Raw genomic sequence first — 57,671 nt, forward strand, 5'->3', positions numbered from 1 at the left:
GCGTATTGCCATGAGCGGAGATAAGCACCCGTTTACCAGCCGATACAACCGGTTTGATCTCGTTGTCCCAATACTCCAGAACCCGCTTCGATGTATCCAGTAAGTTCTCCGTGCGAGGAATGGTACAACCCAATCGGGCATACTTGTCCTGATCTTGGACGTAACGTTCATCCGTCTCATCTAGAGCCGGGGGTGACACGCTAATAGAACGTCTCCACTCCATCACTTGATCTTCCCCGTACTTGACTGCGGTCTGTTGTTTGTTCAAGCCTTGCAGAGCACCATAGTGGCGTTCGTTCAGCTTCCATGTCTTCGTAATAGGAATCCACATGCGATCCATCTCATCCAATGCGATATCCAATGTTCGTATGGAACGTTTCAGTACCGAAGCATAAGCATAGTCAAAATCAAATCCCTGCTCCTTCAAAATCTTACCGGCTTTACGGGCTTCTCCGTACCCATCTGTGGTCAGATCCACGTCCGTCCAGCCCGTAAAACGATTTTCTACGTTCCACATACTTTGTCCATGGCGAATTAATACAACTCTGTACACGACCGTGAACCTCCTTCCATGGAAACATTACCCGCAAGTGCTACAGGATATACTTCGTTAAACTTTATTTATGACATTAATAATATGGTGCCATCATCAGATAGACTACAACACCTGTAGAGCTGACATACAGCCAGATCGGCATGGTCCAGCGAGCGATTTTACGGTGTTTCTTCAATTGATTCGTCCAGCCCCATACCAGGGTGAATAGAGCCAATGGCACAATCAATGCTGCCAGAATACTGTGCGTAATCAGGATGAAGAAATAAATGGAACGAATGATGCCTTCTCCACCATATTTTGAAGTTTCCGGGGAGAGGTAGTGGAATGACAAATACGTTACAAGGAATAACATCGTCGTCGAAAATGCGGCAATAATAAATCGTTTGTGTAGTTTCACATTGCGCTTGATAATGGCAATCAGCGCCGCTAGCAAGAAGATGAAGGTGAAGCTGTTGAATACAGCATTAAAACGCGGCAGTATGGTAATATCAAAGTCTACACTTCCCTTATAGCCGATCGATGGCGCGAAGAACAACAATAAAATAATGACATTGGCGAGAATGGAAATGGTGATGATAATACCTGCAAAATTTTTATTACTGGTCGGGGTAATTTGGTTCGATTGATTGTTCGAGTCCCCTTTGGCCTGTTTGCCCAATGTAAAATCCTCCTCATATCCTAACTTCTATGTTCTATGTCATTATATCTCGGCATTTGTCGGCTGTTAAGTGACAACACTCTGAACAAAAATGTCCACCACATGATGTTATCGTGCCCCACGGCGTAGATTCTAATGAATGAGGTGTGCTGGTTGTTTACCCTAGATTGTAATTCTGTTATAATTAATGTCATTAATCACATACGCGTTTAACAAGGAGGAGCCTGTCACCAAGGCCCCTTCTTGTCTTCTATTGGCATGTCAGGGTGCGGTTATCACTGCCCTAACATGCCATTTTTTTGTTTATTCGCTGGTATGAAGTCGCCTTGGTGAGGCAACCTATAAACGCTACTGTCGGAGAGGAGTACATGTATGGAATTCATTTTATCTCTTGCTTTGATTCTAATTTTCACCAAACTCGCGGGTGACCTATCGGTAAGACTTGGTCAACCATCTGTGCTGGGGAAATTAATCGTTGGTGTTATCCTTGGTCCTGCTCTACTGAACTGGGTACCCAAATCCGATTTCGTTCACTATATGGCCGAGATCGGAGTACTATTATTGATGTTTATTGCGGGTCTTGAGACGGATCTAGATCAATTGAAGAAAAATTGGAAGGCTGCTTTTGCAGTTGCTGTCGGTGGAGTAATTCTTCCTTTTATCGGTGGTTATGGAGCGGCTATTGGTTTTGGGATGACCCAGACCCATGCTCTGTTCTTCGGACTTCTATTCTGCGCTACCTCGGTGAGCATTTCGGTGCAAACGTTGAAGGACATGAATCAGCTCAGTTCACGGGAAGGAACGACGATTCTGGGAGCAGCTGTCGTAGATGATGTACTAGTTGTTGTTTTACTGGCTGTCATGATGAGCTTGCTCGGAACAGGTGCTGGAGATATTTCAATTAGCCTGCTTATTGGTAAGAAGTTATTGTTCTTTGTTATCATAATCGCTGCCGGATGGTTCCTTGTTCCACGAATTATGAAATGGATGGAGCCGCTGAAGGTAACTGAAACAGTTATTACAGCAGGGCTAATCATCTGCTTCGGATTCTCCTACTTTGCAGAATGGATGGGCGTTGCGGGCATCATTGGTGCGTTCGCCGCAGGAATTGCTATTTCACAGACAAGCTTCAAGCATGAAGTGGAAAGTAAGATAGAACCTATTGCTTACAGTATTTTTGTTCCTGTATTCTTCGTGAGTATTGGACTGAATGTGCAGTTTGATGGCGTTGGTTCTCAAATCTGGTTTATTGTCGTAATCAGTTTGATCGCCATTGTAACGAAGCTGCTCGGCGGTGGAGCTGGTGCTCTGCTCACTGGTTTTGATCGAAAGTCGTCCGTAGCTATAGGTGCAGGTATGATATCCCGGGGAGAGGTCGCACTTATTATCGCGTCAACTGGGCTTGCTTCTGGGCTGCTGGACTCCGAGTATTTCACCAGTGTTGTGATTATGGTTATTATTACGACTCTGGTAACACCACCACTGCTCAAAATCACGTTTAGTCGAAAAAAGGGCGAACGCAAGATTGAACAAGAGATTCAGCAAGAATCGAATATTTCTGGATAAGTGGTCGAGTCTTGGAGTGGTGCCCACGTGCACTGGGAGCAGCAAGGTTGCTTAAGTTTAAACAGGTGAAGTATTGAAAACATTCCTTAGTTAAAGCTATACTTGCTTTATACATTCAATATCGGTCGTGAAGCACACGCCGCTTTGATCCATTCTTCCCCTTCAACACGAAGGTGGTAGAAATGGGCGAAGCGGCATTTTGTATTTTAGTTTCATAATGACCACTTGATGCCCGCAGTATTTGAAGAGGAGATGGATATGTTGAGCATTGAATTCGATAAGGCTTATGATGAGTGGATGACCTCTCTATTGGAGAACGAAATGAATCCCAGAGTGCTTTCTAGAATAGAAAATGGACTTGAACATGGCACATTAGAGTTTTTACGTTCCGTTTGGTTTCCGGTAATGAAAAACTTTAACCATTTGCAACCCGAATGGGAGGTTCGTGACTTTCATAACGGCTTTCGGTATCTGGATCTGGCTTATCTGCCTGGTAACGGCATTAAGGGGAGTATTGAAATTCAAGGATACGGGCCACATGCCCGTGATCTTGATGTACGACGTTTTAAAGATTTATGCTGGCGGCATTGTCTACTAACCCTCGATGATTGGATTGTTCTGCCGATTGCTTATCTCTCTATTAAGGACGAACCGAAGCGGTGCCAACAGCTTGTGCTATCGTTCATGGGGAAATTCATAGCCACGGATATTCCACCATCCTTAACCTGGCTTGAAGCCGAAACTGTTCGTTATGCTAGACGTATCCTTCGTCCATTTGCTCCCACGGAACTCGCAACACATCTAAGAATCACAGATCAGCATGCTCGAAGAATTCTTCATAGCCTGATTAATCAGCAAATATTACATGTCGCTAGTGGTACTAAACGATATCGAACTTTTATCTTACGAACATGAGACACTTTATTTTGCAAACAATGGTCAGTCTATCCATTATGTATTGAACTCAGGACAGCCTTTTCTTACGAACTTGAGACACTTTATTTCTCCAAATATCTACCTATACATTATTTAACGAACTCAGGGCACCTTATTGAGCTCGTATGGAGTCAATCAGTATACTTTATCAGGCTTTTTCGTGAAATAAGGTCGCTGAGATTCGTTACAAGTTCAACATTGCTCAAACACAGGTATTAAGCTCGCCTGAGTTCGTTAGAATTTTAGAGATGGCATTGAAGGCGCTTGGGAGTAACTGCTATTGACTCAATTTGGGAATCATAACTTTGAATTGCTTAAAGAACTACCTTTAACTCTAGACGCAACCATGTAAGTTGAGATGCTTAGTGTTACTGCTTCCCCTCATTGCAATCACTTTTAGTTACTTCAATTAGTGGGACTAAACGAGTGCAAACCTATATCGATATCAAATCAATACCTTACGAACATGAGACACTCTATTTAGGTAGTATTGCTATCTATCCGATAGTTAACGAACTCAGGGCACCTTATTGAGCTCGTATGGAGTCAATCAGTATACTTTATCAGGCTCTTTCGTGAAATAAGGTCGCTGAGATTCGTTACAAGTTCAACATTGCTCTAACACAGGTATTAAGCTTACCTGTGGACCTATGTCAAGAAAGTAGACACTTACGCGACGGATTTGTCCGTAAATTTCTTCGCAAAACGAGCAGGGGAAAGATAACCTAGCGCACCATGCATTCGCTTGCGGTTGTAATAGAACTCAATGTACTGGTAAATGGTGTTATAAGCCTCTTCTGGATTCTTAAAACGAGGGTTACAGTGAATGAGTTCTTTCTTCAAAATACTGTGCCAAGACTCGATACATGCGTTATCGTAACAGTTTCCTCGGCGGCTCATACTGAGCTCCATACCATACGATTTCAGTTGCTCCACGTATTCTTTTGACGTGTACTGCGAGCCACGATCCGAGTGATGTAGCAGTCCTGGAGCGGGGCGTTTGGCCCGGTAAGCATCATTCAATGCACCTAGCACCAGACTCGTTTCCATATGGTTGTACAGACGCCAGCCTACAATTTCACGCGTACATAAATCCAGAACACTGGCGAGATATAACCGGCCTCCTCGGCAGGGAATGTAGGTGATATCGGTGACCCATACGGTGTTCGGTTTGGACGTTTGAAATTGCTGGTTCAGCGTATTTGGTGCAATGGGATGATGATGGTTAGAATCCGTCGTTTGGACACGATACCGAGGAGTGTGCACGGAACGAAGATTCATTTGACGCATGTATATACTGACGGTACGGGAAGAGATTCTGTATCCTTCCAGATGGAGCGCATACGTAATTTTCGGACTTCCACACCGCTTCTGGTGGTCGTAGAAATGAAATCGAATACGCTTCATGATCTCAGTTCTCCGGTGCTGCTGTTTACTTGTTCGATCCATCCGCCACTTGTAATATCCGCTCCGTGACACGTGTAACAGAGTGCACATCTTCTCCAAAGAAAACAGGGAGCGATGGTTTTCCAGAAACTGAAACCTTAGCTCTTTGGTTTGCTGAAGATGTGCACTGCTTTTTTTACAATAGCCAGTTCCTCTTGCGTGTCCGCAAGCGTATGCTCTTTCTCTTGAAGTAACCGGCGCATTTCTTTAAGCTCTGCTTCCAGTTCTTTCACTCGATCTACGCTAGCTACGGGCTCATGTTTAAGTTCGCGATACTTGCCCATCCACTGGTGTAATGTACTTTTTGGAATGTTGAGTTCTTCTGCCAAGTCTCCGAGTGTCTTGGTCTGTTCTTGGATAAATTTTACCGTTTGTTTCTTAAATTCTTCATTGTATCGTTGCCGCTGTTCTCCCATGTGGACACACCTCCGTTAGCCTTATTATCCTTCTGTCCGTTATTGGGTGTCCACTTTTTATTCTAGCTCCACTGAGTTCGTTAGATTTTTGCGGATGGGCATTGAAGGCGCTTGAAGTGAGTACTTTTAACTCCAGTCGGGAACCACTTAAGTCACTTTAGTTATTGGTAGGTACAGGAGGATGTTACTTTTGGCACTGAGTGCTGGAAGGCATCCGAGGTACTGGAGGTACTGGAAGTTCTAGAGGTTCTGGAGGTACTGGAAGTTCTAGAGGTTCTGGAGGTACTGGAGGTACTGGAGGTACTGGAGGTTCTGGAAGTTCTAGAGTTTCTGGAGGTTCTGGAAGTTCTGGAGGTTCTGGAGGTTCTGGAGGTTCTGGAGGTTCTGGAGGTTCTGGAGGTTCTAGAGTTTCTGGAGGTTCTGGAGGTTCTGGAGGTTCTGGAGGTTCTGGAGGTTCTGGAGGTTCTGGGCTTCTGAAGGTTCTGGGTTCTGGAGGTTCTGGGTTCTGGAGGTTCTGGGTTCTGGAGGTTCTGTTAGTACCCGGAATGCTGAGATGCTGAGGTATTATATTTACCTGAGGTTTTGCATTGCAATTACCATACAGCACTAATTAGCACCATGAGGAGTTACATAGGAGGTTCGTAGGGAGTTACATGGAGAGTTACCTAGGAGCCATAATTCTGAGGGGTGAATTTTGTTTCGAATAACTCATGGGTAGCTTGCATTTCCAAGGATAAGGCTACCTTTGTTCCTCTGAGCGACTGAGCATGAGTCCATTTTTTCTTAGTAGAATCTCTGCGTCCTCCTTCCAGCTAACTACCATTCTCATACATTTTCAAGCGTATCCTACCCATATAACAGTAAGTACTCGCAACTAGCCTATCATAAGCCACACATCAGTAAATCCACGGCGACCGTACGTTAGAAAAACAAAAAAGACCCCTTTGCACACAAAAGGTCTTTAGCTTAGTTTGCCCATCACGCTGATAGGCTGTCCGATTTTAAGTCAACACACCAACATAGAATCCAATCGATATGAACACAACGCACCATAGAAATGCACCGATGCCGGAGAAGAGGATATATCTCCCCATAGCCATACGACTGATCCCAGAGAAGCAGCACATCAGGTGACGAATCCCGGGAATGAAGTAGCCTAGAATGATGGACCAGTACCCATACTTCATAAACCAGGATTCTACCCTGACCAGCCGTTTGGCGTTTACCCCCACCCATTTACCGTATTTCACGACTAGCGGCCTGCCGGCCTTCTTGCCAATCATATAGCTGAGTAGTCCACCGGTGAACGCACCACCAAAACTGACAGCAATACTTACCGAATAATTCAAAACCGAGATCGAGGCAAGATAACCGACAAAGGTCATCATCACCTCGTCCGGTATAGGCATACCGATTACACCCAGAGCCAGTAGTCCATAGATTGCGAAATAGCCGTACTGACCAATAAATTCTTTTGCAAATTCCATCACTGACTCGCTCCTTATTTCGGTTCCACGATATCCTTCTCTTGAGGGGTCAATACCTGTTTTAGAGAGGGGAATCGAATTTGGCTAACCATTAGACCAGATAACACAACGATGACGAGATAGGCTACACCAAGAGTAAAATAAGGGCTCCATAGAGCGAAAAAGGACATTAGGCCACCCGCAAATGTAATCGGCATGCCGACAAAACCTTGACTCGCTGTCTTCTGGCAATTGTAGCGTGCCAGTCGGAGAGCACCACAGATCGGAAACAGAGCTGTAAGTGCCATTCCCAAAATACTTCCTCCGTTCATAACGTTCAGATACAGAATCAGTATTGGAGCTGTACCGAATGAAATCACATCAGCAAGGGAGTCTAGTGCTTTGCCAAATTCCCCTTCACAGTGCAATTTCCGAGCAGCAAAACCGTCAAACAAATCAAAGAACATTGCGACCCAGATCAACGTTACAGCAAGTGCAAATTCCCCATGTATGGCCATAATGACCGCCAGCATACCCGAAGTTAAATTACCCAAGGTTAAAATTGATGGCAAAGATTTCATAAGACTAAACTCCCTTTCTAACTAAGCATTAGGAAAAATAATGTAGAAGCGGACTCCTTCTGGTGTATTCTCAACTCCGTAACGACATCCATGAAGATCCAGAATCTGCTTCGCAATGGCCAGGCCAAGCCCGGTTCCCCCCATTTTGCGATTACGCGAACGCTCTACCCGGTAAAATCGTTCCCATATATTCTGACGTTCAGGTTCCGATATGCCCTCACCTTTGTTCTCGATGGAGATACGAACCTGCCCTTCCAGACGGCTGATCTCAATCAAGATGTCTGATTGCGGCACAGCATGGCGGATCGCGTTCATCAGCATATTGTAAATTACTTGCTCCAGCTTACTGCGATCTCCCTCAACGGTCTGCTCTGTTGTGGAGACCAACACGACATGTAGTTCTTTTCCCTTCAATTGTGGACTCAGACGTCCAGCGATATCTTCTATCATATCTCCGAGAGCTACTGCATCGGTGTTCAGCTTAATGGCTTGCGATTCTAGCCGAACAAGATCCAGCATCTCTTCGACCATCGTTTCCATTTTTACAGCTTCATCTGCAATAATCTCAATGTAACGTTCACGTTTGTTCTCACTTACACCATCTCTTAGCCCTTCAGAATATCCTTTGATGATACTGATTGGCGTTTTGAGTTCATGAGAGGCATCTGCAAAAAATTCACGTTGTCGCTTCTCGATCCGCTGCTTCATCTCCATATCTGTGCGCATCTGACTATTCGCCTGTCGGAGCTCCTCCAGCGTCTGCCCAAGTGTCGTCGACAGAGCATTCAGACTTTCAGACAAACTACCGATCTCATCATTACGCCGAATAGGTGATTTTACAGTGAAGTCTAACGTTGACATCTTCTTCGCAACATGATTCAGTGCCAGCAGCGGCTTCGTAACAATACGCGACAGTAGCAGAGCCAAGAACAAGATAAGTACAAATGCAGCAATTCCGAAGTACCCATAGAATAACCTTGTCGCTTCATTGGCTTCACGCATCTCCTGCAGAGATGTCAACGAGAAGATAAGCTGTTGTTCCCCTGAATCAGCATTGCGAACTGGGGCTATGGCGATTACATTTCGTACTCCACTCCAGCTATCCGTCCACTCCTGGTTTAACATCTTCCCATTCTTCAGACTAAGTTGATTCTCTGATGAAAGAGGGAAAAAACTATCCAATGCTTGCACGAGCAAACCTTGTCGCTGACTCCATGTCCCCAGGTTGGGAAGAACGACTTTGGTCAATATGCCAGACCACTCCTGCACGGGTTCATTCAATTCTTCGAAGCTCCCTGTACCCCATACCGAAGTGTTGTTGTCTTTGATCTTGAAGGGATAGATCATCGGTTCATGCAATCCATTAGCCGATCCCGTTATGGTTAATTGCTGTCCATACTTCAGGTGGGAAGCAATCCAGCCCGCATTTTCACTGTTGATAAAAAGGGACAGCGACACCTCGACCTCCGAACCATCCTCTTGCAGCAACGTAATGTGAAATGGGTCATTCACTAGCTTGCCAGTGTTGGTCAGAATGACCAGATGAGACTGGTTCTGACGCATGAATTTGCCGGTTTCCTTCGCCAGTTGTATATCATTCCAATGCCCTGTGGAATACTGTTGTTCAAATCTCGACAATTTTTTCTTAATGCTTGTGATCTTCTGGTGTTGGTAGAAGTCCGGGAACCATACCAGCTGAGCAATCACCGTGGTTCCGTACAGTAGGAGCAAGAACCCCGCCATCACCAGAAACAGCTTCATCGTTACACCCGTACGTCTCATGCCTCAGCCTCAAATCGATAGCCGGTACCAATCACTGTACGGATACATTTGGCCTCTTCACCAAGCTTGCTGCGAAGTTTCTTAATATGAGTGTCGACTACCCGAGAATCCCCATCAAAATCATAGCCCCATACACGGTTCAATATTGCATCACGGGATAACACAAGACCCTGATTTCGAGTTAGATAGAGCAATAGTTCATATTCTTTGGGTGCCAATTCAATCTCTACGCCGTTTCGCTCAAGCCTTCTCGCCCAAGGATCCAACGTTACGTGTCCAAATCGAATGACACTCTGATCTTTACTAACGGCACCTTCGACCCTTTTCATTAATGTCTCTGCACGAGCCACCAGTACACGAGGACTAAACGGTTTGGTTACATAATCATCCACGCCAAGCTGGAAACCGTGAATCTTGTCATCATCCTCTGATCGCGCAGTCAGCATGATAATAGGTACGGTCGATTGGGATCGAATATGACCACAAAGTGTCCATCCATCCATCTCCGGCATCAGCACATCCAGAATAACCAAATCCACTTCATGTTGTTCTAACTGTTCAAGTGCCTCGAATCCGTGCTCGGCTTCTAGGACATTCCACTGTTCTTTTATAAAATAATCGGCCACAATCTCACGAATGCGGCTTTCGTCTTCCACCAGAAGCACTGTTCTGACCATGGCCGACTCTCCTTTTTAATTTCTGATATTACCATAACGATTCGGTGTGTCGTTCATGTGTCCAACAACGCCCTCTTAAAGTGCGTATGCCTTGATATAAACGCCTAACACATACCAAATGTTACTATTTTAAAAATAACACAAAAAGGTGGCCATCAACGAGCCTTTCACCGCTCATTGACAACCACCATGAAATTAAAGACCTATCGTCTCTGGCATGAATCGCACCTGTCGCGAATTAACGTTGATGCTCCAGGCGGTGTGCCGCATGCAGTGTCGGGCCAACAAAACGATTCAGTGGGAATCCACCCGCAATCGCTTTAGTAATAAAGGCTTTCCCTTCACGAACAGCCTCTTTCACGGTCAGACCGCGTGCCAAACCTGCGGTAATCGCTGCAGAGGTTGTGCATCCTGCTCCGTGCGTGTAACCAGAGCCAACAACATCAGCTTCATACCATTCATAGTTTTTACCGTCATAGAGAAGATCCATCGCTTTACCTGGATTGATTACACCACGATCTTTAATCAGGACATGCTTCGCCCCTTGGTCATGGATGATGGATGCAGCAGCTTCCATCTGTTCCTTCGAGCGAATTGGGCCACTTTTCGCGAGTTGTGAAGCTTCAAACAAATTCGGAGTAACGAGATCTGCGCCTGGCAGCAAAAACTCAATCATTGCTTCTGTATTTTCAGGCTGCAGTACTTCATCTGTACCTTTGCAGACCATTACCGGATCGATAACAATCTGTGGAAGACCGCTGCGACGAATATGTTTAGCCACAAGCTCAATAATCTCTACAGAGCCCAGCATGCCCGTTTTCATTGCATCAAATCCGATACCGTCTAGAACCGTACGAAGCTGTGCTTCCACTACATTTAATTCAACAGGAAATACCTGGTGATCCCATGTTTCAGGCTTCATTGCCACAACGGTAGTCAATACGGTCATACCGTACACACCTAGCTCCTGAAAAGTTTTCAAATCGGCTTGAATTCCTGCACCGCCGCTTGTGTCTGAACCAGCTATTGTCAAAGTTTTTGGAATCGTCATGGTAGTTGCATTCTCCTTCATGTCTCAGTTGACATTATCCTATCCCTTGTACGAGCGGATGTCAATGGCATCTGAAGCCATACCGGGTATGCTTTTGAGCAGGATTTTAGTTCACGTCTTTTGTCTCTAGACGATGCATCGACAAGGATGCAATCCATAAACCAATTGCCCCTAAGGTAATAGGGATAATAATAATGGAATTCAGTGAAAGCGAGGATCCACTTCCGCCTGAACAGATAATAAACACGAGAATGATCGAAGAGACCAACGTGGCAGTAACCGACTTTTTACGCATACCGAAATACAATGGAATTAGCGCCATAGCCGCAGCAGATAGGGAGCTAATACTATACTTCAATAACAATCTCCATGCTTCATTGGTCGTTAATGCGTCTGCAACAAAAGGATAGTAGTGATTCACGGTCAATAGAATTGCGCCCATCAATAAATTGGTGAACATGATCATGCAGAAGGTAAACCCGAATATGATAATCAATTTGGCAGCGATAATTTTATGGCGTTTGATCGGGTAAGTGAACATGACGTTCATCGTTTTATTCCGGTACTCTTGGATAATGAACTTGGATAACAGCGCCCCGGCAAATACGATAAAGGTCGCTCTCGCACATACATCAATGAGCATAAAGGATACAGCATAGTTCGAATAAGCATAGTCATCCGCTCCCCAGTCCACGAAAGCAATCATGGCTAAAAACCCAAAGATAACAATATTAGCTATTCCCGCTGCAATCAGATTTTTAGAAAAGTGGTGTTTCCGCATCTCCAGTTCAATGAGCTTAAGCAACGTCTCCATCTCCCTTCACGAGATTCAAGAAGTGTTCTTCTAATGAATGTGATCGTTTGAAGATGGACTCAATCTGCACACCATGCTCGATTAGCTGGCTGGTTAACTGCGACGGAACAAGACCTGTATCATAGATGCGTACCGTCTGCTCATCCATTAACTTGAAGTTTTGGAGTCCAAGCTGATGCTCAATAACATAAGTCGCTTTGCGGATATCCACAGCCTGTAGCTCGACATACTCGCTGTGAAGACCACGGATACTCTCCATCGAGACTTCCTCTACTAATCTCCCACCACGAATGACCCCTACCGTATCAGCAATCTGCTCAATCTCTCCGAGAATATGGCTTGAGATTAACAAGGTGATCCGGTATTCCGTGCTGAGACGTTTGAATAAATCCCGCATTTCCTTAATCCCTACAGGATCAAGTCCATTGATTGGTTCATCTAGAATGAGCAGCTCAGGTGTTGTGATGAGTGCTCGCGCAATACCGAGTCTTTGCTTCATGCCAAGGGAGAAATCACGAACGGCTTTCTTCGCGGTATCCTTCAGACCCACCTTTTCTATCATGTCGTTGATCACTTTCTTGTTGTGGAAGCCCATGTACTCACAATGAAGCTCCAAGTTGTCTCTAGCTGATAATTTATCGTAGAAAAAGGGGTATTCGATAATACTTCCCATCCGCTTCAATACTTCATAGGAGGTGGGCGTTAACTTTTCTCCAAACAACTCGATTTCGCCAAAGGTTGGCTTCACCAGGTTCGTCAGCATTTTCATGATCGTCGTTTTGCCCGCACCATTTGGCCCTAAGAAACCGTAAATTTCCCCTTGTTTAATATTCATATTAACGTTGGACACTACTTCTATTCCCTCATATGTCTTGGACACACCTATCGTTCGTGCAATATAAGTCATATCTCTTGTTCTCCTTTACGATCCCTTTTGTGGTGCTCAAGAATCTATATAGAATCAACTAAAGAGTGTTACACTTACCACTGCGATGACAGAATAACGTTCCAATCGCTGTTATCCCCAGATTTTTTTGAATCCCTTCTGCAAAGGGAAAATCCGGGGATGGTTTATGCTTCCGATGCAGCTTTCTTGCAGAAAGCTTTCAGGCGAACGCTTCGCTTCTTCACGTTATTTCTGTCCTCTCCGTTCTCGTGTAAAAAAGTTTAGTTGAACATACGCAGCTTCATTCAGTCTTATTGATGAAACTGCTCTAAATGAACATTCACTACCGGGTTCTGATATCTGTATTGTAAAGAGAAATGTCTTCTTTTCTATTAATCATTTCTTACAAAAACCTTAATCTTGATTTATTTTAGAGATAGTTCTTCTAACAAGGATTCAAAGAGATCGAAAATACGGTTCGTTGGTGCGGAACACTCCGTAATTCAATGCTGCCTCCCATGCGCTCAACCAGCCTTTTGGTAATGGTGAGACCTAGACCGCTCCCCTGATACTGTCGATTACGGGAGTCCTCCAGCGTATACATTCGCTCAAACACACGGCTGTGCTCACTTTCGGGAATGCCTTTACCTTGGTCCCAAACTTCCAACAGTACACCATCTTTCTCATTATGCCGAAGGGAGAGTCCTAACATTTTGCCGTCAGAGCCGTATTTCATCGCATTGGTAATCAGATTATTCAGCACACGGTCGATCGCTTCCTCATTCGCTTGCACGAAGATATCCCCTTCCGGGATGTCCAGTTTCACTTCCAAGCCAAGTCCTGTTAACATCTCGTAAAAGGAAATCATCTTCAGTCGGCATAGTTCACTTAGATTAACCCGAGTCATGGACAGCTCCATATCACCCGACTCCAGCTTCGCCAGATCAAAGAAGGAGTGGATCAAACGCAGCACCTCCTGGGCTTTATCATGGATTTTGCCGATCATGGCTTCTCGCTCTTGCTCCGTCAATGTTGGGCTATGTAGTAATGTCTCACTATATCCAAGTACAACCGTTAACGGTGTTTTCAGATCATGGGAGATGTTGGACAGCATATTACGCATCTCTTTCTCCTGATTAGCATAACGAGCTCCAGTTCGGTGGGCATAATCCAGAACTTGATTAATATCACGAAGAAGCTGCTGAATAGGAGCATCGTTGCTGAACACTAACAATCGCTCGTATGTCCCCTGATCCAACAGATGTTCCAGTTTAAGATGAATATACTTCATTTGCTGACTACGCTGAGCCAATTTGATGGCTAAGATCACGACAACGAGTGCTAACCCTCCCGTAGAAATGCCCAAAAGGACGAGCATCATGTCTGTTCCACCTCCAACTTATACCCGATCCCCCACAACGTCTTAATATATTGAGGCGCTGAAGGATCTCGTTCAATCTTCTCGCGCAGACGACGCATATGTACATTAATAATGTTCTCGTCCCCATAATATTGGTCATTCCAAACCGCAGCATAAATCTGAGCCTTCGTGAACACTTTGCCCGGGTGGGTAACTAACAATTTCAAAATACCAAATTCTTTAGAGGTTAAACGAATAGCAGCGCCTTCTCGCTCCACTTCATAGGTGTCCATGTTCATTACCAACCCGCCGAACTCCAGACGTTCATGCTGCACAGGTGCGTTGGGAGTTTCTATAGGCTGTGCCGTATAGTTGGCGCGCCTGATTGCTGCTTTAATACGGGCAGTTAGTTCAATTAGTGAGAACGGTTTGCTAAGATAATCGTCTGCGCCGAATCCAAGCCCAAGCGCCTTGTCTACCTCCCCATCCTTGGCCGATAGAATGAGTACGGGCACCAAGCTGACCGAGCGGATCGTCTGCAACACTTCCATGCCATTTTTGCGAGGCAGCATCAGGTCTAGAATAACCAGATCGTATGCTTGCTTCGCCTGTTTGAACTGCTCCTCCGCTTCATAACCATCATAGGCATATGAAACGTCATAGCCCTCTTTTTCCAAATAAGGACCTACCATTTCACTAATCGAACGATCATCTTCAACAAGCAACAATCGGTGACTTGACACAACATTCCCCTCCAACATGTTCATTTATCTTTATTACCTCACATTTTGTTTCAATTGGCAATGAAAGGATGTCTCGCGTTCATACTCTTCTTATCACTGAATTAAACATAGAAAAAAACCGGCAGAATACCACTTGAACTCAGCATACATTGCAACTGCTGTACCTCAAGGGCATCCTACCGGTATATGGGATTAATTTATAATCAATTCAAAACCTAAACTAGGAACTGATGTTATCTAGAATGTTATCTAGCATGCAATCTAAACGTGCTCATTTCTGAACCAGCAAAGACCAATCGTACCTGCACCAGCATGAATACCGACCACAGGGATAAATGGCATAATCTCAGTCTTGAGTCGCGGTAACAATTCGGATATCTGCTGTTTGATGGTCACCGCTTCATCCGGATTGTTGGCATGCATGATGCATACATGCTTCACCTTCTCCATATCCACTTTCAGCACATCCAGCATACGTTGCTTCGCACGTTTGAATGTACGAATTTTCTCGTTCACCACGACTTTGCCTTCCTCAAATCGTAGCAGCAGATGAATCTTCAACAGTTGACTCAAGACAAGCTGTGTTCCGGATACTCGCCCACTACGATGAAGATTCTGAAGGCTGGCCGGAATGAGGTAAAAGGACATATTCTCAATCATCTGTTCAATGTTAGCTTTGATCTCGGCCGCACTAGCACCTTGTTTCTGCCACTCCAGACCTTGCAGGATCATCTCCCGGTGAGGGTATGCACCTGCCATCGAATCAATTGCAGTCACCTTCACACCTGCTATTTCCGCGGCCTGCATCGATGTGTGTAATGTACCGCTAAGCGCAGTGGAACAATGAATGGTTATGATCTCATCGTATTGATCCTTCAATGACTCATACAATTCAATGAACTCGCCGATTGGCGGCTGTGAGCTGCTAGCTTTGGATGCTGTCTCCAGCTTTTCGTAGAATAGTTCCGGTGATATATCCTCTGATTCTCGGTAACATTCCTCTCCAAATACAACTCGCAGCGGTACAATATAAACATGATTTTGCTCAGCGAAAACAGGATCCAGTGTACTCGTACTATCGGTGACCCATGCAATTTTCTTCATGACATCCTTCTCTCTTGCCGGATTGATCGTTCTGTATCTCCATTGGTCAGGCACGTGCCCGGCGTAATATTTTGAATTTAAATAACTCAAGTTGTAAACGTTTACGACAATACCTTCTTAATTATAAAGGAACAGACAGTCTGTTGTCTTGTGACGCACTCTTGAACAGGGTCATAAATCCCGAATTGTGGCAAAAAAATGTCTTCCCTGTGAAGGGATTAATTGGTATTTAACCAGATGAAGTATTTAGTGTACTACCCATTTTGCAAAAGATGAGAAAGGAGGCTGTTGAAGTGCCGTTACAGACAAGGAGGACATGACGTATTGTAGTAACGGAGGTGAGCATCATGCTTGTCAACAAACATATTCTTGCTTCATCGAGCGTACATGCTACCCCCTATTATGTTGTGCGCGGAGCGAACCCTGGCCCGGTAATGCTGATTACCTCGGGAGTACACGGTAATGAAACAGCCAGTATGGCTGCAGCGCAGCAGCTCGTCGATGATTGTATCGCAGGACGGCACATCATTCAGCGCGGGCTTCTCGTCATCATCCCACGGGTGCACCAGCAGGCATATCGGAAGAAAATTAGAGGCAAGCCAGATCTGAATCGTACCTTTCCACGCCGAATTTCAGCAAGAGCTAGGCATCCTCTTGCCTCAGCAGTCTTTCATCTTGCCCGTCAATATCAACCAGATTGGTGGTTAGATCTGCATGAAGCCAATGGCTTATCCCAGCTCAGTTCCCGTGTTCTTGGACAAACGCTGATTACTAATCCCGGCAGTCGTGCGGTTCCAGCATGTAGACGCATCATTAAACAAATGAATCGTTCCATCGCAAACCAGGACAGACATTTCAATCTGAAGCAGCATGAATTGCCTGGATCGGCACGCACAGCGGGTGCAAGGCTTCTACAGGCTCGCACCGTCACTGTGGAGACGTGCTGGAGCTTGAAGCGTTCCGTGCGGATCAGGTATCAGCGTCAGATTGTGCATCATTTTCTACGGGAAGCGGGTTTTATGTAAATGAATAATGCATCATACTGTAATCAAAACAAATAGAACCTCTTCTCCGAAAGGTTGGGAAAGGGGTTCTTTTCGATATATATGAGGTGTATCCATGTCATTCTTGTGGCTTGGGAGAGCCGTCTGCTTCCTCTGAGTTATTGCGGAAAGATTCTATATAAGTATGGATTTCGGATTCTGGCGTTAAGAGCAATGAAGCTAGAAGTGTCTGCATGTCCTTTAGGTTATTGATATGCTGTTGAATATCTGCAATTCGATCGCGAACCAATACTCTCAGAACCTCACTGTCCATATCCTCTTGGCTGAGTAGTTGTAGCGTCTCCTTTATCTCTTTTAAAGAGTAACCTAATGCTTGAGCATCCTTAATAAATTTGATTTTGACTACGTAATCCTCTGAATATCTACGGTATCCATTCGATGCACGGATCGGTGCAGGTAGCACCCCGCTATCTTCATAATATCGGAGAGTCGCCATACTTAGTCCGGTACGCTTGGCTAGTTCTCCTCTCGTCATTGTGCTCATATCTCTTCCTCCGTCCTTTCACACGACTATACTCTTCCCCTGATGCATGTCTTGCATAGTGCTGATACTTTTGAGTGAACCTCTCCTCCGTCATCCCAAGGATACATATAAAATAAACCTTGAAGTATACTTCAAGGTCAAGGTTATTATTATAATATTTCATTCGAAATTAAACACGCAAATCCCATTTACGAAGCTCTGTCAGTGTGCTAACTCCTGATGAGAATGCCTTAATGCCAGTTGAACTCGGATCAGGATAGATACGTCCCGTCATCACCTGCTCACCCTGCTGAATGAATATTTCGACCGAGCTGGCATCTACAAAAATCTGAAGTTCCAGTTTCCCGTCACGCAGTTCAACCTCAACAGCCCGTTCGCCTCCCGGCCCTTTTCCTGCACGTTCTCGGTCAAAACATAGCCGGCTCTGAGCCACATCATAAGAGATGATGGTTTCCTCATTCTCACCAGTGCGCAGTTTCAATCCAAATTGCTGTGCCTGCTCGGCTTCAAAAACAGCATGTAATTCATAACGATCCCCGCTAAGCTCTAGATCATGCTCTCCATCATCCAAACGAATATCCTTATGCTCCATGCCGTCTATTCGATATTGCTTAAGCTCAGGCAGCGGCTGGAAGGTCAAGCGGTCTCCCTTGCGGATGAGCTCGCGTGGCAGCGTCATCGCTCCAGCCCACTGATGTGCGTTCTGAGTTGGAATTTCCGTCTCCCATGTCTCCATCCAGGCGATCATAATTCGCCGTCCTTGCGCATCCTCTGTCGTCTGAGGAGCATAAAAATCAAATCCGCAGTCAAGCGGATAATAATGTTCGTAGTCCAGTACACCCTGCTCTTCATCCAGATTTCCCATCATGTAAACTGTAGAGTGTAAATTACGATAATTATCTCCTTGAGCTGGCATCCGTTGTGGGGACATGATCAATACATCTTGATCCCCCATGGCAAACAGATCAGGGCATTCCCAATTATCGCCAAGGGTTCCGTCACTTTGCGCCATCACGTTGACGAAGCTCCATTGCTGTAAGTCTGTTGAACGGTACAATAGTATAAGTCCATTGCCTGCTGCATCATTTGATCCGAGTACACAGTAATACATCCCGTTTCGTTCGAATACTTTCGGATCACGAAAATCCTTCTTACTCGTATGTGCTGGGATCAGATCCAGTGGAATGACAGGGTTATGTGTGCTTTTCACAAAATCAATGCCATTATCAGATTCCGCGATATTTTGCGTCTGATAATAATCATGATCCTTGTTAGGTCCGGTGACTACATGACCGGTGTACATCAGCGCAAGCTTTCCATCCTTAATGATGGCACTCCCTGAGAAGCACCCATCGATGTCATACGTACGATCTGGTGCAAGTGCTACAGGTTGGTGTTCCCATGTGACCAAGTCAGAACTCACAGCATGTCCCCAATGCATTGGCCCCCATACCGGCGCGTAGGGATAGAATTGATAGAACAAATGATACGCTCCATTGAAATAAATAAATCCGTTGGGATCATTCATCCACCCCACCTGCGGCATGAGATGATATCCCAATCTGTAAGTTGGGTCAACCTCATGTTGATGCTGCTCGATGTAGGTATTCGCCCGCTCCCGCGTATATTTCACTTCTGTTGTTGAATGGTTAAGCTCCTGTATCGTTTCTCGTCCCTGCTCTTTATCCATCTTAAATGTCACTCCTGTCTCTATCTATGAGTTGATGTCTATTTAGTGCTGTTCCAAAAGGGCAGTGTTGTAGCGGATTTTATTTGATGGATCCTTGCATTACACCTTGAATAATATACTTCTGTGCAAATAGATATACGACCAACACAGGCAATAATGTCAGTACAAGCCCAGCCATCAGTGGGCCGTAATCCACAGTATAGGTACCGTAGAAATAGAACGTAGATAATGGCAATGTCCGCTGTTCGGAAGAAGTTAGCACCAAGGAAGGCAGCAGGAAGTCATTCCAGATCCACAGAACATTAAGCACCGCAATCGTAACACTTGTTGGCAGTAACACCGGTAGCACGATGCGAAAGAAGGTCTGTACTCGTCCGCACCCGTCCATGAGTGCTGCTTCTTCCAATTCCAACGGAATGCTCTTGATAAACCCATGATAGATAAATACGGCGAGTGGGCTACCAAACCCGATGTACATGTAAATAAGCGACCATTTGTTATCGAGCAAGCTCAAGGAACCATAGATTTTTACGAGCGGAATCATAATCGCCTGAAAAGGAATAATCATCGCTGCAACCATCAGGAAAAACAGATATTGATTCAGCTTGCTATTGTGCCGTACAAAATAATGAGCCGTCATCGCTGCGAACAATGCAATCAGCACTACACCCAACACCGTAATCAGCAATGAATTGCCGAATGCAGATATATACCCCATTTTATCGAAAGCGCTCACGTAATTATCCCATTGGAAGGATGCGGGTAGACCCAGCGGATCTGACGTAATGGCCTGATTAGCCTTAAACGAATTCGAGATCAGTAGCAGAAATGGGAAAATGAAGACCATCATCGCTACGATTAAGGAACATAATTTAGCCATGCCCAGCATACGAGATTGTCCAGCCATCATGCCTCCACCTCCAACTTCTTACTGAAATACACCTGGAGCAATGTAATGGTGGCAACAAGGATAAACAGAACAAACGCTTCTGCTTGACCTAATCCGTAATCACGTGCCAGGAAGGCTTGCTCATACACATGCATGGATACCATTTCTGTGCTTTTGAATGGTCCCCCGCTCGTTAATGAGACGTTGAGATCGTAGACCATAAAACCACGCTGGAGCGATAGAAAAATACATACGATGAACGAAGGTACCATGAGTGGCAATACGATACGTCCCAACATCCTGCGGTTACTTGCTCCGTCAATGCTGGCCGCCTCCATCACGTCTTTGGGTACATTCATCAAACCTGCAATGTAGATGACCATCATATAACCTGCATATTGCCATACCGTCACGATCACTAGTGCCCAGAAAGCCTTGTCCGGGTCTGCCAGCCAGGAGGCTTGGAACAGGGGAATATTCATTTTTTGTCCAGCAAATACGAATACTTGGTTGAAAATAAACTGCCAAATGAAGCCCAGCACAATTCCGCCGACCAGATTGGGTAGGAAGAAGCCTGCCCGGAATAAGCCCTGCGCCTTAATTCCACGAGTTACCGCATAAGCGAGCAAAAATGCAACAGCATTGGTCAGCACCACGGTAATAAATACGTATTCCAGCGTCATCACAAATGATTTCCAGAACACGGTGTCCTTGAACACGCCGATATAGTTATCCCAGCCCACGAGACTTTGCTCAACAGCAATCCCGTCCCAGTTCGTAAACGTCAGATATATCCCATACAAGAACGGAATAATCATGACTGTACCAAACGCAAACAGCGTCGGGCCGGTAAAGATGAGCCGGGTGCGCAAGCGAGCCCATAATCCTTTTTCGGTCAGCATCGTCATCCTCCACTCTATCCCAAGGTGTATACCGTTGGTTTGCCTAAGACGAATGCTAGCTAGCGAGTTGAAATTCTCCTCCACCTGCTATCGCCTAAGGCATACCAACCACTCTCTATGTGTTAATCTGGTGCTCTTAGATTCCGGTAGAGAACTCATCCCCGTTCTCTGACCAAGAAGCCCCTATTTATTTCACGTTAGTCCAGTAGCTCTGAATTTCTTTGGCCAGTGCATCACGATCAATAACGTCAGCCAAATACTTCTGCATGGAAGCCCCCAGTTTAGACCAATGATCAGCTGGTAGCGTACTCATGGATTCTTCAATGTTGCCAGCTTTGATGTAGTCACTAATAGACTTACCAAGTGGGTCAGCCGGTTCCAGTGTGATATTGCTAAATGCCGGAATGATACTTGCCTGATTCACAAGGAAATCCTGTCCTTTCGACTCATACACGATCCAGTCTAGGAATTTCTTCGCTGCTTCCTGCTGTGCGGGTGTATTCTTTTCTTTGTCGATCAGAATGCGTTTGGATACGGCTGCAGAGATTTGTTTATTACCAAAATCGTCTGCGTTGTTACTTACAGGCACTGGCAGGAAGCCATATTGTCCGTCTGCTGTATCAAAGCTGTCGATCTGTGGCCATGCCCAGTTCCCTTGGAACCAGATACCGACCTCGCCTTTTCCTAAAACTTCAGGTCCACGCTCATATGTACCAGAGAGTGGAGAAGCTTTGTCGATATTGTTAGCTTTCATAAGATCAAACGTATCCATCAGGCCATTAAAGACCGCATTGGAAGCCAAGTCCACTGTACCCGCTTTCAAATCAAGAATGAATTGATCAACTTTGGCACGATCTGGCGACTGTCCACCATAAGCAAGTGCAAGGTAGTGTGCTCCGAGCGACCAATCCATTGGTGAAACAATGAGAGGTGATTTGCCGGTCGCTGCAATTTTCTGGAACAGTTCATCAAGCTGTGCAGTTGTTTGTACCGTTTGTGGGTCAAATGTGCCGCCTACAGCCTCATCCAACACTTTCTGGTTGTAGATAAAACCATATCCCTCAATGGAGAGTGGGAAGGCATAGTTTTTGCCATCAAATGTCGTTGCTGCTGTGCTGTTCTCAACGGCATCCTTCATCCATTTTTCAGAGGTAAGATCCAGAACACGATCCTTAAATTTCTCTACATCCCCTGTATCCAGCATCATCATCGTTGTTGGATTGCCGGAAGCGTACAAAGCGGAAGCTTTCTCAAATGGCGACTGTCCGTTACCTACAGGTACAATCTCCACCGTAATATTAGGGTTATCTGTTTGGAAGTCTTTCGCTGCCTGCTCTAGCTGGCTATTTATCTCTGTCTTAGAATTCAAAAACGTAATCTTCACGTTATCGCCAGATCCGCTGGATGCATCTGTTTCCGATCCTGATTGTGTACCGCCACATGCCGAAAGAATGACGACCATAACTAATGATAATATGGATAACTTCGCCCATTTCCGCTCTCTTCTCATCTGTTATTCCCCCCGTTTATGAGTATGCATGAAAGAAACCGCTTACAGGACTGATTATAATGTCAAAGGTTTGACATGTCAATCGTTTGACATAAATAAAAAAACGACCCAATTAGGTCGTCTCTCTTTCCACTAGGGTAACTGGCAAAATGTTCTCCATTGTAATTTCTTCTTCTGCAATTTGACGACGAATCAGCTCCACCGCAAGTTCAGCCATGCGTTCCACTGGTTGTCTGATCGTCGTAATGCCTGGCAGCACATAGCTTGCCGCACGAATATCATCATATCCAATGATGGAAATATCCTCGGGAACTTTGCGCCCACGGGCGATCATTTGTTTCAGTGCATGAATAGCGATTAGGTCACTAGTCACAAACAAACCGTCTACTTCGGGATGCTCCACCAGTAATTGTTCAACCAGTTCCGTATATTGCTCCTGACTAAACACGTTCAGATTTGTTTCATGTGTAGCGATTGGCTTGATACCGTGTGCCTCCAGCTTGTCCACAAACCCTGCTGTTCTGCGATTAGAGAGCATCTGCAATCCTAGATTGCCGCAGATATGAGCCACTTTCCTTCTGCCTTTAGCAAGAAGCAATTCAGCAGCCATAACTCCTCCCTGATAATTATCAGAGGAAATAAACGGAATGTCCGTCCCAATCTGACGGTCAAAGGTGACAATAGGTGAATGCAGATTCATATACTCGTCTACTTCAAGCGTATGGCTACCCATAATAATGCCATCCACTCGGTTGCCTTTGAGCATTTCCACATACTCTCGCTCTTTGGAAGGCTCCATATGCGAGTTGCATAGCATGATCTTGAACCCATGCTGGTAGGCATGATACTCAATATAATTGGCCATCTCACCAAAAAACGGATGGGACACATCAGGAATAATTAAGCCGATGACATTGGACTGCTTACGCAAGAGAGAACGGGCAATCTCATTCGGACGATAATTCAGTTCACTCATCGTCTGATACACTTTATCCCGGGTCTTTTGACTGATATACCCCCGGTTATTTAATACACGCGAGACGGTAGTTACGGACACTCCTGCTCTGAGTGCAACATCATGAATTGTTGCCATAACAACCTCTTTTCCTACAAACTTATTAAATTCATTAATATCATTAATTATAATAAACACATTTACTGCGCTGAACCAATGGCTGCTACGCCCGCTTTATTTCACTTCAACATTCTTTCTCGGCATACTGTGCATAGACCCATGTGTTACATGAGCTTGAACCACATAAGAGCCTGGCTCTTCAAATGTATAATCTACCTCGTAGATTCCATCTTCCACTTCTCTGGCTGTCAAAGCCCCTTGTTCCTCCAGCTTCTCAACAGTCATATAACCTTCTTCCGGCGACACCGGAGCAGGCTCGTTAAGCTTGTCCCAGATCTGGAACTGCACTTGATCCGCATTGCTAACTGGCGCGTCACCCTGTGTCAGCTTCAACTGTAAAGACACAAGCTCACCAGGTGAGACCTGTTCCGGAACCATGAGCTGTACTTTGATCATGACCGGCATCTCACCCGATGCATTCTGATCCTGATAAGAGCAAGCCGCGGTCAGTACAATTAACATGATAAAAGACATGCACCTACGGATATATCCGCTCATCGACCATCTATCCTTTCTTACAAAGAAGATTTGGATGCTTTGCCAATGCCCCACAGCGCTACAATGATGATAATAAAAGCGATTAGAGCGAGCAAAGGAATCGTAATGAAGCCGAACCAATTCAGATAATCGGTGTAACAAGGAACTTTACCGCAAGCCACGGCATTACCTGTAGCTGAGAAGATACGCTGGATCGTAACATGATATAACGATATTCCGCCACCAACAAAGCTGAGCGGCAGTACATATTTGGCAATGCCCACATCATCCTTGAAATAAGCAATGCCGAGCACAATCGTTAGCGGGTACATGAAAATGCGCTGGAACCAACACAGATCACAAGGAATGTATCCCTTAATTTCACTAAAATATAAACTGCCGCCTGTCGCAATGACAGAAACGGCCCAAGCAATGAATAACCGCGTGTCCACGTTTTTCGCTGAACGCTCCGGTTTGGATGATGTACTCATTCCACTGTCCCCCTTTTATTTTGCTCATACTAAATAGATCATACATCATTCTAGGCTACATCGGCTATCCAAGCTGTTATGTAAGTCATTACTTGATGATTATACCAAATATTTGAATTTGTTTGGATTTATTCGTGATTACATCGGATATGCTTATCCTATTCAATATATGATCTACCGAAACGAAATCGGGATATAACAAAACTGCCCACTACATCCTAGAGCAGCATGTAGTGGGCAGCACAATATGTTTAGATGATGATTACAATCCTGGGTAAGAAGAGCTACGCTCCCCAGAGAATATGGTCATGGTTTCTTGAAATCGTTTGGTGATCGACAACAGTCATTCTATTCCATTTTTCGAGTTACATCGATTTGGTTAGTGTAATGGAACCGTCTTTTTGTGCCCATTTCACGTCCCAGTTCAGTAACTCAGCAATGAAGCGCAGTGGTACTTGCGTACGACCATCTTTGTTGACAAATACGGTAGAGCCTACGTTTTTCTTCACACCATTAACTTCCATCACATTGTTGTTCACCCAGAATTCGAGCGTATCGTTGCCAGCCATGACCGTTACTTGTTGTGCCTTTTTGTCCCATTTTACCGTTGCACCAATACCTTCACTCAAGAAACGCAGTGGAATGTAGGTTGTGTTTTTCCACAGTACTGGTGTTGTATCCATATTGGTTGTTTCATCGTTAATTTTCAGCGTTTTGCTGTTCACTTGCATCCATACCGTTGTCATATCCGGAGCTGGTGCAGGCGTTGTTGGAGCTGCTGGCTCTTGAAACTTATCGTTGAATTGAGTCACAATCGCGTTACCCAACGCTTGACCTACACCGAACATCACTTTGAAGCCTTCACGATTCGTTGTGTAAGAAGCATCATAATTGCCTGCTGCATATTGGTCGAGGACTTTTTGCACTTGGTTCTCGTGTGTTGTCAGCGCTTGTTGTCCTGCTGCTTTTGGCAGGTTGCCTGCTGTTGCAGAATCTAGGAATGTTGCAAACTCTGTTGTAAATCCATCGATACGTTTCTCTACGGCTGCACGAGCCGTAGCATCGTTGTTTTTAACGGCTTTTACATAATCACTCTGTGCATTAACGTGGTTGGTTACCCAAATTTTCTCGAACGCATTGGCACCATCGTTACCGTAAACGGAAGCAATGGCTGCTTTGAAATCAGCGGTGTTGCCAGCTTCAGCTGTAACCAGTGCGTTGGAAGCTGCTGTGCGTCCATCGTATTCTTCCTGCATTTGCAGAGCAGAGAGCGCAAAGTGTTCGGATGCCAAGTGGTTGAGCGTAGATCTCAGATCAGCTGCTTTTGTGTCCGCTTTGGTGTGATCGAATTTCTCAGGCATTTGTGTAGTAATCGCTGTAGAGAGTGCTTTACTTACGTCGAACATTTCTTTGAAGCCTTCACGGTAAGCCTTGTATGCATCCGCATAATCTCCAGCGACGTATTCATCGAATACTTTTTGCACGAGATCTTCATGTACTTGCAAAGCCTGTTTGGCTGCTGCCTTTGGCAATTTGCCTTCAGTCGCTGTACTGAGGAATGTAGAGAATTCATCCACAAAGCCGTTGATGTTCGCTTGTGCTTGCTTGATGCCAGCTTGGTTACCCATTTTGGTTGCCTTCACTAGGTCATCGGTGTATTTGTTATGTGCACGGAAGATACGTTCGAATTCCTTCGCACCAGCGTCACCGTATAGGGAAGCGATCGCTGGCTGCATATCCAATGCATTCTGATCCAGTGCTTTGTATGCTGCATCAGCATCCTTTGCTCCATCATAAGCTTTTGCCATCGCGGTTACGGCGAGTGCAAAGTGTTCAGACAATAGGTGATCCAGGTTCGCTCTAAGGTCTGCAGCCGGTGTGTTCACCGATGCTTTCATCATTGTCATTGGTGTCTGTGGTGCGGAAGCGGCTCCTGCGATCCCTGGCATCAACAGTGTCAAACTAAGTACAGGTGCGATAAACTTCTTCATTTTCATCTTCATCGTGTATTCACTCCTAGTGTCGTTTTGGGTATCATTTCTTTCCTTGTCGTCATCTTCATAGGGTGTAACGTAGGCATTGCAGATTCGGATCACTCCAAATTCAAAAAAAAAATCGCAACCCCCATAAAAGAGAGTCGCGAAAGCCCGTCAGGACAAGGATTATTCAATATTTTAAATTTTAAAAAGTTCATTCGAAAATCAAGGATTAATCTAGAATGAGAGCACTCCCCTTCCTTTTTTTGTGTGATATAATGATGACATATGGGAAATCGCCAATTATTGTAATCCAATAACAGAAAGGCGCCTTCAAATGACTTTGACTATTGCCATTATTTTCAGTCTCGTTGGCTTACTTATGTTCATTACTCCATCTGTTCTGTGGGTTATCACGGAAAAGTGGAAAACTTCTGACGCTACGGAACCTTCTGCTCTTTATAGATTTTCCGTTCGAATCGGTGGGGCTGCCTGTTTAGTTATTGCGGCTTATGCAACATACGTATTATTTGTATAACGACATATGTATCGATTCATATCTATTATTTTGAAAGGGAGGTCGAGCATACGTTGTTGCCTTATATCTTAGTTATTGCTATCGCTTTATTTGGCGGAATTGCTACGCTGCTCATCGGTAATTCGAAGGCGAATCAAACCAGCAATCCTGATTATGACCGCAAAACCAAACAAAATCTGAGCCGGCTTTCGTATGTATATGTTTTTGCAATCGTGTTTGGCGTAGGTGGATTAATCCTTTATTTAGTGAACTAAATCTTTTCAGCCAGTAATTAATCCTATCCTATCCACCACTCTGAAATTTAACCCATTACCGTCTGACATTTACCGAGAAACGCTAGATTCTGCTCGACATAGGGGATCGTTGGAGCAATGATTCCCTTCTCTCTTATGATGGCTAACAGTCCACGAATGACCCATAGATGGATCTGTTCGTATAGAATCTCCCGATTAACGTCGCGCCCTTCAGAGCGATATCCACGTTCCAATTGAATCATTCGCTCCTCCAGCTCGCACACTGTGATGGAGGAAGAACACGTCGAAGACAGTATAGCCGCTAAGTCAAAATGATGGTTCCCACGCCGTACTTCTCCGACATCAATGATATACATATGACTCTCCGTGAACAGCACATTCCACAGCCCTAGATCCCCATGTATTACAGCCGTATGCTTCGATTGATACTTGCAACATTCCTCCACATGACTTGCCAAACGCCGTATTACCTCAGACGACGAATTCAGAATATCCCCACTTACTGCTTCCCATAATGAAGGTAGAGCAAAACGATCCTTCTGACCCAGTCTAGCCATATCCAAGTGCAAGATGCGTTGATGGAAATGTGCGATCACTTCACCCAACTCAACATAATTCAATCTTAGCGAGTGCTGCGGCACTACTTTTTCAATATAAGTCTGAACATTATAAATCATATGCCCAAGGGTAATATAAGGTAGACCTTCCTCCGTACACAGGATGCTTGGTGATATATTTGCAGGTGCCAGTGCCTCGTATACTTCATATTCAGCCAAAGCTTGTCCTTCATCCCTGAGCTGACGTAATACAAACCTACCTAACGTGGTCTGCAGCAACATTGCGGCTGAACTTGTCCCTTGCTGCATCGATGTACAATTCAGAATCTCCCCCATCGTATACTGTGACGCTATAGTTTTCATATCCAGGTTGGTCATAATTCCCCTCCTTGTTATGTTCATCGTTTCGTTTGATATCTAAGATCAGATGTCCTTTCCCTTATCGTGAGCCATGACGCATATGTTTACAAGTTGGAGATAATTCAGAATTATTCTGGATATGTTCGAGGTTTAATATAAAGCCATAAGGGACAGCGAGCCCACAAGATACTAACCAATTCGAACTTGAAGGAGAGATAAATGATGAAAAAGAACATGAAGAAATCCGTAGCAACGATGATGGTACTGGGAATGACGTTAACTGGTGCAACGGGAGTATTTGCAGGTACACAACTGGAGAAAATCTCCGCCTATCTTAACCACGAAATCAGCTTCAACGTCGATGGTGCGGCATACTCACCGACAGATGGCAATGGTAACAAACTAGCTCCAATCACATATAACAATTCCACGTATCTGCCTGTACGCGCACTGGCTGATGCACTCCATGTACCCGTATCCTATGACAGCCAAAAAGGACAAGTGATTATCGGTCAAGCGACTAACAATCCAACAGCTCTGACCAATGTAACGTATACTTCAGCGCAAAAAGAAGCGATCCAGAAAGCTTTTGCGCAATTTGACGGTTTCGAGACGGCTTATGCACCGCAACAAATGACTACAGGCGACACATTCAAAAGCGTAGGTGCTGGTGACGATGGTGTCAGCTTTATATTCAATCATATGAAAGTGGATATCTCACCAAGAGATTATTCAGACGGCTATCCGAGCAAAAACGTGAAACTGTCCAATGGGGTTACTGCCAAATGGTACACTCCAGACAAAACTGGTATGCTGACCTTCCAGCTGGATGATCGTTACGTTACCATTAGCTCACCAGACCACAAGTTAACGCAAGCGCAGTTGCAACAAGTTGCGGTCTCTGTTCAGAAGGCTAACAGCAACAATGATCAAGGCATCACGGCCTTCGCAGATGTAAATTACACCAAGCAACAACTGGATAACATCCGCAAGGCATTTGCGAAGTTCGACGGATTCAAAACCGCGTATGCGCCGCAGCATATGGTTGCCGGAGATACATTCAAAAGTGTAGGCGCTGGTGGTGATGGTGTAAACTTTGTATTCAATCGCATGAATGTAACGGTATCACCCAAAGACTATTCATTCAGCTATGATGGCAAAACGGTAAAATTACCAAATGGCTTATCTGCGAAATGGTATACTCCTGATCAAACCGATTTGCTGACCTTCCAACTGGATGATCGTTATGTAACGGTAAGCTCACCGAACAACCAATTAACTCACGCTCAACTGGAGCAAATGGCAGTCTCTGTGCAGAAGTTGAAATAAGTTCAGTTAACAACATCGCGACTATAGTACATCTAATAAATAACTTTCTATTTTTGCACCGCGTGCAGCTTTCAGCACGCGGTGCTTCTTCATACCCAGCTGATCAGTCACAACACAACGCACATCGGTCTTTTCCTTCCTATATAGGCAGACTCGATGTGTGTTTTGTCCTATCTAGAATGCTTTCTTCACTTCTGAAAACAAGGGCTTTTGTCCGGCTTCATTTCACAAGGAATTGGTTTATAATGGAATATGCTGTTTCTTAGCACGAGATCAACAGAATAACGAACAGGGAGATTCATATGATCATTATTTCAATATTAGTATTATTACTGTGCTTCTTTTTCACCATCACAGCATGGCGCATTCACAAAAAATCAACTAACAGTCCCAAATGGTATATTATTGCTGCATCCATTACAGGAGTCATTTGGTTGTTAACGGTGGATATTTTATTCCCAAATTCAGGTCGTGAGAGCGTTAGTTATAAGGATATTCAAAATACGGGTGGAAAATATAAAGCATTGGCCGAGGCTAAAGAATACATGAAACAAGCGACTGTCGAAGGAGTGATCGCCCCCGGGGATATAGAACGAATGGCTGCACGTATTACCGAATACGCCAATAACAAATATGAACCTGAAAATAAAGACATTCTACTCACACTCGCTGAGAGCATAGCTGCTGACGACTATGAACAAGTTAAGCAACTGTATCAGGAATTAGACGGCAAACCGATTCTTGAACAGTATCTTGCCAGATCAGTTCATTTTGAAGCTAAGGGTAATCAAATAACGGATCCTTTTCCACTGAATTATGGTATGGTCGCCATAGATGCCACTCATGCAGGCAATGGCTCATTCCAGGTTAATTTGACCAATGAAAATGGCGAGTCTGCACGAATATTTGATAAAACTGGGGAATACAGTGGAAAATCCTTCGCTCACATTCCAACAAACGCGCAGTTTACGTTGGATGTCATTTCAGATGGCGCCTGGACGTTGCACACAACGCAGAAAATTCCAGAGGATACCCTTCGCGCTCCTGCCAAGACAAAGGGCAAAGGAGATAATGTGGTATTTGTGTATATCAAAAGCGGTACAACCACATTTACCTTCAAACATAAAGGAGATAGCCACTTTACTGCTTATATTAACAAAACCGTTGGCCTCGATTCCAATACAAAACTGATCGATGAGACAGGTACATACTCAGGATCGACGAGCTTGAATATTACAACCGATGGCGTATATGCAATTGCGGTACAAGCCGATGGCGCATGGTCTGTGGATATTCGATAACAGGCCATCCTTTTCGAAAAAATGAATCATAGAAAGCCATACCCCCAGGGACGTATGATGTCCTTAACGGGTATGGCTTCTGTTTTAGGTGCTTTTGTAACCACGCATATTCCGTCCTGGTACAAGATCCTAGCCAGTCTAGGAATAGGCAACCCCCGTTAAACGGATTACTCTCCTGTAGTGCATACAATCCATCACATCTTCCCAGTCCAGGTCACTCGCATTGGTATCACGATAAAATACAGCAGCAGCGGGGAGAAAGCCGACTAATGGCCCCATACCACCACAGATCATGGAACCACCGTCTCCACCTTTGGGCTGCATCTCTCCATCGTCATCTAGTGTAAGTTCATACGTATAGGGATCACCGACAAATTGTACCCCAAAAAAGTTGGGCAGCTCTAGATCATAGGGGCGATCAGCCTCATCTACCAAGGCAGGGGGAGGTTCAGTGGAATCGCCCATCAGCTTGTCCGCTTCCTGTAAGTCACCAAAGTGCTTTAATTTCAAGGTGTAATCAAAGCTGTCGCCCCAAGGAAATAACGTACGGCATCCGCCTCCATACAGATACTCCCACTCGTCCTCGGTAAGCACACCAAATCCCGCTTCCGCTGTTTCCTCCAAAAGATCTTCCAGGGTTAAATCCTCATTGAACCATAAGAACTGGATTTCTCCACCGCGTCGAACCAAGCGAAACTGTTGATATTGTTCATATTCGTTTAGCTTACCCTGCTTGAACTCCTCCAACGCTGCTGCAAAATCAGGATCGCCCTGCTTCCTCGCCTCTTCTTCTGTCACTTCGATCCAGCCAAGGGAATGGGTACGGCACTCTACCAGCATCGGGGCAATCTCTACTTCCCTTACAGGCGACATCTGATCGCTGAGAAACAAGTCCACATCCTCTACGCCATACTCACTCACCGTTTCAAGCATGTCGGCAGACGTTTTTTCGTTCATCCCCTCCTGCCAGCCGTCCCAACCAAGCATTACCCGATCTCCTGGCACAAATACAAACTGTTGCCCACCACAGACGAATACACCGGTCTCCGTGCGCTGACCATAGCGTTCAAATGTCTGCAGACCTTCATATCTCATCTGCTCTGGTAGCTGACGAGCAATTGTGTGCATCCACTCCTCTTTCTCTAGAGCAGATAAACCTTCCCACACGCTTCGCTGTAACGATTCCATTCCTCATCCCCCTTGGTTGGTAAGCTTAACCGTTTATTTCCCCGCAGCTTGCAACAGTTCAAGCAGCAACTCTTTGCGTCTTCCATCTGCCTTACGAGCCAGCGTGGCTAATTTCTCCACCTTGCCCCAGATTGGATACAGCACATGCTCAACCTCGAAAGGCTGTAGGCCATTCATCTGCTGTGCAAGCAGAGCCAGCTTGTCCTCACTTTCCAGCTCAGGCAGAATTTTCAGCTTTAGACTATCCGTAGCACGGCGCAGACAATCAACTAATATAGGTGCAGATTGGGTAGTTACACCATATTTCTCGGCAAACGCAGTGATGAACTTATCCTGCACTAGCTGATGCTCATCATCCACATGATTCATGTAGTACGCTACCAATGGAAAATACTGCTCATCCGTGAGTCCCAACCCAAATGCTGCATAACTGCCCGTCATGCAGTTCTTCTCCCCTTCTGTATCTGCATAAAATTCGAATTGTTCGATGGCTACACGAGCATATTGCTCAAGAAGCGGATGTAGTTCTGCATATTGCAGCGCATTAGCGAAGAAGCGATGTGTATCGGACTTGGCCAGTCCTTTGATCGGTAAATATTGCTTATCACTAGATTTCAATTTGATTTTATAATGTTTCGGGAATCCCCGTTTCAGTAAGTGAATAATAAAGGTAAGAGCTTGTTCATAGGCAGATGCTTCTTCCTGGCGTATTTGGATAGTGATGAGCGAGTATACATCGTTTGCCTTGCACTCAACCTGTTTATTCTTCACAACGATTTCTTCCTTGGCAAAGGTTCCACTACCTTCATCCATCATACGTACTGCTCGTTTACTGCCCAATTGCACGGCAAGCTCCATGAAGTTGAGACCTCTAGGTTTACTGTAGCTCGGTTCATAGCGAAGGATCATAACCGCTCCGTACAATAACAGATCAATCGGTTGCGCGAACTGTTCTTGGTTCTCATTTCCATCCAGATGCCGGGTCTCCTGCTGCTCTAGTACTGCACCTGGCTTGAGCGTATACTCATTCGCACGGTAGGTAGAAGTTTGAATATCATAATACTGGGGCAAAAATTGATCCTCAGCCCAATCGGTTAGAGCATGGATTATATTCCTACGATGCTCCGCGAGTGCCTCCGGACGGCTTTTATTCAACTCCTGAATTCGATTAAAGATCGCTATCGTTCGCGCTACATCCAATGTAGGAAACAGGTTCACGTCAAGAAGATGACGTGTCAAGAAAAACGATTCTAGTGGCTTCGTGGGATAAGTACCATTCTCCACCTTCTCGTCTACATAGGAATGAACACGTTCAAGTAACTGCTGCCTCTTCTCTTCATGGACATAATCCAGCAATGTTAGATGTAGCTTACCTTCGGTTGTTGGGAATTTTGCTCGAAAGGTAAAATGGTAATCAATCATTGGAGTATGTGCCCATTGCTCCAACTTACCTTTAACCACCTCCACAAGCTGCGGTTGAATCACCGTTCGTACCTCTTCCGGTGTGAGGAAGACTGCATTTTTCGATGTAAAACTATCATCCAAATCCAGATCGGCACTATCTACCGTTGTTCGCCCAGGTCTGTAATCTAGCAAAATATCATTGAAAATCCCCATCTGCAACGTGGTTCGTTGCACAATACTGTCCAGATCTGTGCGTTTCGCCTGTTCATCAAACCATATATGAATCTCTGCAACCATCTCTTCAATGGCTTCACTAATTGTTATAGTCACTTGTTCTCCTGCCTTTCGCTATCTGTTATGTAATCTTCTCTTACAGCATCTACTTCCTCTTATACAATCAGATTGGCCCTTAGACCATCCTTGGTATCTGCGTGTTAACATACGTCTATCACCTACTATTTTACTCTCATAAGACTGACCGAAACAATGAGACTTACGTACGGTTGTTCTGGAATACACTCCGCTTGTTCTGGTTATTTCTGTCCTCTCTGATCTCGTATTGATATAGTTCTTCTTATATATTGAAACAATAATGATATCGCTTACATTTATTTTCATGAATAGGTATGCTTTCTCTTTCCACCGGTATGCTCTCCCCTTATGGGACTGGGAAGGGATGACGTTTGATGCTTCTTTCCTATTCAAATTACAGCTTCAGGGATTAAACTTGTCCCATGGCAGCGTTCGAACCAGCCAGATTCAGATTAGACCTAAATGGGCGAACTGCACATCCTGCTCGTCTGTTTGTTCTTACAACGTTTCTCATGATGAGGAAGCGTGCTCGATGTTTTTTTCATACGGGTTGCCTGGTTATATTCATTAATCAGTTCATCCAAGACCATGGATTGGCGAATCACTTCGGGATGCCATAGATCCGGGTACTGATTTGCAATCTGGTAGAGTCGCTGTCTCGCCTTTTCAATACATTCCTGAATGGTTTCCGGATTCTGCACCATACTCCCGCCCCCTATTGTCCTTCAGTATTTATCATCCAAAAAAGACCATCTATTATAATATTCGGAATACGGATCGTTTTGGATTACCCCAAAATCAAATTTTTGTATTATTTTTCTGATTAAGGGTGAAATACGTATGATAGGTGTGCACGTGTATATGGATTATAAACTAAAAAAAGATAGGCTCTTATGCCTATCCGTTTTTGCATATGCATCCTCTGCTTATCTCAACCCAATATCCGCAAAACGATTACCAATCGTTTCAGGAAAGGCATTTTTAATAGCATCTATAGCCTGTTGCTCTCTATGCCCTGCCCTTTGAATCTGCTCAATCACCTTTTGTACACTTTGCGGTTCTCTTGCATCCCACGCGGAGTAGTCATTGATCACCTCTACGATGTTGGAATAATGCTCTGCGAGTAAGGCGTATTCGCTTATAACCCGATCCATATGTATGGACAGATGCTCCAGTGCTGCCACATACGAGGCGATATCCTGTCTAGATTTTGCATAATAGCGCAGGACAATCGCCGCCTCAACCGTGTCATACGTTCCTGACTGTAGCGCTGCAGCAATGGTCGTATAGGCTTCTGCTCCGCAGGCATAATCTTGGGGCGGCAACATGTAGTCATGAGTTTCCCATTTGTAGACGGCCTGGATTAACGATTCCTTGCAGACTTCCCATACATCCACCGATTGATGAGACTCGAGTACTTGATAATACCAGTAAGGGGATTCATTTTTTCCAAAAGAATGATAAGGTAGGGGCTGCAGCTCCTGTCCCTCACAATCACAAAGATAGATCAGTTGCTCGGTATCATCATACCCAGCAGCAATGACAAATTGATTATGCCACAGAATCGCTCCCACGCCCCGGTTAATACTTGCCTTGATATCATGCAACGCCTGCTTCTGATACATTGGAAAGGTGGGTTCAAATGAAAACCCTGCCGCCTGGCTCGCCGTTACACCAATGAAGTCAGCCGCTACAAAATTCTCTGCCATCCAATTGTATGCCGAGATCGATTCTGCGGTTAGACGCCGATCAACCACCAATCGAAAACCACTGACTGTCATTCCCGCAATCATGTCCTGAGTGAAATCACCCCATCGTTGATGCTTCAGAATCCGATACAATACATCCGAATACGAGCTGTTGACCCGCCGTCGTCTCTGATCATCTGATATATGCTGATTCGGTACAGGCGCTATCAAGTCGCTTAACATGAATTTTGATTTCATCACTCCCACTTCCCTCCTATCTGGCTGAATGTGCTCCCCATCTTGGTACTGTAGAGCGTTTACGGTCAGGGTATCGGAAGGAGATCATTCGAAAATAATCCATGGCTTGCGCCTCCAGCGCCTTCGCCTTCAACAATACGTGTGCCAGCTTCTCGGTTGTGTCTTGGCGTAGAATCCGTCTGCCTTCTTGCTGAACGATGCATGTTTGCATCTCGTGGTTCAATACTCCAATCTGTTCATAACATGTGTGCGCCTGATTCAGTTCGTCCCATAACCCTCGTACATCGTGTAAATATTTCTGAATCTCAGTTCGGGACTGACAATAGGCATCCAAAATATAAGCTGCTCCTGATGCATCGTAATCTGTACGTTGCAGCGCCTGCACCCACACCTCATAAGCCAGCTTGCCAGAAGCAATATTACGATCAGGCAACAGACGATAAGGAGTATCCCAATCCTCGATCGCCAGTCGTAAGGATTCCAACACCATCTCCTGTTCTGCCATGTGGACTTGGTCTCCGAATATCTGACAATACCAGAAGCCCGTGAAGTTCAGCCCAAAATTGTCATACAATAGTATCTGGGATTCCTCACTCCATCCATCCTGCACATAGAAAATTCGGTCATCGTCATCATAACCGTGAATGACACCGAATTCAGGAATCCAGTAAATTACGCCTCTACCCTCATCTAGACTACGTTTCACCCAATTCACAGCATCCTGTTGGTAATAACTGAATGTAGAGTGTCGTGTACGTCCACCATCCCAGATGGTGAAGATACCCAGATTATCAATGCCGGGTCGATGCGCTTCTCCCCACTGTCCGTAGGCTGTAACTGACATGGGAAGTAACTGCTGATGCACTGCTAGTTTAAAAGCCATGCCTGTGTATCCAGCGAGCATATATTTGGAGCCATGAAACTGACCCGTATGGGTCAATATGGCATGCAAGCCATCCACATACGATTTGGATTCCCGTTTCATCTTGAAGTGATCTAACATGACTTCAGCCAAGACAAGACCTCCTTTCTACGCTGTCTATTCCACATTTGCTTCCCGCTGAACCGTTAATCTATCCAATAATTGCTCTGCACGTTGCTGGAGCTTTTTCCTCAGCCAACCTGGCGACAATAGTTCCTCCCACTCGCTACGAAACAAATGCTGGAGGAACGCATCCGTATCATGAAATTCAATACAATAAATCTGATCCTGCCGATCCCGAACCGGATACCCATGCCATAATTCTAAATGTTGTCCTTCCTTCAAACGAATCTCCGCTACAAACGGTTTACGAACGGGCAATGGCTCTTCCCACCCACTGAGCAGAGCATCAGCCTTGTATTCAAATCTCTCCTCCGAGACTGACATATGAATGATGCCTTCCAACCGAATGGTCATTTGCTGTACAGGATCGGTTTCATAACCAATCACATAATCAGCGTTAAACTGTGAGATCAACTTGAGAGGACACAGGGAGAGCTGCCTTTCCCCGCTATGATCCCTATAATGAATGTGCACTCGGCACGAATCAGCAATGGCATGGGTCAACAATTCATGCCATTGCAGTTGTTTCGGTTGTGCTGTAAATACGGGAAGTTTCCTTGGTCCTGTAGGATGTTCCTCCAACGTAAAACGCTCTAGAAGATGCGCGACACGTTTCACCGAATCTGCCTGCTCATAATCGTAATGCCGATAGCGATGTGCCAAATATTTCAACACCTGCTGCTCTTCCTCTGTCATATATAAATGGGGCAGACGGTAAGTCTGATCCTCATAACAATATCCACGATACTTCGCCATGTATAATAAAGGAGCACGTAGGGAGATTGCCATATATTCAATATCCCGCTGCGCTTGTCGACGCGAGATTTCGAATTCTCGTGCGAGCCAGCCACTATTAGGAAAACGCCCACTCCGAATCTGCTCGTCAAACCAGTGAATACGATGCATATTGCTCATCTTCCCACCTCCTTTTCGCTTAAGCTCACTCCTTCTATTATAAGAGCATTCCACTGAATTCCAATCCTGCCTGTTACACCAACAGAGCCTGTTCAATCGAACAGGCTGCGCTGCGTTATACAGTCACCTGATCCACTCTGGACTGTACTGCTTTTGAACATTTCTTGCATACTTTCAACATCGTGCCGTCTGTTTTGGTTTGGGTATACAACAATTTGATACGTGTACTGCCGCATACCGGACATGTTCCGCGTCCTCTGGATGGAAGACTCCACAGCACGCGTCCTCTTTTGGTTTTTGCCAACGTTTGTGAACCTCTTTTCAATAAGTTTTGGTCTGTTCACCGTTATTATAGAGGTCATGGTACGACACAGAATGTCGCAGCAGTTTGCGTAAACGCGGTGCAAGATACCCTTAAGCGAAATCGGAGACACATCCGAATGGAATGCAATAAAAAATGCCCCCTCTTCAACTTGAAGAAAGGACAGATTCTAGGCGTGGTCGCTATTCGTTTGAGATGCTGCCCGTAATAAAGGCTCTAACAGCCCTGGGAAACGTTCTTCCAGATCTTCCGCTCTCAAGGTGAGGAAATGCTGCGTTCCCTGCACTCTCACTCGAATAACGCCTGCTTCTCGCAATGTTCGAATGTGGTGCGACATGGTCGATTTTACAACAGGCGCATGAAAATGACTGCAAGGCTGTTCTCCACTTCTAGCGGCCTCTGCAACAATACCAAGACGTGTTGGATCACTTAAAGCGTACAACACGGAAGAAAGCCCGATATCCTCCACTTGAGGATGATGCAATATTTTCATAATGTAGTCTCCTTTTTTCAGACTATCCATTGTATTTTAGCACAGATTCATGATATATTTCTAAAGTTCGATACCAATCGAACTTTATTTATTCATTACGTTAATGTACCCATGCGGTTAGGCAGGGGTTAACATCATATCACATTTTGCAAATGTTACACGTAGTTTCTGAAATGTTGCGAAACACAAAATTACAGGAGGTTTTATATGAACAGCACGGTAACTGCACCATCCGGAGAACAAACCTCTGGACTACAAGAAAAGTTAATCGTCAGCTTGCTTGGCTTCACGGTTGTACTCGTCGTGATGAACACGATGATGTTCAATCTCGCCTTGCCCAAAATCGCAGCCGAATTCACGCTCTCATCCGTTGCGTCATCATGGATTGTTACAGGCTACTCTATTGTCTTTGCCATCTCTTCCATTACATTCTCACGTCTATCGGACTTTGTGCCGATTCGCACCTTGTTTACAACCGGGCTTACCTTGCTCGGCGCTGCGTCAGTTCTCGGTTTTTTCAGTAATCACTTTATTGTTTTGCTCGTTGCGCGTTTGATTCAGGCGATGGGTGCGGCATCAATTCCAGGACTAGCTATCGTTCTTATTACTCGATATATCCCAAGTGACCGCCGCGGTAAATCAATGGCTGTTATTATGTCTGCCAGTTCTCTTGGTCTTGGACTTGGGCCGGTTATCGGCGGGAGCATCACGCAATTTCTAGGTTGGCATGATCTATTTATCGTGACTGGATTATCCCTATTCCTGATCCCTGTATTCTTCAAACTGCTCCCAAGTGAGATGCCGAAAAAAGGTTCGTTTGACTTGCTCGGTGCGCTTCTGCTTGCCATTGGTACAACAGGTATTCTGTTATTCCTCACCTCAAGAGAATGGATAACCATTGTCGTGGGTGTTGCGGCGTTATTGCTATTCTGGTTACGAATTCGCCGTGCAGTCGATCCATTCGTACAGCCTGCACTGTTCCGTGACAAAAAATATATGATTCTCAGCTCGTTGGGTATTGTATCGTACATTAATAACTTCTCTACCTTGTTTCTACTGCCACAGATTTTGGCTCATTTATATGCACTGACTCCGGCTCAATCTGGCTTAGTCATCTTCCCTGGTGCAGTTGTATCGATGTTGCTGTCCAATCGGATCGGCCGCATGATTGACCGACATGGTAATACACTCTTGCTGAAATTTGCACCGTGGTTGTTGTTATCAGCGGCTGGCTTGTTCGCCTTATTTGCTCATAACAGCATTTACGCCATCATGGCGGTATATATTTTGCTTAGTGTGGGCTTCTCTGCGCTGACAACCAGCGTATCTAATGAACTGTCTGGCAACCTAACGATGGATCAGGTTGGTGCAGGCATGGGGCTGTTCCAATTAAGCCAGTTCTTCAGCGGCGCCTTCAGTGTAGCTGTTACAGGTGTTGCCTTGACGGCTATGCAACAATGGACACTGTCCTCCGCATATAGCAGTATTTTCTGGGGCATGACAGTTGTTGCACTTGCAGCGGTAATCTTCTCTCAGTTGTACTTACGGATGCAATCACGCAAGAAAACGACAGCCTGATTCTAAAATGTGAACATCTTTTAATACAATTACAGCACACGACATTCTAAGCCAGGGAATTCCATATGGAAATTCACCTGGCTTTTTACAATGTAACGCGAGTACTCGCTCGTAGATATACATAACAAAACGCCATAAGTACATATCATGTACTCATGGCGTTTGTGATTTCTAATCCATATGGAAAACCAAATGAAGATCAGATATTAAACTATTCAAACATATCCAGACGAAGGCGTTTCAGACTAGTATGCTGAATGTACCATTCTCCATCAATCTTCACAAATGTCTCATGGTAATGCCCGAACCCGTGAAATGATGTATTCCCATTGCCTTCAGGGAAAGTCACCCAGTCTTCCATAGGTGAGATAACTTTTGCTTCGTTCTCAGATACAAATTCTACTTCGGCGCTATGTACATGATGCACCGTCACCGCTACATCGACGAGATCCCGGAATACTTGTACGATTGTATCTCGGCCATTCAATACAGGAATAGGATTACCTTCTGTGCTAAAATCGGCTACAGCATCTGGAGCGAAAACTCCACCCAGTGCGTCCCACTGTTTGGTATCAATAAAGCGGCAATAGCGTGCTTTGGTATTTCTAATGCTCTCCAGTGCAAGCAGTCGTTCTAATCCATTGATCGTTGATTGGCTCATGTGTTGTACCTCCAGAGATGTAAGATAAGTTCGTATCATTCGTGCTATGTATGCAATAAAATTCTTATTCATTGTACCATTCGGTTCCTACCAGGCACAACGACAGACTATACGTTTGCATATTACCCATCTGAGGTATATGTTGAAACATCCTTGCCTAGGCCGTGTCTGAAAGCTCGCCCTACAAAAAAAGCCCAAGAGAAACAGCAGATTTATCTGTTTACGCTTAGACCTTTTTGTTAGGACTTCTATTGCGTTGTAATCAACGCTCAACCGCTATGAAGAATTACATACCTGCACCATGCATCATGCCCGTAAACCTGTGATCGAAGATATCAGTCTGTCAGCCTGTGAATCATACGCTCTGATCTAGCGATCTAGAGTAGGCTGGAGTATTAAACGATCATCTTGTCCAGACTTTACTACTCTGTTCGGGAAGAATGCCATGCCTTCATCTCAGCAGCTAGCTCCGACATTTTGCGATTATTCAGATAGTCCTCCATCTGCTCCTCCGCATGCACCATCACCCTTTGAATCAGACAACTGCCGTTATGGTTCTGTGTACATTCAAATAAAGAAGCCTTTCCTTCAATGGCATGAATAATCTCAAGAAAAGAAGGGTCTGGATTCTTTCGACTCAGACGATAGCCTCCATTTGCTCCCGAGGTCGATTCGATCATTCCTGCTTTGACCAGTTTGGTCAAGATTTTGGACAGATAAGTAGGTGATACTTTCTGAAGCTCTGCCAGCTGATGTACGCTAACCAACTGCTCTGGCTCAGTAATTACAAGATGCAGCATCGTATGCAAGGCATAATTCGTAGCTTTGGAATATTTCATGAGGGCACCTCATTATATACGGATTTAATTTATCCATAATAGACCTGATTAGACGCAGTGTCAAACTTCCCATCTTCTCCAGCTTCGCAGGGTTAATTCACTTTAAGTGCGTGTTCAAAAAGTACGGTTTTCAGTTTGAACAACCTCTTTATGACTAACTATGGTACAAGCCACGGTAATCTGTAGGTGTCATGCCTTCTCTTGCCATAAACTGACGGTTAAAATAACTGGCATTCGGATACCCCGCCTCTTCCGCAATCTGTCCAATATTGGCGGTTGGCCGTTCTAATAACCATTGCTTCGCCATCTGTAACCGAGATCGTGTAATGAACTCCATCGGTGTCATCTCTACAGCACTCTTGAACAATTTACAAAAGTAATACGAGCTCACTCCCGCTAGATCAGCCCAATCCTGTAGCAAGAATGGCTGACAAGCCTCCTGCTGCATCTGTGGAAGTAAGGCCAGCACACGGCTTTCGGCGTTGCTTGTACGTGTATTTTTCAGTGGAACAGCATGCTGAACGAACTCCGCCAATACAGCATAGGTGAGCGTGGACAACTGGGCTGGTCGTAGCATCCGATTCTGTTCCGCTTCGGTGAGCAGCGCCAGATGTGCTTCTTCCCACGGAGCCTGCTGACGCAGCGTCCATAACAGATTACGGTGTAGGCCTCGCTCAATCATATAATCATGCAACCGATCTCCATAAAAATGAACCCAACGTACATCCCATGGATCATCCTCGCTACTGTAATATCGTTGCTGTTGTTGCGGAAAATACAGGACAGCCTGTCCCGCTCGAAGCTCATGCACGATACCGTCTGCTTCAACGTATCCTTTACCTGCAGCAACGTAGTGAATGTTGAAGTTATTGAGTGCACCTGTCTCACGCCAAACGTTATGTTGGGGGTGTTCTGTGTAGTGTCCAATCGACTCGGGATAGCAAAAATAGGGGATATTTTGAAGAGTCAGTAGCGTTGTCTGTCTTAACATAAACCGGTTCTCCTTAAGCAACAATTTTGTGTTAACTATAATCAATATATTATCATTTTAATTCATTCATCTATCTCATATAATCACAATATACATTCATACACAGGAGGAATACAACTATGAATTCAGATCGTAAATTGCGTTGGGGCATTCTTGGTAGCGCTAGCATTGCTGTACGCTCCGTTATTCCGGGTCTGCAACAATCCGAGCTAAACGTGGTTACTGCCATTGCTAGTCGGGATGAAGAAAAAGCGAAACAGACTGCCGACCAACTAGGTATAGATCAAGCTTACGGCAGTTATGAAGCATTACTTGCAGATGACTCGATCGATGCAGTATACATCCCCCTCCCGAACCATCTACACCGGGAATGGACAATTCGCGCCGCAGAAGCAGGGAAGCACATTCTGTGCGAGAAACCACTTGCGCTGACTGCGAAGGAAGCCGAGGAAATGGTTCAGGCTTGTGCGGATGCTAAGGTACAGCTTGCCGAAGCACTCATGTATCGCCATCATCCACGTTATGATCAGATGAAGGAGATTATCGCTAGCGGTGAAATTGGTACAGTTCGCGGGATTCATAGTACGTTTTCATTCAACAATTCAAGTTCGGCCGGTAACGTTCGATTCAAACGGGAATGGGGCGGCGGAGCCCTCTATGATATTGGCTGTTATTCTATCAGTGCTGCGCGTCTAATCCTTGGGCAAGAGCCCACTGCAGCAACGGTGATCGGCATGTTCTCTCCTGAACATGATCATGTGGATATGATGGCTTCAGGATTGCTGGAATTCGATGGCCAGGTTGGTGTCACGTTTGACAGCAGCATGTGGGCTGCCTTCCGCAATACGCTGGAGGTGCTCGGATCAGATGGACGAATTGAAGTACCTTCTGCTTATATCAGCAACCCAGATGCAGGCTCTAACTTCTACGTCACTTCGGGTGGAGATCGTAGAGAAGTCGTTGTTCCACAAGTGAATCACTATTCCCTTCAGGGAGATGACATGGCACGCGCTGTACTTCATGGTGAAGCACTGCGCTTCGTGCCTGCCGATGCAGTAGCCAACATGAAGGTACTCGAAGCTTGCCTTCGCTCAGCAGAAGAACGTACACGAATCACACTTTAAGAGGTTGTTCAAAAAGTTCGCTTTGATTACGAAGCATGCCTAACGGCATCACATTAGCAAATATGGGTTTAGCCAAAATACGAACGATATATAAGGACGGTGTGTGAATATGGAATTTATTACGATTGATGGTGCGGGTAAACGCATCTCCCGCTTAATTAAAGGCACGGACTATTTTGTACATGACGCTTATGAAAAAGTTGCTGCCAATATGGATGCGTTTCTGTCCATCGGTGGGAACACCGTGGATACGGCTCATATCTATTGCGGAGGACAAAGTGAAGAAGTGCTTGGACGTTACATGCAGGAACGCGGCAACCGTGATGAGATTGTTATTCTGACCAAGGGTGCTCACCACAATCAAGACGGCCCACGGGTTAACCCTGATGCCATTCGCAGCGACCTTCTGACGAGTCTGGAACGACTCCAGACTCCTCATGTCGAGTTATATGCCTTGCACCGCGATGACCCTAATGTTGCTGTAGGCGTGATTCTTGAAGCGCTGAATGAGCACATTGAAGCTGGCAAAATTGGAGCGATTGGTGCATCCAACTGGACTTGGCAGCGCCTAGAGGAAGCCAATGCCTATGCCGCATCCCATGGCCTGAAAGGTTTTACGTTCAGCAGTCCGAATCTCAGTCTTGCCAAAGCAAATGAGCCCTTCTGGGCAGGCTGTGTATCCGCAGATGCAGAGACGCTAGCTTGGCATGAACGTACACAATTGCCTTTGTTGTCTTGGTCTTCTCAGGCTCGTGGTTTCTTCACAGGTCGCTTCACACCAGAAGTACGGGACAATGCAGATCTGGTTCGTGTGTTCTATAGTGACGGCAACTGGGAACGACTGAACAGAGCTGAGCAGCTGGCTGTAGCCAAAAATACAACGCCTATTCAGATTGCACTTGCGTATGTATTGAATCAATCCTTCCCAACGTGTGCACTTATCGGTGCTCAAAACCAGGCAGAGCTGCTGTCCTGTGACGAGGGATCACGCATCTCCCTAACCACTCAAGAAGTGAATTGGCTAGATCTTGGCAGTGATGCGAAGCCTTCGTCTCTGTAGTTGTGTCATTATAAAGATTATTTATTGAAACAAAAAGGCTCACTCCCAGAAACACGGGAAGTGAGCCTTTTCGAGATATTTCATGACATAAATGATAGATGGGATAAACCATCATGAACGCCTATTTCTTTTTCGGTATAATAACGTGTCTACAGTATTACAGTTTTACGATCTGACCTGTTTTCTCCGATTCAAAGGCAGCCAGGATGACTTGCAAGGAACGCAGACCCTCTTCACCAGAGATGCTTGGAGGTGTGTTCGTAACAATAGATTCTACGAATGCATCAATGACACCACTTGGTACTTGTTTCTCATTGGTAGCCATAGCGCCTACTTTGTAAGTCTCTACCGTACCATTCGTCAATTCAACGATAACCTCGTCACCATCGACTGTACCAATCTTCATCACACCGTTCTCGCACCAAAGTACAGTACTGTTGTCTCCTGCGCGATATTGCGTCCAGCTAGCTACCAAAGTACCGATTGCACCGCTCTTCATGCGAAGCAGGCATGTTGCGTTATCGTCTACCTTCGTACCTTCTTTGTGCAATGTGCTGATGAATCCAGCAACTTCAGATACTTCATCGCTCAGCAAGTAACGGATAAAGTCGGATTTGTGTACGCCCAGGTCGCCCATAGCGCCCATGATCGCTTCTTCTTTACGGAAGAACCAGCTCTCAGCACCATCCACACTCCACGCTTCTGGTCCAGGGTGACCAAAGGAAGTACGGAAATTCAATACTTTACCCAGTCTACCGGAATCCAGAATTTCCTTCGCTTTTACGTGAGGAGGCATCAGACGTTGGTTGTGTCCAACCATAAGGAATACGTTATTTTTCTTAGCAGCTTCGATCATCTGCTCGCCTTCTTCGGTCGATACAGCCATCGGTTTCTCTACCAATACATGCTTACCAGCGTTCGCCGCAGCAATCGCCATCGGAGCATGCAGGTAGTTCGGAGTACATACACTTACCGCGTCAACCGTTTCGTTAGCAAGCAATTCTTCATAGCTGGAGTATGCCTTACCACCGTAAGTTTCAGCCATTTTCTCTGCACGCTCTACGATCGGATCGGCAAAAGCGACAAGCTCAACATTTTCATTATCAGCGTATTCTGGAATATGTCTGCGCTCGGCAATGGCTCCACAGCCGAATACAGCAACTTTAATTTTACTCATGTACAAATGTCTCCTTTAACAAGTAGATTAGTCTGTTATGAATGCTTAATGCTCTGATTAAAATTGGTTCAAGTAATTCTGTTTCAGCCAGTTGTAGCTATTGGCTACGCTTTCAAGAGGTGGATTCTGACATACATCCTGTTCTACAATCAGCCACTCTACACCTGCATTGGTAGCTGCCTCAATCACGGCTGGCAGATCAACCGAACCTTGTCCCAGTTCCAGTGTTTTCATCTGACCCTGTTCGTCTTTGCTGAAATCCTTCAAGTGAAGCAGCGGCAAACGTCCCGCATATTTATTAATATACTCGATTGGATTTTGTCCCGCAAACTGAACCCAACATACATCCATCTCAACCTGTACAGACTCTGGTGTCGTTTGAGTAAACATCGCGTCAAAAGCATTCTCATCGCCAACCTGGCCATGGAACTCAAAATCATGGTTGTGGTAACCAAAGGTCAACCCTTGTTTCGTAACCTCTTCCCCATACCCTTGAAGTTCTGCAAATAGCTTCTTCCAGCCTTCTGCGTCCTCTGGACGATCTTCTGGCATCAAGTACGGGCAGATCATATATTGAGCCCCAATCGTTTTGAGGTAATCGATTTGTTGTTGCAGGTTCTCACGCATTGCATGCAGTGAAACGTGGCTGCTGAATCCTTTCAATCCTAGTTCGTCTAGTAGCGCTTTCATTTCTTCGGCAGGAATATCTCCATATCCAGCAAACTCCACGCCTTCATAACCAAGCTCAGCTACTTTGCGCAAAGTTCCACGGAAATCTGCTGCAGTCTCATCGCGGAGTGTGAACAATTGCAATCCAATATTACGTTTTCCCATGATATCTACACCTCTGCTCTAGAATTTGCTTTCATTGCTCTATCTGGTTTCATCCTACCGCAAAACAGGCTAGAATGAACATATACAATATCGTCAAACCATGAACTATTTGATCATATTTTTCTGACATGTGTTAACATGAATTTCCATGTTAACTCCCAACCGTGACTTTTACGGTATGAACGTGAATGAATCATATTCTGGAGCATCATGCTACACCTACATATAGGAGGACTACATCCAATGGAAACTACAGTACTGATCTGCGACTACTCCTACCATTACAAAGCATTCAATCATAATATGAGGGGCAACTTACAGAGCTTTTTGTTCCGTCTGCAGACCGAAGGCACATGTAAGATCTATATCCAAGATGAGGAATTTACGATGACCAGTGGCGATCTGCTTTTGCTTAAGCCTGGGGATGATTATCGTCTTGTCGTAGAAGAGCCACATAAAGAGGGCCGCTTATCGAGTGGGGATTACTATTTATTTTGCGAGGGAAGCTGGATCGATCATTGGTGGGGGCAAACAGCGCGACCTACCCTCAGCCGCATCGGCTTAGATGATAAATTGGTTAGTCTATGGCGGAACATGCTGCTTGAAAAGCGTCGTGGACCTCTCGAGGAAAACGCAGAGCTGAACGATGCACTCCTTCGTGGCTTATGCCTATACATCGACCGTGCTATCAAAGAGAACATTCAGACCGACCGTGCCGTCTCCTCGGCCCTCAAGCTGAAACGTTTCATCGAGGAACATGCCACCGTAACGTTCAAACTGGAAGAGGCAGCACGATACGCGGGACTAAGCCTATCTCGTGCAGTACGCTTGTTCAAGGAGCACTACGGTCAGACCATGATCCAATATGCAATCGAAATTCGTCTGAACGCTGCGCTGGAGCGTATGAAATACAGTGAAATGACATTGGAACACATTGCGGAATCCTGTGGATTTGCAAGCTATTCCTATTTCCATCGGGTCTTCCGTACACACTTCGGGATGTCACCTGCGGAATATCGGGAATCGCAGTCCCACCCACCTATGGATCTAGAGCACGTTTGAGTTAAGATTAAGAAAGTATTCTTGAACGCACCAAAGAGCCTTACTCCTCTAAGTGGCTTAATCAAATAAGCTAAAGTATAGAAGGTAGGGCTAGGTGTCGTCCTCTCCTACTGTTATAGTGCTCACTCTGACGGTAGAATTAGACATTTTTCCAGTTCAGTTCTTTTCCAACTAAATAGCTACACACTCTTGACTTGCTGAACATGTGTAGGATATCTGAAGCAGAGCGCACCGAACTCGTCATTCCCGATATGGTAGGCCGGATCTTCTTCAAAACCAAACCGTCGATACAACGCTACGGCATTAAGCATACTCGGACTCGTATACAAATAAACAAAATCACGATTGAACGTTTTGGCGGATTCGACGCACCGATCAAGCAATGCCCGCGCAACACCATGTCCCCGCCAGTCTGGATGAACGGCAAGTAAGCGAATAAACGGATAATCAATCGGCGACTCGAAGCCAGCATATGCTTTTTGAGCCGTCTCAAACAACTGGACTGTGCCTACAATGCTCCCATCTATCCGAGCTACCCATAATTGTGTGATAGACGGGTTAAGAAGCGATTCTCTAATTTCCCCAATATACTTATCCCAGCGCTCCTTATCGTTAAACGCATGCTCATATTCGGTATAACTCGTTACAAGCACATCTACGATCTCCGCATAATCTTTCTCTTGCGCCAGCTCCACCGTTATGTTGGTTGTCAATGTTAATCCCCCTCTATAATTTCACAGGATCAATAAGTCATTCATCGTTCAATCGTGATTAAGTTCCAGGTTAAAGAAAGAGTACTCTTTACAATTCCTAGTTATGTACTAAGGATGATATGTTTTTGTCATTGTAGCATGCATTTTTCACAGGTGATCATTAAATGTTTCTATTCTTAGATTGATATATTCTATAGAGATAGACATATCATCTTTATTTTCGCCAAAAGTATGCGGTTCTACAATTGTCCAAGAAATAAACGTATATGATAATTCGACATATTATTCCAAAATGTTCCTTATGTGATATAGTATAAAATACCTATACTAGAGGAGTTGTTGCACGTTGAAATGGACGCTTATTAAATCGTTGCTTATTGCCAGCTTGATTAGCCCACTATTGGTACTAGGCAATTCCGCTGAGGCAAAAGATCTTCCGGAGCCCGAATGGGTGTACAACATTGACAAGGGGGAATGGAGTCTCCCTTGGAATATAATCACTGGGGTCGTTGTGGATTCCCGAGGTAATCAGAGCCTACTTGGTTATAAAATGGTTGGAGGGAAACGTTATTTAGAAAATATAGATCCTTTGTCGGGTAATCTCCGATGGTCTAAGCTTGAGAACTTTGATTTTGTCCCTTCAGAAGACGGGTACATTTTCATGTTCGACAAGAACAACAAAGTCAGTGCCATGAACTTAGCAACCGGTAAGAAAACATGGACGGGTACTCTACCCTTCAACAAAGATGTTGCATATCATTCCTATGAGAGTGACATGTATCCGGGTAAGGACGGAAGCCTGTATGTCGCTTCGCATTCAAAAGATTATAAAGCCACCTTATACCACTATGACTCTAACGGCCGGAGAACCAAAAAATATACATTGCCGTATTCCATCGTGGGTATAGAAGGTGATTATGTATTTGCCAAAACCTATAGTGATGACCCTAATACATACATTTTAAATCTTGCTACAGGAAAAAAAATCGTAACAGCGAAGAACGGAATATCATACATTCCTGTTAATGTACTAAAGGATGGGACAATCGTTACTCAAAACGTTGTCAAAAACGCGGTAACCCTCAAAGCCTATAATGCTAAAGGGCAGTTAAAATGGACAAAAAAACTTCCATATGTAAGCGAACGGACGGAGACCTACACACTCCAAAACCGTCTCCTCTTTATGGATGGTAAAAACAATTCATTAAAACTGTATGCTTCAGATGGTAAACTGTTGGCAAGCAAATCATACAAACCTCTCGCTACAGGGTATAACCGTATCCTGAGAATGATCGAAGTCTCAAGAGATCAGCAGAGTCTGATGTTCACAGTTAAAAAGGGAGGATGGTACGAAATCAACATATTAGATTCAACCAATCTGAATGTAATTAAAGCCTTCTCTGAAACGGAAATGGATTTCTATCAAAATACGAACTACGAGATTCTCAACAACAGAACCCATTTTATTGTAGTGGACCCTAGGGGAAAAGCGATCATGAATTACGACCTGACACGAATAGATTACTAACACGTTATGAATTAGCAATATCGTTAGAAGAGCCGCCATCTCCTCGGAAAATGTATGTACGATACATACTCCGACAGGAGGTGGTGGTTTTTCATTTGCGGAACGTTGGAGTCTTCGAACTCCCCCATGACGCTTCTTCAACAAACCTGTATAGTTAACCATAGTACTCTAACATCAACCTCATATTCATTCTTTTGTACATAGCATAGCCAGCCAATCCTATTTTTACGAACTGGAGCGATAGCAATGGAATCCAAACGCAAAGTTCTCATTATTGAAGATGAACAGGATATTTCACGCATTCTACGAGACTATCTGATCAAGAACAACTACGAAGCTGCGATTGCCAATAACGGTCAAGATGGCTTGCACATCATGGATATGCTGCAGCCAGACTACATCATTCTGGACATTATGCTCCCAGATCTGGACGGCATCGAGGTCTGCCGTGAGATTCGGCGCCGTAACCATATTCCGATATTAATATTGAGCGCGAGGGGCAGCGATACGGATAAGGTGCTGGGGTTAGGCTTTGGCGCTGATGATTACATGACCAAACCTTTCTCGCTCAGTGAGTTACTGGCTCGGATCAACGCACACTTCCGCAGATATGATCGTCTGACAACGGAACGTGCCTCTACCGATCTGTTGAGACTGTCTAACCTCGTCATAGATAAGAAGGGCTACAAGGTAACGATGGATGATCAAGAGGTCTCCCTCTCTGCCAAAGAATTTGAGTTACTTTACTATCTAGCGAGCAACAAAAATCAGGTTTTCTCGAAGACACAGCTTCTGGATGCGATCTGGGGTTACGCTGCTTATGGAGACGAGAATACCGTTACCGTGTATATCCGCAGATTAAGAGAAAAAATTGAAGCTGACCCTTCCGAGCCTCGTCTTCTGAAAACCGTTTGGGGTGTCGGCTACAAGTTCAACCATGAATAAGCCAAAGGGAGGCAATGACATGTCACTGCATATGTGGTCTAAACGTTGGCTGCGTATATCCTTCATTCTGCTAATGATATTGATCACATGCAGTCTATTGCTTTTCGTGAATCTGCTTATGGACAGACAAAATAACAACTCCAATCTATCCATTAATCAGGTGCGGCTTGCAGTTAATCCACTTCTTCTTGAACTTGAACAAAAACAGCAGCAGTTAACGGATCCGACAACTCGGGATCAATTGCGATCTATCGTGCAAGAGAACGGGGTTGAGCTGACCTATGTTGGATTAGATGGCGGCGTGGTCATATCTTCTACCCCTTCCTTGGAGGGCACGCAGCTGAATCTGCAATCTGTACTGCATTATGATCTGAATCAGGCGGCACAGGTTATGGATGATAAGCAGTCGCTCAACATTGCCTTTCCTGTTATCGATGGAACTAATGGAAGTCAGATTGGCAATGCCATTTTTACAGTTCCCCTATCTATGGTTGTTGTTGAGCAGCCGCTCACCTCCGCCTTCTGGGTCATGATCACGTTAGCCGTTGTCTCCCTCGTGTTAGGCACTTGTCTGATCGCGATGAAACGAAAGGTCAATAAGCGGCTGCTCTCTCCGATTAGCCAGTTGAAAGGACACGCCGAGTCCATTCTCAAAGGGAAGTACGATCAGCCTATTCAATACTCCCGAGTAGATGAAATGGGCGAATTATACGCTATGCTTGATCTGATGCGCGCGGAGATCATGCATCTGAATGCAGAGCGTATACGTCAGGAACGAGCACAGAAAGAACTAATCACGAATATATCGCACGATCTCAAAACACCCATTACAACCGTTAAAGCATACATAGAGGCTATTCTGGAAGGTTTATGTACCGATGAACAAACGTTGATGGAGTATATGGAGGTCATGCGAACCCATACAGATAAAACAGCTAGATTGGTTGAGGATCTGCTCGTACACGCTTTGCAGGAGCTAGGTCAGATCTCTGTCGAACCTCGCGAAGTGTACAGCCTTGCCACCTTTCAACATATGTTACAGCCTATTGCACACATGGTTGAGATGAGAGGTCTGAATTACGAAGCACCGCTATCGATCCCTAATGTACTTATGCAGATTGATTCGACGAGAATGGAGCAGGTGCTATCCAACATCGTATTCAATGCCCTTAAACATACCGCTCCTGGAGATACGATTCGGATTGTGACCGAGCTAGATGCTGGACAATTTAAACTGACTATTGCAGATACGGGGCAAGGTATTCGTGCGCAGGATATGCCTTTTATATTCGAACGATATTTTAAGGGCGCAGCTTCTCCTTCTAACTCGTATGTACAGGAGGGAACAGGTCTAGGTCTATCCATTTGCAAAAGTATTGTTGAAGCACATGGAGGTCAGATCACCTTCTCGAGCAAAGAAGGACAAGGTACGATTTTTCAAATTCATCTGCCCATCTGTTAGCTAGCTGACCATGTAATACTTTATTCATAATTAGATAAGACTTCCTCAAGGTGTCTCCCTTAGAATTGACACTAATATGAATCATAGGGAGTGATCTTCTTGGTCAAAACAGCCATTATACGCGCTCAAAACTTATGCAAAACCTACAATACAGGTAGCGAGCAGTATCATGCTATCCGTAATGTCGATCTGGATATATACGAAGGTGATTTTACCGTAATTATGGGCAACTCGGGCTCAGGCAAGTCTACCCTGTTGTACCTGCTAAGCGGCTTGGATCAAGTAACAGCAGGTGAAGTGTATTTTCGAGATCAACGCATTGACGCTTACACCGAACGGGAAATGTCTGAATTCCGCACCCGCCGAATCGGTTATATCTATCAAAGTATCAACCTTGTCCCAGACCTCTCGATTCAACAAAATATCGCATTGCCTGGTTACATTGCCGGTTCCAAGAGAAGTGAGGTCGCTGCCAGAGCAAGTCAATTGATGACAGCGATGGATATCAATGAACAGCATCATCGCCTTCCCTCTGAAACGTCAGGTGGACAACAACAACGAGCTGCCATTGCACGTGCACTAATTAACTCACCTGATATGTTATTTGCTGATGAACCTACGGGTAGTCTGAACTATGAGCACGGCCAGGCTGTCCTTGATATCTTGACCAATATCAACCGCAAGGGACAATCGGTCGTTATGGTCACTCATGATATCAAGGCTGCATGTCGTGCAGACCGCCTTATTTTCATCCGAGATGGTAAGGTAGCAGGTATTCTCGAGTTCAGCAAATATGACGAAGAGCAGATCCACGATCGTGAATCAATGATCTTCAGTTTTGTGTCGAGGAAGGAATAGGGTTATGGCAATCATGTGGCGATTGAGTCTTTCTTACCTCCGGAAAAACAAAACGCAAAATGGATTTAGCACGCTCCTCATTCTCTTATCCACACTACTTGTAGCAACAGCCGTCATTATTCTAGCGAATACTGGCAATTTATTTAAGGAAATGCATGATCGTGCCCATGGATCTCATCAGATTCTCTCCTTTGAGAAAGACCTGAATGATCCTCAGGCTGTATATGGTTGGTGGCAGGCACAAGAACACGTTGATGTCTCTCCGTTACTACAGTACCGGACACTGTCAGGAATTACGTTCGACGGCTTGGATATCCCGAATCTCTATCTATACATGATAGATACGCCTGCTCCCCCATGGGATGTGGATAAGCTCATTTTTGCCAGCGGATTGCAACCGACTTTGCCTGAACAAGGTTCGGTCTGGATCCCTACCTCCATGGCTAACTCATACCATATCGCAATTGGCGATACGATAAGCTTCAGAGCAGGTTCCACTAACCTCAATCTGACGGTTTCCGATATTGTCGTAGATGTTCCTTACGGTGCCCCATTCACCAATACTGCACGGATCTGGATGAATCCAACGGATTATCAACATGATGTTCAGGCACTCGCAGGAAATGACAATTATATGTTCGGCATTCATTTTGACGATTACAGTACGAATTCACGTTATTGGGAGAAGTATAACCTTGAGCATGATGTCCCTTTTCTGGAGACCAAGATGGAGTTTGAGAGTATATCCTCCTTCTATCTGATTATTAATCAGATTATCGGGTTCATTATGATCTTCCTCGGCGTAGTTATGCTAGTCATCGCTCTCGTTACGATTGGGTTCACAATTTCCGATGCAATCTTGGCTAACTATAAAACAATCGGGATCCTCAAATCGCTAGGCTTGACTTCCCGTAAGATGATTGGCACGTATGTCATACAATACGCCATATTATCTCTAGTCGCCATTCTTCCTGGGCTTATGCTAAGTGTGTGGATATCCAAACCGTTAATGAGCATCTCAGTGTCCTCACTCAGCGTTGGTGGTGGCGATATTCCAATGCAGGGAATTGGTGCAGCACTGCTTGTGGGTGCATTTCTCTTCGCTATGGTCATCTTGTTCGTTATGCTCTATGCCAACAAAGCACGACATATTGAACCTGTGCAGGCCATTCGTTATGGGATGTCCGAAGCTGACCATATTCGCATTGCTCAACGGATGAATACACCGTTCTTCCGTGCGATTGTGTTCTCGCGATATCCGGTTTCTGTCGTCATTGGCTTTCGTAATCTGATGAAGAACATCCGTAGCTCTGCTCTTATACTACTACTCACGATGATGGCATCAGCTGTACTCGTTCTTGGTTATGTCGTTGTGACGAGTGTCAGTGGAATATACCAGACAGCCGCTAAATGGGGGTATGATAATGCCAACATCGCAGCCGTAGTGGTGAATAAGAGTCATTTTTCCCTAGATAAGCTAGAGCAAGTATTAGAACAAGATACCCGCATCCAGAATGTAGGCTGGCAAGGGAATACGTCCGGGGTCATCCGCCCTGACACTTCGATCAATCCGCAGAGTCAATCCACGAGTCTGTTTCTAAGTGTGCTGGATGGGAGCTATGATCAGCTTGGGTTTGAGAATCTAAGAGGATCTAATCCTCGGCTGGAGAATGAAATTTCGATCGGTGTAAATATAGCCAAAATGTATCATAAGGATCTTGGTGATCTCATTGAACTCTACATTGAAGGACAAAAGCGTACTTTCGTGATCACGGGTGTCTATCAAGCCATCGCCAACATGTCCGTCTCCGGACGAATCACCATGGATGCAATGCATAGCGTGAATTCCAGTTACAATGATGTGGATGTTGTTTTTATCAATGTGAATGATCCGGCTCAAATAGAACCTGTTGTCCAGGCGTTGAATGAGCAATTCAAGGATTCTACTTCTGTTGTGACCCAGAAAACGCTGCTTGATTCCGTATATGCTGAGGCAGCAAACATTCTGGTCTATCCGATGACTCTAATCGGGCTACTGTTTATTCTAGTTACATTTATCATTATCTTTAGCACCTGCAGGATCAGCATTCGCAAAGAAAGCAGAACCTATGGCATATATAAATCCATTGGTTTAACATCAAGCCAAATTCGATTGTCGATTGCCATGGGCATTGTAATCTTGTCCTCCATCGGCGCCTTATTGGGCATTATCATAGGCATATATGTCCTACCTGTTCTTCTAGAGCTTGTCCTTTCTGGATACGGGATCGTAGAGCTTCCCCTTATTTTGAACTGGGCTGGAATCCTATTATTCGCCTGCCTTACCATACTTGCCGCAGCATATGGTTCATGGGTTTCTTCACGAGTTATCCGTAATTCCTCTCCCCGCAGTCTAGTTATTGAATAATACGGTTGACCAAAATCAAGAAGCCCTCTCGTTTCCTTTATAAGGAGACAAAAGGGCTTTTTGTATGACTACTCTGTGGAAGAACCTGGACTCGTAATATTAATCTTCACCTTATACGTAATTGGCACGGTGCTGAAGACTTCATCCCAGTCATCCTTGACCTTTTTCCACACTTTCGGATATTTAATCCGTAAGCTATCCCGAAAATCAGCAACGTCTACTTTGTAGGTATGTTGAAGTTTATGGAGCACCTGATCAATTTGTTGTTCCGCCATATCCGTAAAATTCTTTTCTAATTCTCTGAGGTAGGCTCCCTTCTCTTCTTCTTCGGGTGCACGCCAATCCTCCATCAGCCAACCTTCAGATTCTGCCTTCACATCAAATGAGATATTGTTACCCACCACTTTAGGTGTGATTTTGGTTTTTTTCTTCTTGATTTCATATAACACAGTGAAGCCTTGTTTGTTATATGTCTTAATGACACCACCACGTTCTTTGGCCATTAGCCAAGATAATCCTTCCAGATCGGTTTGATTCAGCTCACCAATGAATTTAGTGGTTTCTCCTTTAAAAATGCTAGCCCCAGAGAATTTGTCCTCGCCTTTAAAACTAAGTACATTCTGTAACAGAAAGCTAGAGCCCGATTGCATCTGAGCATCTAACTTGGTTAACGGAACAGGCTCCATAATTTTATTGGACAAATACGAGTTATTGCTGATCCCTGTGAGGTAAAAAGCCGGGATACGGGAAGGATCATCTGAAGAAAGTACATCCACAGCACGCCGATGGCTGATCAATACAAGACAGTTTGGACGAATATCATTATCTCGAAGTACAAAATCGAGCAGTTGATCCAGACCATACGTTTTGGCGATATCCTTCGATATCACGATGACCTTCAGATGATGCCCAATAAGTGGACGATCCCGACGTAATGCAAACTGACGAAAGATCTGCAGCATAGAATCCCCGGTGAGCTGCTCATTAGAATAAGAAGTCTTACCAGCAGAGGGTGAGCCGGATTGTCCACTTTTTTGACCACTCGCATACCCTGGGGCGATCTGAACCGTTGCAGTCACCACTTTCTGCTTCGCATAATCTCCCCCTTGAGCTGCGACGTTCTTCTCAAACTCTGTCTCTTTGGCGACATCAATACCTAACCCTACATATAGACTTAGCTCCTCAATCTCTCTACTGCTCCAGCAACCGGATATCAGTAACAGAATGCATAAGCTAGTGATTGTACGTACAAGCATACGAAATTGCCTCATGCATGTTTGCCTCCTTTTTTGCGAATAAGACTTAACACCAGCAACACCAAAGGTAGTACAGCAAACAAGTATACGGATACATTGCCCAGCATATCTCCTAGTGCAAAGGTCTGATCCACATTTTTGGGCATCAATGCAGTGATATAGATAACCGGAAGCAGTGCATACATAATGACTTGCATCTTTTTCGCACGAAATAAATCACGTATCCCCACTGAAGCGCAGTAATGGGTGATAACTGTTGTCGAGAAGATCTGCATAATCCAAATTACGAGCAATAAGGATTCGAAACGCTCAAATATTAGTCCTTGAATCTCGAAGCTTCTCACCAAATCGAGCGTTGGCCATGTTCTCGTTTTGATACCATCCAGAGACAGACTACCTACAACCATAACAACGGTAATCAAATATACGATGGTGGAAATCATCAATCCCCATGTCATCGCCTTATTGCTTTTTTTCGGATTTTGCATATAAGCAGTTATGACAAACATCACCTCGTAACCTGTATATGATAATAAGGAGGGTTTCAATCCT

The 57,671-nt window shown here is 44.9% G+C and carries 56 protein-coding genes (2 of these 56 cut by a window edge); 16 read left to right on the forward strand and 40 right to left on the reverse strand.

The annotated features are described in order from the left end of the window. Nucleotides 1-553: the 5' portion of a 2,3-diphosphoglycerate-dependent phosphoglycerate mutase gene (gpmA, locus tag V6W81_RS24995; protein WP_145051782.1), read on the reverse strand. 191 nt of this gene lie to the left of the window's left edge; the window shows 553 of its 744 coding nt (coding positions 1-553); its start codon is at nucleotides 551-553; the stop codon falls past the left edge of the window. Between the two features lie 76 nt (nucleotides 554-629). Then, nucleotides 630-1,214, reverse strand: a complete 585-nt coding sequence (locus V6W81_RS25000) for a DUF420 domain-containing protein (RefSeq protein WP_145051784.1) — start codon at nucleotides 1,212-1,214, stop codon at nucleotides 630-632. A gap of 372 nt (nucleotides 1,215-1,586) precedes the next feature. Between V6W81_RS25000 and V6W81_RS25005 the strand changes: the two genes are divergently transcribed. Then, nucleotides 1,587-2,780: a cation:proton antiporter gene (locus V6W81_RS25005; protein WP_338540708.1), complete on the forward strand. Its 1,194-nt coding sequence runs from the start codon at nucleotides 1,587-1,589 to the stop codon at nucleotides 2,778-2,780. A gap of 258 nt (nucleotides 2,781-3,038) precedes the next feature. Continuing rightward, nucleotides 3,039-3,695 (forward strand): transcriptional regulator, encoded by a 657-nt coding sequence (locus V6W81_RS25010; protein ID WP_338540709.1) that lies wholly within the window; start codon nucleotides 3,039-3,041, stop codon nucleotides 3,693-3,695. Between the two features lie 690 nt (nucleotides 3,696-4,385). On the opposite strand, the gene V6W81_RS25015 is transcribed toward V6W81_RS25010, so the two are convergent. The 12 genes from V6W81_RS25015 to V6W81_RS25070 form a co-directional block, all read right to left on the reverse strand. Then, nucleotides 4,386-5,249, reverse strand: coding sequence for an IS3 family transposase (locus V6W81_RS25015; protein ID WP_338543928.1), 864 nt, complete (start codon nucleotides 5,247-5,249; stop codon nucleotides 4,386-4,388). 11 nt (nucleotides 5,250-5,260) lie between these two features. Then, nucleotides 5,261-5,578: a transposase gene (locus tag V6W81_RS25020; RefSeq protein ID WP_111270792.1), complete on the reverse strand. Its 318-nt coding sequence runs from the start codon at nucleotides 5,576-5,578 to the stop codon at nucleotides 5,261-5,263. A 1,001-nt stretch (nucleotides 5,579-6,579) separates the two neighbouring features. Next, entirely contained in the window at nucleotides 6,580-7,065 is a 486-nt protein-coding gene (locus V6W81_RS25025) for a DedA family protein (RefSeq protein WP_307220799.1), read from the reverse strand. A gap of 14 nt (nucleotides 7,066-7,079) precedes the next feature. Further along, nucleotides 7,080-7,625, reverse strand: a complete 546-nt coding sequence (gene pssA, locus V6W81_RS25030; protein WP_145051795.1) for a CDP-diacylglycerol--serine O-phosphatidyltransferase — start codon at nucleotides 7,623-7,625, stop codon at nucleotides 7,080-7,082. Between the two features lie 21 nt (nucleotides 7,626-7,646). After that, entirely contained in the window at nucleotides 7,647-9,407 is a 1,761-nt protein-coding gene (locus tag V6W81_RS25035; RefSeq protein ID WP_338540710.1) for a sensor histidine kinase, read from the reverse strand. After that, nucleotides 9,404-10,084 carry a response regulator transcription factor gene (locus tag V6W81_RS25040; RefSeq protein ID WP_145051798.1) on the reverse strand — a complete coding sequence of 227 codons (681 nt, stop codon included), beginning with the start codon at nucleotides 10,082-10,084 and terminating at the stop codon, nucleotides 9,404-9,406. The genes V6W81_RS25035 and V6W81_RS25040 overlap by 4 nt, the downstream gene beginning before the upstream one ends. Nucleotides 10,085-10,322: 238 nt before the next feature. Next, on the reverse strand, nucleotides 10,323-11,135 hold the full coding sequence (gene thiD, locus V6W81_RS25045) for a bifunctional hydroxymethylpyrimidine kinase/phosphomethylpyrimidine kinase (RefSeq protein ID WP_338540711.1): 813 nt from the start codon (nucleotides 11,133-11,135) through the stop codon (nucleotides 10,323-10,325). Between the two features lie 106 nt (nucleotides 11,136-11,241). Beyond that, a complete protein-coding gene (locus V6W81_RS25050) occupies nucleotides 11,242-11,940 on the reverse strand; it encodes an ABC transporter permease (protein ID WP_056693179.1) in 699 nt (232 codons plus the stop codon). Beyond that, nucleotides 11,933-12,856 (reverse strand): ABC transporter ATP-binding protein, encoded by a 924-nt coding sequence (locus V6W81_RS25055; RefSeq protein ID WP_338540712.1) that lies wholly within the window; start codon nucleotides 12,854-12,856, stop codon nucleotides 11,933-11,935. The genes V6W81_RS25050 and V6W81_RS25055 overlap by 8 nt, the downstream gene beginning before the upstream one ends. 424 nt (nucleotides 12,857-13,280) lie before the next feature. Then, nucleotides 13,281-14,216: a sensor histidine kinase gene (locus V6W81_RS25060; protein WP_338540713.1), complete on the reverse strand. Its 936-nt coding sequence runs from the start codon at nucleotides 14,214-14,216 to the stop codon at nucleotides 13,281-13,283. Further along, complete coding sequence (locus tag V6W81_RS25065; protein ID WP_275446344.1) at nucleotides 14,213-14,956, reverse strand: response regulator transcription factor; 744 nt, start codon at nucleotides 14,954-14,956, stop codon at nucleotides 14,213-14,215. Before V6W81_RS25065 ends, V6W81_RS25060 begins: the two co-directional genes overlap by 4 nt. 243 nt (nucleotides 14,957-15,199) lie before the next feature. Next, nucleotides 15,200-16,042: a DegV family protein gene (locus tag V6W81_RS25070; protein ID WP_251384393.1), complete on the reverse strand. Its 843-nt coding sequence runs from the start codon at nucleotides 16,040-16,042 to the stop codon at nucleotides 15,200-15,202. 347 nt (nucleotides 16,043-16,389) lie between these two features. On the opposite strand from V6W81_RS25070, the gene V6W81_RS25075 reads away from it, so the two are divergent. Next, a complete protein-coding gene (locus tag V6W81_RS25075; protein ID WP_338540715.1) occupies nucleotides 16,390-17,067 on the forward strand; it encodes a succinylglutamate desuccinylase/aspartoacylase domain-containing protein in 678 nt (225 codons plus the stop codon). 97 nt (nucleotides 17,068-17,164) lie between these two features. Here the strand turns inward: V6W81_RS25075 and V6W81_RS25080 are convergent, their stop codons facing one another. From V6W81_RS25080 to V6W81_RS25120, 9 genes are all read right to left on the reverse strand, one after another. After that, the gene (locus V6W81_RS25080) at nucleotides 17,165-17,590 is read right to left on the reverse strand and encodes a MerR family transcriptional regulator (protein ID WP_338540716.1); all 426 of its coding nucleotides are present in this window, start codon (nucleotides 17,588-17,590) and stop codon (nucleotides 17,165-17,167) included. A 169-nt stretch (nucleotides 17,591-17,759) separates the two neighbouring features. Then, nucleotides 17,760-19,280 carry a glycoside hydrolase family 32 protein gene (locus tag V6W81_RS25085; RefSeq protein ID WP_338540718.1) on the reverse strand — a complete coding sequence of 507 codons (1,521 nt, stop codon included), beginning with the start codon at nucleotides 19,278-19,280 and terminating at the stop codon, nucleotides 17,760-17,762. 79 nt (nucleotides 19,281-19,359) lie between these two features. Continuing rightward, nucleotides 19,360-20,169, reverse strand: coding sequence for a carbohydrate ABC transporter permease (locus tag V6W81_RS25090; protein WP_397350964.1), 810 nt, complete (start codon nucleotides 20,167-20,169; stop codon nucleotides 19,360-19,362). 17 nt (nucleotides 20,170-20,186) lie between these two features. After that, nucleotides 20,187-21,071 carry a carbohydrate ABC transporter permease gene (locus V6W81_RS25095; RefSeq protein ID WP_338540721.1) on the reverse strand — a complete coding sequence of 295 codons (885 nt, stop codon included), beginning with the start codon at nucleotides 21,069-21,071 and terminating at the stop codon, nucleotides 20,187-20,189. 187 nt (nucleotides 21,072-21,258) lie between these two features. Beyond that, nucleotides 21,259-22,581, reverse strand: a complete 1,323-nt coding sequence (locus tag V6W81_RS25100; RefSeq protein ID WP_338540722.1) for an ABC transporter substrate-binding protein — start codon at nucleotides 22,579-22,581, stop codon at nucleotides 21,259-21,261. Nucleotides 22,582-22,693: 112 nt separating this feature from the next. After that, nucleotides 22,694-23,674 (reverse strand): LacI family DNA-binding transcriptional regulator, encoded by a 981-nt coding sequence (locus V6W81_RS25105; RefSeq protein ID WP_338540723.1) that lies wholly within the window; start codon nucleotides 23,672-23,674, stop codon nucleotides 22,694-22,696. Nucleotides 23,675-23,770: 96 nt separating this feature from the next. Further along, nucleotides 23,771-24,178 (reverse strand): FixH family protein, encoded by a 408-nt coding sequence (locus tag V6W81_RS25110; protein WP_338540724.1) that lies wholly within the window; start codon nucleotides 24,176-24,178, stop codon nucleotides 23,771-23,773. A gap of 53 nt (nucleotides 24,179-24,231) precedes the next feature. After that, entirely contained in the window at nucleotides 24,232-24,684 is a 453-nt protein-coding gene (locus V6W81_RS25115) for a disulfide oxidoreductase (protein WP_145051828.1), read from the reverse strand. Nucleotides 24,685-25,049: 365 nt separating this feature from the next. Next, on the reverse strand, nucleotides 25,050-26,681 hold the full coding sequence (locus tag V6W81_RS25120; RefSeq protein WP_430701383.1) for a copper amine oxidase N-terminal domain-containing protein: 1,632 nt from the start codon (nucleotides 26,679-26,681) through the stop codon (nucleotides 25,050-25,052). A gap of 316 nt (nucleotides 26,682-26,997) precedes the next feature. Between V6W81_RS25120 and V6W81_RS25125 the strand changes: the two genes are divergently transcribed. Further along, nucleotides 26,998-27,198: a DUF6199 family natural product biosynthesis protein gene (locus V6W81_RS25125; RefSeq protein ID WP_338540726.1), complete on the forward strand. Its 201-nt coding sequence runs from the start codon at nucleotides 26,998-27,000 to the stop codon at nucleotides 27,196-27,198. A gap of 53 nt (nucleotides 27,199-27,251) precedes the next feature. Further along, nucleotides 27,252-27,452: a hypothetical protein gene (locus V6W81_RS25130; protein WP_338540727.1), complete on the forward strand. Its 201-nt coding sequence runs from the start codon at nucleotides 27,252-27,254 to the stop codon at nucleotides 27,450-27,452. 47 nt (nucleotides 27,453-27,499) lie between these two features. Here V6W81_RS25130 and V6W81_RS25135 read toward each other — a convergent pair whose 3' ends face one another. Continuing rightward, nucleotides 27,500-28,387 carry a phosphotransferase gene (locus tag V6W81_RS25135; RefSeq protein ID WP_338540728.1) on the reverse strand — a complete coding sequence of 296 codons (888 nt, stop codon included), beginning with the start codon at nucleotides 28,385-28,387 and terminating at the stop codon, nucleotides 27,500-27,502. 201 nt (nucleotides 28,388-28,588) lie between these two features. Here V6W81_RS25135 and V6W81_RS25140 point away from each other — a divergent pair, with 201 nt between their 5' ends. Continuing rightward, nucleotides 28,589-29,698 (forward strand): stalk domain-containing protein, encoded by a 1,110-nt coding sequence (locus tag V6W81_RS25140; RefSeq protein WP_338540729.1) that lies wholly within the window; start codon nucleotides 28,589-28,591, stop codon nucleotides 29,696-29,698. Nucleotides 29,699-30,000: 302 nt separating this feature from the next. Beyond that, nucleotides 30,001-30,999, forward strand: a complete 999-nt coding sequence (locus tag V6W81_RS25145; RefSeq protein ID WP_338540730.1) for a hypothetical protein — start codon at nucleotides 30,001-30,003, stop codon at nucleotides 30,997-30,999. A 138-nt stretch (nucleotides 31,000-31,137) separates the two neighbouring features. Here V6W81_RS25145 and V6W81_RS25150 read toward each other — a convergent pair whose 3' ends face one another. From V6W81_RS25150 to V6W81_RS25185, 8 genes are all read right to left on the reverse strand, one after another. After that, nucleotides 31,138-32,187 (reverse strand): hypothetical protein, encoded by a 1,050-nt coding sequence (locus V6W81_RS25150; RefSeq protein WP_338540731.1) that lies wholly within the window; start codon nucleotides 32,185-32,187, stop codon nucleotides 31,138-31,140. A gap of 33 nt (nucleotides 32,188-32,220) precedes the next feature. Next, nucleotides 32,221-33,888, reverse strand: a complete 1,668-nt coding sequence (locus tag V6W81_RS25155; RefSeq protein WP_430701384.1) for a DUF6138 family protein — start codon at nucleotides 33,886-33,888, stop codon at nucleotides 32,221-32,223. Between the two features lie 473 nt (nucleotides 33,889-34,361). After that, nucleotides 34,362-34,607 carry an aspartyl-phosphate phosphatase Spo0E family protein gene (locus V6W81_RS25160; RefSeq protein WP_128103629.1) on the reverse strand — a complete coding sequence of 82 codons (246 nt, stop codon included), beginning with the start codon at nucleotides 34,605-34,607 and terminating at the stop codon, nucleotides 34,362-34,364. Between the two features lie 222 nt (nucleotides 34,608-34,829). Then, nucleotides 34,830-35,852: a hypothetical protein gene (locus V6W81_RS25165; RefSeq protein WP_338540733.1), complete on the reverse strand. Its 1,023-nt coding sequence runs from the start codon at nucleotides 35,850-35,852 to the stop codon at nucleotides 34,830-34,832. Between the two features lie 13 nt (nucleotides 35,853-35,865). Beyond that, entirely contained in the window at nucleotides 35,866-36,864 is a 999-nt protein-coding gene (locus V6W81_RS25170; RefSeq protein ID WP_338540734.1) for a hypothetical protein, read from the reverse strand. Nucleotides 36,865-36,888: 24 nt separating this feature from the next. Further along, complete coding sequence (locus V6W81_RS25175) at nucleotides 36,889-37,809, reverse strand: helix-turn-helix transcriptional regulator (RefSeq protein ID WP_338540735.1); 921 nt, start codon at nucleotides 37,807-37,809, stop codon at nucleotides 36,889-36,891. 115 nt (nucleotides 37,810-37,924) lie between these two features. Continuing rightward, nucleotides 37,925-38,113 carry a hypothetical protein gene (locus V6W81_RS25180; RefSeq protein WP_145053540.1) on the reverse strand — a complete coding sequence of 63 codons (189 nt, stop codon included), beginning with the start codon at nucleotides 38,111-38,113 and terminating at the stop codon, nucleotides 37,925-37,927. A 187-nt stretch (nucleotides 38,114-38,300) separates the two neighbouring features. Further along, entirely contained in the window at nucleotides 38,301-38,624 is a 324-nt protein-coding gene (locus tag V6W81_RS25185) for an ArsR/SmtB family transcription factor (RefSeq protein ID WP_145053538.1), read from the reverse strand. A 207-nt stretch (nucleotides 38,625-38,831) separates the two neighbouring features. On the opposite strand from V6W81_RS25185, the gene V6W81_RS25190 reads away from it, so the two are divergent. After that, nucleotides 38,832-40,202 (forward strand): MFS transporter, encoded by a 1,371-nt coding sequence (locus V6W81_RS25190; protein ID WP_338540736.1) that lies wholly within the window; start codon nucleotides 38,832-38,834, stop codon nucleotides 40,200-40,202. Nucleotides 40,203-40,413: 211 nt separating this feature from the next. Here V6W81_RS25190 and V6W81_RS25195 read toward each other — a convergent pair whose 3' ends face one another. The 3 genes from V6W81_RS25195 to V6W81_RS25205 form a co-directional block, all read right to left on the reverse strand. Then, complete coding sequence (locus V6W81_RS25195) at nucleotides 40,414-40,863, reverse strand: nuclear transport factor 2 family protein (protein ID WP_338540737.1); 450 nt, start codon at nucleotides 40,861-40,863, stop codon at nucleotides 40,414-40,416. A gap of 422 nt (nucleotides 40,864-41,285) precedes the next feature. Further along, complete coding sequence (locus tag V6W81_RS25200) at nucleotides 41,286-41,702, reverse strand: Rrf2 family transcriptional regulator (protein WP_338540738.1); 417 nt, start codon at nucleotides 41,700-41,702, stop codon at nucleotides 41,286-41,288. A gap of 154 nt (nucleotides 41,703-41,856) precedes the next feature. Further along, nucleotides 41,857-42,693, reverse strand: a complete 837-nt coding sequence (locus tag V6W81_RS25205; protein WP_338540739.1) for an AraC family transcriptional regulator — start codon at nucleotides 42,691-42,693, stop codon at nucleotides 41,857-41,859. A 119-nt stretch (nucleotides 42,694-42,812) separates the two neighbouring features. Here V6W81_RS25205 and V6W81_RS25210 point away from each other — a divergent pair, with 119 nt between their 5' ends. Both V6W81_RS25210 and V6W81_RS25215 read left to right on the forward strand, forming a co-directional pair. Further along, complete coding sequence (locus V6W81_RS25210) at nucleotides 42,813-43,817, forward strand: Gfo/Idh/MocA family protein (RefSeq protein ID WP_338540740.1); 1,005 nt, start codon at nucleotides 42,813-42,815, stop codon at nucleotides 43,815-43,817. A 109-nt stretch (nucleotides 43,818-43,926) separates the two neighbouring features. Further along, the gene (locus tag V6W81_RS25215; RefSeq protein ID WP_338540741.1) at nucleotides 43,927-44,877 is read left to right on the forward strand and encodes an aldo/keto reductase; all 951 of its coding nucleotides are present in this window, start codon (nucleotides 43,927-43,929) and stop codon (nucleotides 44,875-44,877) included. A gap of 157 nt (nucleotides 44,878-45,034) precedes the next feature. On the opposite strand, the gene V6W81_RS25220 is transcribed toward V6W81_RS25215, so the two are convergent. Together V6W81_RS25220 and V6W81_RS25225 are read right to left on the reverse strand one after the other, a co-directional pair. Continuing rightward, nucleotides 45,035-46,054 carry a Gfo/Idh/MocA family protein gene (locus tag V6W81_RS25220; protein ID WP_145053526.1) on the reverse strand — a complete coding sequence of 340 codons (1,020 nt, stop codon included), beginning with the start codon at nucleotides 46,052-46,054 and terminating at the stop codon, nucleotides 45,035-45,037. A gap of 57 nt (nucleotides 46,055-46,111) precedes the next feature. Continuing rightward, nucleotides 46,112-46,888: a sugar phosphate isomerase/epimerase family protein gene (locus tag V6W81_RS25225; RefSeq protein ID WP_338540742.1), complete on the reverse strand. Its 777-nt coding sequence runs from the start codon at nucleotides 46,886-46,888 to the stop codon at nucleotides 46,112-46,114. Between the two features lie 243 nt (nucleotides 46,889-47,131). On the opposite strand from V6W81_RS25225, the gene V6W81_RS25230 reads away from it, so the two are divergent. Continuing rightward, complete coding sequence (locus V6W81_RS25230; protein WP_056693093.1) at nucleotides 47,132-47,950, forward strand: helix-turn-helix transcriptional regulator; 819 nt, start codon at nucleotides 47,132-47,134, stop codon at nucleotides 47,948-47,950. 179 nt (nucleotides 47,951-48,129) lie between these two features. On the opposite strand, the gene V6W81_RS25235 is transcribed toward V6W81_RS25230, so the two are convergent. Beyond that, a complete protein-coding gene (locus tag V6W81_RS25235) occupies nucleotides 48,130-48,663 on the reverse strand; it encodes a GNAT family N-acetyltransferase (RefSeq protein WP_338540743.1) in 534 nt (177 codons plus the stop codon). Nucleotides 48,664-49,009: 346 nt separating this feature from the next. On the opposite strand from V6W81_RS25235, the gene V6W81_RS25240 reads away from it, so the two are divergent. The 5 genes from V6W81_RS25240 (at nucleotide 49,010) to V6W81_RS25260 (ending at nucleotide 55,863) form a co-directional block, all read left to right on the forward strand. Then, nucleotides 49,010-50,191 (forward strand): hypothetical protein, encoded by a 1,182-nt coding sequence (locus V6W81_RS25240; RefSeq protein WP_338540744.1) that lies wholly within the window; start codon nucleotides 49,010-49,012, stop codon nucleotides 50,189-50,191. A 246-nt stretch (nucleotides 50,192-50,437) separates the two neighbouring features. Next, complete coding sequence (locus V6W81_RS25245; protein ID WP_338540745.1) at nucleotides 50,438-51,136, forward strand: response regulator transcription factor; 699 nt, start codon at nucleotides 50,438-50,440, stop codon at nucleotides 51,134-51,136. Between the two features lie 19 nt (nucleotides 51,137-51,155). Next, on the forward strand, nucleotides 51,156-52,598 hold the full coding sequence (locus V6W81_RS25250; RefSeq protein ID WP_338540746.1) for a sensor histidine kinase: 1,443 nt from the start codon (nucleotides 51,156-51,158) through the stop codon (nucleotides 52,596-52,598). Between the two features lie 99 nt (nucleotides 52,599-52,697). After that, entirely contained in the window at nucleotides 52,698-53,456 is a 759-nt protein-coding gene (locus V6W81_RS25255; RefSeq protein WP_186381091.1) for an ABC transporter ATP-binding protein, read from the forward strand. Nucleotides 53,457-53,460: 4 nt separating this feature from the next. Next, a complete protein-coding gene (locus tag V6W81_RS25260; protein WP_338540747.1) occupies nucleotides 53,461-55,863 on the forward strand; it encodes an ABC transporter permease in 2,403 nt (800 codons plus the stop codon). 68 nt (nucleotides 55,864-55,931) lie between these two features. Here the strand turns inward: V6W81_RS25260 and V6W81_RS25265 are convergent, their stop codons facing one another. After that, nucleotides 55,932-57,134, reverse strand: coding sequence for a Ger(x)C family spore germination protein (locus tag V6W81_RS25265; protein ID WP_338540748.1), 1,203 nt, complete (start codon nucleotides 57,132-57,134; stop codon nucleotides 55,932-55,934). After that, a protein-coding gene (locus tag V6W81_RS25270) for a GerAB/ArcD/ProY family transporter (RefSeq protein WP_338540749.1) crosses the window boundary here: on the reverse strand, nucleotides 57,131-57,671 show its end. The gene runs 566 nt beyond the window's last position; the window shows 541 of its 1,107 coding nt (coding positions 567-1,107); the start codon falls outside the window, past its right edge; its stop codon occupies nucleotides 57,131-57,133. The genes V6W81_RS25265 and V6W81_RS25270 overlap by 4 nt, the downstream gene beginning before the upstream one ends.

The organism is Paenibacillus tundrae (genome assembly GCF_036884255.1).
Taxonomy (GTDB): domain Bacteria; phylum Bacillota; class Bacilli; order Paenibacillales; family Paenibacillaceae; genus Paenibacillus.

Bases quoted from the DNA above. Each gene is read 5' to 3' on its own strand.
- V6W81_RS25115 (WP_145051828.1), bottom strand. From the start codon at position 24,684: ATGAGTACATCATCCAAACCGGAGCGTTCAGCGAAAAACGTGGACACG.
- V6W81_RS25105 (WP_338540723.1), bottom strand. From the start codon at position 23,674: ATGGCAACAATTCATGATGTTGCACTCAGAGCAGGAGTGTCCGTAACT.
- V6W81_RS25005 (WP_338540708.1), top strand. From the start codon at position 1,587: ATGGAATTCATTTTATCTCTTGCTTTGATTCTAATTTTCACCAAACTC.
- V6W81_RS25155 (WP_430701384.1), bottom strand. From the start codon at position 33,888: ATGGTTGCAGAGATTCATATATGGTTTGATGAACAGGCGAAACGCACA.
- V6W81_RS25070 (WP_251384393.1), bottom strand. From the start codon at position 16,042: ATGAAGAAAATTGCATGGGTCACCGATAGTACGAGTACACTGGATCCT.
- V6W81_RS25140 (WP_338540729.1), top strand. From the start codon at position 28,589: ATGATGAAAAAGAACATGAAGAAATCCGTAGCAACGATGATGGTACTG.
- V6W81_RS25145 (WP_338540730.1), top strand. From the start codon at position 30,001: ATGATCATTATTTCAATATTAGTATTATTACTGTGCTTCTTTTTCACC.
- V6W81_RS25260 (WP_338540747.1), top strand. From the start codon at position 53,461: ATGGCAATCATGTGGCGATTGAGTCTTTCTTACCTCCGGAAAAACAAA.
- V6W81_RS25230 (WP_056693093.1), top strand. From the start codon at position 47,132: ATGGAAACTACAGTACTGATCTGCGACTACTCCTACCATTACAAAGCA.
- V6W81_RS25040 (WP_145051798.1), bottom strand. From the start codon at position 10,084: ATGGTCAGAACAGTGCTTCTGGTGGAAGACGAAAGCCGCATTCGTGAG.
- V6W81_RS25175 (WP_338540735.1), bottom strand. From the start codon at position 37,809: ATGAGCAATATGCATCGTATTCACTGGTTTGACGAGCAGATTCGGAGT.
- V6W81_RS25060 (WP_338540713.1), bottom strand. From the start codon at position 14,216: ATGATGCTCGTCCTTTTGGGCATTTCTACGGGAGGGTTAGCACTCGTT.
- V6W81_RS25055 (WP_338540712.1), bottom strand. From the start codon at position 12,856: ATGACTTATATTGCACGAACGATAGGTGTGTCCAAGACATATGAGGGA.
- V6W81_RS25125 (WP_338540726.1), top strand. From the start codon at position 26,998: ATGACTTTGACTATTGCCATTATTTTCAGTCTCGTTGGCTTACTTATG.
- V6W81_RS25225 (WP_338540742.1), bottom strand. From the start codon at position 46,888: ATGGGAAAACGTAATATTGGATTGCAATTGTTCACACTCCGCGATGAG.
- V6W81_RS25265 (WP_338540748.1), bottom strand. From the start codon at position 57,134: ATGAGGCAATTTCGTATGCTTGTACGTACAATCACTAGCTTATGCATT.
- V6W81_RS25090 (WP_397350964.1), bottom strand. From the start codon at position 20,169: ATGCTGGGCATGGCTAAATTATGTTCCTTAATCGTAGCGATGATGGTC.
- V6W81_RS25020 (WP_111270792.1), bottom strand. From the start codon at position 5,578: ATGGGAGAACAGCGGCAACGATACAATGAAGAATTTAAGAAACAAACG.
- V6W81_RS25035 (WP_338540710.1), bottom strand. From the start codon at position 9,407: ATGAGACGTACGGGTGTAACGATGAAGCTGTTTCTGGTGATGGCGGGG.
- V6W81_RS25120 (WP_430701383.1), bottom strand. From the start codon at position 26,681: ATGAAAATGAAGAAGTTTATCGCACCTGTACTTAGTTTGACACTGTTG.
- V6W81_RS25025 (WP_307220799.1), bottom strand. From the start codon at position 7,065: ATGGAATTTGCAAAAGAATTTATTGGTCAGTACGGCTATTTCGCAATC.
- V6W81_RS25195 (WP_338540737.1), bottom strand. From the start codon at position 40,863: ATGAGCCAATCAACGATCAATGGATTAGAACGACTGCTTGCACTGGAG.
- V6W81_RS25210 (WP_338540740.1), top strand. From the start codon at position 42,813: ATGAATTCAGATCGTAAATTGCGTTGGGGCATTCTTGGTAGCGCTAGC.
- V6W81_RS25065 (WP_275446344.1), bottom strand. From the start codon at position 14,956: ATGTTGGAGGGGAATGTTGTGTCAAGTCACCGATTGTTGCTTGTTGAA.
- V6W81_RS25215 (WP_338540741.1), top strand. From the start codon at position 43,927: ATGGAATTTATTACGATTGATGGTGCGGGTAAACGCATCTCCCGCTTA.
- V6W81_RS25080 (WP_338540716.1), bottom strand. From the start codon at position 17,590: ATGAGCACAATGACGAGAGGAGAACTAGCCAAGCGTACCGGACTAAGT.
- V6W81_RS25150 (WP_338540731.1), bottom strand. From the start codon at position 32,187: ATGGAATCGTTACAGCGAAGCGTGTGGGAAGGTTTATCTGCTCTAGAG.
- V6W81_RS25095 (WP_338540721.1), bottom strand. From the start codon at position 21,071: ATGCTGACCGAAAAAGGATTATGGGCTCGCTTGCGCACCCGGCTCATC.
- V6W81_RS25190 (WP_338540736.1), top strand. From the start codon at position 38,832: ATGAACAGCACGGTAACTGCACCATCCGGAGAACAAACCTCTGGACTA.
- V6W81_RS25135 (WP_338540728.1), bottom strand. From the start codon at position 28,387: ATGACCAACCTGGATATGAAAACTATAGCGTCACAGTATACGATGGGG.
- V6W81_RS25185 (WP_145053538.1), bottom strand. From the start codon at position 38,624: ATGAAAATATTGCATCATCCTCAAGTGGAGGATATCGGGCTTTCTTCC.
- V6W81_RS25010 (WP_338540709.1), top strand. From the start codon at position 3,039: ATGTTGAGCATTGAATTCGATAAGGCTTATGATGAGTGGATGACCTCT.
- V6W81_RS25200 (WP_338540738.1), bottom strand. From the start codon at position 41,702: ATGAAATATTCCAAAGCTACGAATTATGCCTTGCATACGATGCTGCAT.
- V6W81_RS25205 (WP_338540739.1), bottom strand. From the start codon at position 42,693: ATGTTAAGACAGACAACGCTACTGACTCTTCAAAATATCCCCTATTTT.
- pssA (WP_145051795.1), bottom strand. From the start codon at position 7,625: ATGAAATCTTTGCCATCAATTTTAACCTTGGGTAATTTAACTTCGGGT.
- V6W81_RS25220 (WP_145053526.1), bottom strand. From the start codon at position 46,054: ATGAGTAAAATTAAAGTTGCTGTATTCGGCTGTGGAGCCATTGCCGAG.
- V6W81_RS25110 (WP_338540724.1), bottom strand. From the start codon at position 24,178: ATGTTAATTGTACTGACCGCGGCTTGCTCTTATCAGGATCAGAATGCA.
- V6W81_RS25100 (WP_338540722.1), bottom strand. From the start codon at position 22,581: ATGAGAAGAGAGCGGAAATGGGCGAAGTTATCCATATTATCATTAGTT.
- V6W81_RS25085 (WP_338540718.1), bottom strand. From the start codon at position 19,280: ATGGATAAAGAGCAGGGACGAGAAACGATACAGGAGCTTAACCATTCA.
- V6W81_RS25160 (WP_128103629.1), bottom strand. From the start codon at position 34,607: ATGGTGCAGAATCCGGAAACCATTCAGGAATGTATTGAAAAGGCGAGA.
- V6W81_RS25250 (WP_338540746.1), top strand. From the start codon at position 51,156: ATGTCACTGCATATGTGGTCTAAACGTTGGCTGCGTATATCCTTCATT.
- thiD (WP_338540711.1), bottom strand. From the start codon at position 11,135: ATGACGATTCCAAAAACTTTGACAATAGCTGGTTCAGACACAAGCGGC.
- V6W81_RS25245 (WP_338540745.1), top strand. From the start codon at position 50,438: ATGGAATCCAAACGCAAAGTTCTCATTATTGAAGATGAACAGGATATT.
- V6W81_RS25075 (WP_338540715.1), top strand. From the start codon at position 16,390: ATGCTTGTCAACAAACATATTCTTGCTTCATCGAGCGTACATGCTACC.